Raw genomic sequence first — 57,671 nt, 5'->3', positions numbered from 1 at the left:
ACCGGCGCCAGGGCCGGGGTGCGGCCAGCTCGATCGCGAGGGCGAACTGGAGCGGGACGAGCGTCAGGCCCAGGATGCGGCCGTAGGTGTAGTGGCCGCTCAGCCAGCCGTACGCCACGACCGCGCAGTCCAGGGCGAACATCAGGGCGAGCGGATCGCGCCGGTTCTTGCGGAACCTCAGGGCGAGCGCGGGCAGGCCGATCAGCGCGAGCCAGAACCGCTGCGGCATCTCGGTGTAGAGCTGCCGGTGGATCCAGTCGACGCTCTCGTCACCGACGAGCGAGAAGACGGAGTAGTAGGGCCAGCTCGCCGCGACCGCCGCCGCCGTCGCGGCGGTCGCCGCCCACTTCCACAGCCCCGCGAAGGGGCGCCGGGACGAGGCAGCGAACGCCACCACCCCGATCACCGCCGCCACCGACGAGATCGGGTGGACGAGCAGGATCACCCCGCACAGCGCGCCGAGACCCACGTGCGCCCAGCCGCTCCGGGGCGCCGACGCGAGGTGACCCGCCAGGCTCCACGCCCAGAACGCCAGGCCGATCGCGAACGTCGACGGATAGGCGAGGTTCCCCGTCATCGACATCAGCCCGAGGTAGCCGCTCCACCACGCCATCCGGGTGCCCCAGAGCACCACCATCGCGAACAGGGCCAGTACGGGCGCCCATTGACGGGGTGTCAGGGCCTTCACGAACCGGCCGAGACCCGTGAGCAGCACAAGCAGGTTCAGCGGCCCCGCCAGTTTCACGACCTCCCAGCCCGCGAGCCCCGTCACGCGCGCGAAGACGCCCTGCGCCACCGCGTACGGCGAGTAGTACGGGCTGCCCGCGCCCGGCAGGTCCGCCATCGGGTGGCGCGGGTGCAGCAGATCGGACTTCAGCCGCTCGATCACCGCCGCGTGCTGCCCGAAGTCGCAGCACATCGGCACTCGCCAGAAGGCGAGCGACATGACGATCCAGAAGAGACCGCCGAACACGACGTACGGGCTGGGCCGCCACCGCCTGCGCCGGTGCAGCGCCGTCGAGCCGTGGACCTGGCGGCGGCTGACGAGGGCGGCGCCCCGCGTGGCCATCGTCATCGCATGAGCCTCTCCGCGACCCGGGCCGATGCCCGGCCGTCGTCCAGGTCGCAGTACGCCTCGCGGAACGCCGCGTACGCCTCCGCGTGCCGGGCGGTGAGGGAGTCCAGGTCGCGCAGCGCCTCGACGACCTCGCCGGTGGAGGCGAGCAGCGGGCCGGGGGCGCTGGTCTCGAAGTCGAGGTAGAAGCCGCGGACCGTGTCGCGGTAGTGCTCCAGGTCGTAGGCGTGGAAGAGCATCGGGCGCCCGGTGTGCGCGAAGTCGAACATCAGGGACGAGTAGTCCGTCACCAGCACGTCCGAGATCAGCAGGAGTTCGGCCGTGCGGGGGTGCGAGGACACGTCGCGCACGAAGGGTGCGTGGGCGCCGGGCAGGCGGCCCGCCGTCAGCGGGTGCTTGCGGACGAGCAGGACGTGGTCGTCGCCGAGCACGTCCTGCGCCGCGGCGAAGTCGAGCGCGGGTTCGTAGCGGAAGCGGCCGGGGGAGTAGGCGAGGTGGTCGCGGTAGGTCGGCGCGTACAGGACGATCCGTTTGTCCGGGGCGATGCCCAGCTCGCGGCGCACGCGTTCGGCGACCTTGTCGCGGTCGTCGGAGAAGAAGACGTCGTTGCGGGGCGAGCCCGCCTCCATGACCTCGCCCTCGTAGGCGAGCGCGCGCCCCAGATGCGGGGTCGAGAACCGGTTCGGGGACACCAGCACGTCCCACTGGCGCGAGAGCCTGGGCAGGACGTCGAGGTGGCCGTGGTCGGCGTAGAGCGTGTCGGTGAGGTCGGTGCCGATGCGCTTGAGGGGCGCCCCGTTCCAGGTCTGTACGACGGTCTGGCCGTCCCGCCGCTCGAAGAAGTCGGGCAGATGGCCCGCGGTGACGATGCGCCGGCAGCGGGCGAGCGCCTCGTACCAGGCCGTGCTGTGCTCCTCCACGCCCTTCGCCCCGACGGGCACCCGCGTCTGCTGGTCGCGCGTCACCCACAGGTGCTCGACCTCGGCGCCGCGCCGCATCAGCTCCTCGTGGACCGCGCGCGGGGAGTCCCCGTCGAAGTAGAGCACCGCGTCCCGCAGGGGCTGGGTGCGCCGGCCCGGATAGTGCGCGGTGCGCAGCCGGTGCTGCCGGTAGGCGCCCCGCTCGCCGCGCGTGAGGACGGACCCGGCTTCGAGCAGCAGCCGGTCGCCGAACCGCCGGTCGACGGTGAACTCCCGTCCCTCCACGGTCTGATGGAGCGGAAATCCGGCGGAGACGGAGGCGAGCAGCCGCACGGGCATGCCGTCCTGCGAAGCGCCGTGGACGGCGGCGCCGGTCCCCGCCTCCCGCAGGAACGCGTACCAGCGTCCCTCCCGCAGGGTTCCGCCGCCGGGCGTCACCACTCCTCGGAAGCGTCCGGCGGAACGTTCCACCGGCACCGTCACTTCCTCGTCCCTGCCGCTGTGCCGGAGCACGAGTTCCGCCGCGTCCCAGCTCGCGTCGGCCACCGTGCCCTCGACCGTCAGCGTGCCGTCCGTGCTCCACGCCACCCGGTCGGCGATCGGCTGCCGGGTGAGCTCGATGACGAGCTGGCCTTGGTCGTTCGCCGAGGCGCACAGCTCGCGTCCTTCCGCGCGGGAGGCGTAGCGGCCCGGGGGCAGGTCGAGGGCCGCCGCGAGGGACTTGAGCTTGCCGTCGGGCAGGACCAGGTTGGCCTGCCAGCGGTCGCCGTGCGGGGGCTCGACCTCCTTGGGGGCCAGGTGCGGGGTCGGCGCGACGTCCTCCAGGTCCGCGAGGCGCACGCGTACGTCGAAGCGGTCGTCGCCGGGCAGGGCCACGGGGTAGTCGAACTCCGCCGAGGAGTGCTTGTGCGTCAGGCGAAGGGCCGTCGGGCGCAGGTGGCTGGGCAGATGGCCGCTCAGGACCATGTCGTCGCCGTCCCGGTGATGGGCGTCGACCCGCGCCACGTATTCCTGGATCTTCAGCACGAGGCGGCCCTTGCTGTAGCCGAGGACCAGGCGGAGCCCGTCGCCGAGTTCGCGTACGACGGACTGCGCGGCCGACCCGTCCAGGGGGCGCACCGCGGCCCGCCGCACCGAGCCGTGGCCCGCGACGACCACGCCGAGCAGCCAGTTGCCGGGACGCCACCGGCCGCCCGTCTTGAGCTGCTCGGGGTCGACGGTCAGCTCGAACCCGGAGAGGTCGTAGCAGTGCAGCTGCTGCCGGGAGTTCTCGGTGGCCTGCGGGGCGGCCACCGTGCGGGTGGCGATCTTCCTGAACTGGGCCCTGCTGTGGGCCGACTTGAGGACGGCGGTCTTCAGGGAGTGCCCGGGGCGCGTCGCCTCCAGGTTGCGGATGTACGCGTAGCCGCTGATCCGCAGCAGCCCGTCGGCGCTCCAACTCGCCTCCCGGACACGGGCGATGACCGGCAGTTCGCCGCGCCGGAGCCGGGCGAGTTCCTGCGGCACCCGGATGTGGCCGCCCGGGCTCCGTGGATACGCGGCGCTGCGCCGGAGCACTCCGCGCACCTGGAAGGCGTTCTTGTTGTTGCGCTGTTCGAAGGTGAGCAGGTCGATCAGGTCGGCGGTGCGCCCCTCGCGCACGAGATGCCATTTCACCCGCAGGGACACGGGGAGCTTCGCGATCACCTCCGGATCCGCGCGACGCAGGAACGCGGCGGCGCCCTTCACGAAGGCGGCGCGGTACTCGGGCCCGCCCATCGGCAGGCCCTCCAGGAAGTACACGAAGTCGTCGCGCAGGCAGGAGGTGTCGTACGTCTTGCGCATCTCGGGGTCGTGCTCGGCGAGGAACGCGCTGACGTGCGCGCACGCCGCGATCCGGTCGCGGACGCCCTTGACGTCCGTGCGCCGCCGGGTGATCGAGCCCTCGCGCACCCGCCAGTAGTAGACGTGGTCGCTGAGCACGTCCACGGAACCCGCGAGGAAGTGCGCGGGGATCATGACGGGCGTGTCCTCGTAGAGCTTGCCCTCGGGGAAGGTGAAGCCGTGCCGGTCCCAGAAGGCGCGGCGGAAGACCTTGTTCCAGGCGACGCGGTCGGCGAGGAGCTCCAGGTCGCGGCTGATGTGCGTGCGCGAGCGCGGTTCGGTGAGCCACTTGTACTGCCAGGCCTGCTGGCGTCCGCGCTCGTTCAGGCGCCAGACGTTGCCGCTGGCGAAATCGGATCCGGTCGAGTCCAGGCTCTGGGTCATCCGGGCGTACGCGTCGTGCGGCACCACGTCGTCGCTGTCGACGAACGTCAGGTATTCGGCGGTCGGGGTCGCGTGCCGCACCCCGGTGTTGCGGGCGGCGCTCAGGCCCGCGTTCGGCTGGCGCACATAGACGAACCGTGGATCCTTCGCCGCGAACTCACGTGCGATCCGCGGGCTGCCGTCCGTCGAGCCGTCGTCGACGAGCACGGCCTCCAGGTCGGCCATGGTCTGCCCGGCGATCGACTCCAGGCACTCCTCCAGAAACTCTTCGACGTTGTAGATGGGCACGACGACGCTGAGACGGGGCTGCACGAAGACCGGCCTTTCGTACGCTCCCAGTCATGGGAGTAATCATGGGAGTACGGGCGTATTAATCCCTTTTGCCCGTTCCGGTCAATTTCTTTGCCTTGCTTCATCCCAATGAGTGATGCGCGGTCTTCGACAGGGCGTGTCCGGCTGGCTACCGTCGGTGTCCATGTCGCGCTTCTCGGTTGTCGTCCCCGCCCATCGCGTCCAGGGCTACCTGAGGGAATGCCTGGACTCCGTGCTCGACCAGAACCCCGGCGATCTGGAGCTGATCGTCGTCGACGACGCGTCGCCGGACGCGTCCGCCGCGATCGCCGCGGAGTGTGCGGAGCGCGACCCCCGCGTGCAACTCGTACGCATCCCCGCGCACGCGGGCCCCGGGCCCGCCCGCAACATCGGCGCCGACCACGCCACCGGCACCTACCTCCTCTTCCTCGACGGCGACGACCTGCTCCTGCCGGGCGCCCTTGAGGCGATCGCCGAAGCCCTGGACGAGGCCGGGGAACCGGACGTCCTGCTCTACGGCCACGACCGCGTCGACTGGTGGGAGAACGTCCGCGCGGGCGGCGACGACCTGACCGGGGACCCCCTGGGAGTCACCGTCGCCGCCTGGAACCGCGTCTTCAGGCGCGACTTCTGGCACGAGCGCCGACTGGCGTTCAGCGACGGACCGTACGAGGACGTGGTGCCCGTGCGGCGCGCGGCCCTGGCCGCCGACGCGCGCACCGCCGTCCTCGACAAGGCCTGCGTCCGCTGGCGCGAGCGGCGCGGCGGCAGCTTCGCCACCACCCCCGGCCGCGAGCACTTCGCGCTCATCGGGCGCTACGAGGAACTGCTCGCCGCCGCCGACCCCGCCGACCGCGCCCGCCTCGTCCCGCACGCGGCCGCGCATCTGCTCGCCGTCCTCGACGACCCCGGGCGCATCACGGCGGGCGACCGCCGGGACTTCTTCCGCGGGGCGGCCCGCCTCTACCGCACCTACGGGCCGGCGGACGCGGCGGCCACCCCGGGGGAGCGGGCCCTGGCCACCGCCTCGTACGCCGCCTACGCGTCGCACCGCAAGAGCCGCTCCCGCCGGAACGGCGTCACCCGCAAGCTCAAGGAACAGAAGAAGAAGCTGCGCGCCCGCGCGATGCGCCTCGCCTACCGCACCGACCTGCGCCGCCCCCTCGACCCCCACCTCGCGGTCTACGGCGCCTACTGGAACCGCGGGATCTCCTGCAACCCCGCCGCCATCCACGCCAAGGCCCGCGAACTCGCCCCGCACATCAGGGGCGTGTGGGTGGTCTCCTCGCGCAACAAGCACCGGGTGCCCGCCGGGGTCGAGTACGTCATCGAGGGCTCGCGGCGCTACTGGCAGACGATGGCCAGGGCGACGTACCTGATCAACAACTCCAGCTTCCCCGGCGGGTTCACCAAACGCCCCGGCCAGATCTACCTCCAGACCCACCACGGCACGCCGCTCAAGAAGATGGGCCTCGACCAGCGCCGCTACCCTGCGGGCACGCACGGCATCAGCTTCCAGAAGGTCCTGGACCACACCGACCAGTGGGACTTCAGCCTCTCCGCGAACCCGCACTCCACGGAGGTCTGGGAGCGCGTCTACCCCTCGACGGCCTACCAGGCCCTGGAGGCGGGCTACCCGCGCAACGACGTCTACTTCACGGCCGGTAAGAATGAAGTCGAGCGCATCCGCGAGGAGTTGGGGATCGCCGACGGCCGCACGGTGCTGCTCTACGCGCCCACCCACCGCGACTACCAGAAGGGCTTCCTGCCCCGCATCGACCTGGAGCGCTTCGCGGGCTCACTCGGCCCCTCGTACGTCGTGCTCGTGCGCGCCCACTACTTCTACGGCGCCGACGCGGGCCTGCGCCGCCACCCGCAGCTCGTCGACGTCACCGGGCACCCGCGCGTGGAGGACCTCTGCCTGGCCGCCGACGCCCTCGTCACGGACTACTCGTCGCTGATGTTCGACTACGCCTGCCTGGACCGCCCGATCGTGACGTACGCCCCCGACTGGCAGGCCTACCGACTGGCCCGGGGCACGTACTTCGACCTGCTGTCCGGCCGCCCGGGAGAGACTCCGGGCGCGGTGGCGACGAGCGAGGAGGAGCTGGCGGAGCTGTTCCGGGGCGGAGGCTGGAACTCGCCGGAGGCGGCGGCCTTGCGGGCCGCTTTCCGTGAGCGGTTCTGCCCGTACGACGACGGGGGCGCCGCCGAGCGGGTGGTGCGGCGGCTGTTCCTGACCTCGTAGAACGGCACCCCGGTGTTGGGGAACTGTTGGCAGGGCACGTGAAGATGATCAAGCGGTCGGCGGCATCGCCGGCCGCGCGAAGTGCCATGTGTTCCAAGCCATACGGGGTGTACTCCTGATGCGAATGAAGAAGACCGTCACCACTCTGGCCACGGCCGCGGCCGTCGGCGCCGCGGGCCTGCTGGGCCTTTCGGTCACGCCCGCCGCCGCGGCCGGGGTGGACTTCGACTACGGGCGCGCCACCAACGTCGCCGGGATCGACGCGTGGAAGGACAGCCGGATGCGCGGCTCGGTGACGTGGCAGATCGACGCCATGTCGGACGGCAGCAAGGGCGACACGCTGTGCGTCAAGGACCACTACCGCGACGGGGTGTACGTCGTCGCCACCACCGGCGAGGGCCACCGCGTGAGCACCAAGGGCCACGGCTCGGGCTACGTCAAGTGCATGACCAGGAACGTGCCCGAGGGCATGCCGACCACCATGCGGCTCTCCCTCCACGGTGCGAACGGCACCGTGACATCGTCACCGATGAAGATCCACGGCTGACAGCCTCCGGCTGCCGGGCCGCCTCACGTCTCGTACGGCGACCGCACGGGGAAGTACGCCGTCAGGAACGCCCGGATGGCGAGGGCCATCTCCTCGTCGGTCAGCTCGCTGTCCGGGGACTCGCCGATGCAGAAGGCCGTCTTGTTGCGTCCCTGGAGCAACTGGCCCAGGCGCGCGTGGTCGGCCCGGCTGCCGATGTCCACGAAGTCGTACGCGATGCCCGCGGGCACGGCGCGGCCGGTGAGGTACGCGTAGTGGTGGTGCAGGGACGACACCAGGGCGAGGTCGCTGTTCGAGCGGAAGCGGCTGCGCGCGGTGGCCTCGAGCTCCTCGGGGTACCGCTCGGTGAGCTCCGCGAGGACGCTGCGGTGCAGGGCGTAGGGCGCGTGGAAGAAGCTGTGCGTCGTCGTCCTGCCGAAATCGCGGCGCAGCAGCTCCCGGTTGTTCTTCGCGGCGGCCAGATAGCCCTCGTCGTCCTCCGACACGGGCAGCGCGGGCACGGACGCCGACGACCAGAAGAAGCGGGCGGTGCCCGAGCTGAGGAAGAACGTCTCCGGGGTGGTGGGGCGGCCCAGGAACATGTCGTCGTTCAGATAGAGGAAGTGCTCCGACAGGCCCTCGATGCGGTGCAGCTGGCTCTCGATGGAGTGGGAGTTGAAGGTGGGGAGCGCCGCATCGGGGTCCGCGAAGAGGTCGCGATGGTCGATCACCGTGAGGCCGGGGTGTTCGTCGTTCAGCCAGGACGGCCGCTGGCCCGCGGTGACGAGGTGGATGTGCCGGATCCACGGCGCGTACATCGCCAGGGAGCGCAGCGAGTAGCGCAGCTCGTCGCGGTTGCGGAAGCGGACGGCGCCGTGGTCCGGCGACGATCCGTCGTCGGGGCTGCCGAGGGCCGCCTCGCGGCGGGCGCGCCACTCGGGGTCGGAGTCGTCGACCCAGGTGTAGACCGCGTCGATGGGGAAGTCCACGTCCCCGATGAGGACTTGGGAGAACACGTCGAGCGTGGGGTACGTGCGGTCGGCGACGCGGAGCGTGGCGGTGGGCGCGAGCGAGGGCAGCTCGGACCCGGCCAGGGTGGTGCCGAAGGGCGCCCGGCGGGTGTCGGTGCCACCGGCCTCGCCTTCGGTCCCCTCGGCCGCGAGCCGAGGCCAGAACGCCACCGTGCAGGCCTGCTGGACGCCGTGCCGCAGGGAGAGCGTCGTCGTGGTCACCGGCTTGAAGAGCTTGACGCCCGCGACCTCGCCGATGCCGTCGAGCCGCTCGGCGAGCACGACGCCGGGGGCCGCGTCCCGGGGGTGGATCAGCTCGGCGTAGACGGGTTGGCCGTGCAGGGACTCGGCGAGTGCCTTGAGCGCCCCGTCGCGTTCGTCGTCGGCCACGGCGAGCGTGTGCGTGGTGCCCGACGTGCGGACGAGGACGTACGGGATGTCCTCCGACTCAAGGGCGGTGGCGGCGATCTCGAGGTTCCAGTCGGTCATGCCGGGCGCGAGGATGTCGTCGCGGCGCTCGGCGAGCCGGCCCACGGAGCGGATGAGCTGCCCGCTGGTGTCGGCCGCGAGGATCTCGTCCTCGCGGGCACGCTCCTCGGCGCCGGGCGCGGCGTCCAGGGTGTACGGCGTCGTCGGGCGGAAGCCGCTGCCGCCGGACGCGACGCCGAGCGCCACCCGGTCCGCACGGTCGTCGAGGCGCTCGGGGGCGTCGCGCCGCGCCACCAGCCGGGAGTACAGCTCCTGCCAGCGGGCCGTGACGTCCGTGGAGGAGAAGCGGGCGTAGACACCTTCCCGGGCCGCGTGCGCATAGCCGCGCCGCGTCTCCGGGTCGCCCATCAACTCGCTCATGGCGGCCGCCAGTTCACTGATCTCGCCGGGCGGCACGAGCAGCCCGTCGACGCGGTGCCTGACGATCTCGGCGGGCCCGGTGAGCACGTCGTACGCCACCACGGGCACGCCCGCGGCGAGCGCTTCGAGCAGCACCAGCGGGAACGCCTCGTTGTGCCCGGCGGTCATCAGCGTGAGCCCCGCCTTGGCCCACTCGGCGGCCATGTCCTGGCAGGGGCCGAGGAGTTCGACCCGGTCCTGGAGGCCGAAGCCGTCGACCAGGCGGCGCAGGTGCTGCTCGCGGTGGCCGCCGCCGAAGACGCGCAGCGTCCAGTCCGGGTAGGCGTCGGCGACCTCGGCGAAGGCCCGTACGGCGTGGTCGACGCGCTTCTCGCCGGTGAGGCGCGCGGCCATGACGATGACCTTGCTCTCGCCGTCGGCGCGCGGCCGGAAGCCGTCCGGCACGGCGTTCGGGATGACCGCGAGCTCGGGGGCGGTGGCGCCGAGGGACTCCGCGATCCAGTCGCGGGTGCGTTCGGTGAGCGTGACCAGGGCGTCCAGGCGCGGCGCGTGCAGGAGCAGGGGTTCGCCGGAGGGGCCGCGGCGCTGGGTGGGGCGGTGCTCCTGGTGCACGGTGACGACCCTGGCCGGGACGAGCCCGACGGCCGCGGCCATCAGGGCGGGCGTCGTGGTGACCAGCACGTCGGTGTCCAGGGTGGTCAGGGCGGCGGCCATCTCGATGTCGGAGAGGCGGTCGAAGGCGGACTCCCAGGAGGGCTTGATCAGTTCGCTGGGGAGCGAGGCCAGGGTGCGGCAGGCGGCCTCGTCCAGGCGCGTGCCGCGCACCGGGCGCTCGGGGGACGCCGTGCGGTCGACGAGATAGCGCACGGGGAGGCTGCGGGCCTCGGGGAAGAACGGCTCGGGGCGGGTGCGGAAGACGGAGATGACCTCGACGTCGTGCCGGTCGGCCAGGTGCTGCGCCTGGGTGTAGGTGGCCAGCTCGGTGCCGCCCATCTCGTCGCCCCAGCCGAGGAGGTACGTGATCTTCATGAGGACTCCTTCACGAGGTCTCGTTCATGAGGTCTGATCCGTGATGTCCCAGCACGTGACCGCGAAGGCACCGGACGGGGTGAAGTGCGCGTGGGCGCGGACGAGGGAGCCGCCCGGGAGGGCGAACACGCGGAAGGGGGTCGGGTAGGCGGCCGAGGGGTCGCGTACGTCGGAGAGCCAGCGGCCGAGGGGCAGCGAAGGCCCCTCAGTGTCCGCCGCGTTGCCCGTGTCCCCGGTGACGTGGAAGTCCCACACCCACTGCCCGGGGCTCGCCCCCGCCATCTCGCCCAGCGGCAGCCGGAAGCTGAAGTCGGCGCCCTCCCACACCGCCCCGACCGGCACGGTCACCCCGTCCCGCCGCCGCACCGCCTTGGCCCGCCAGCGCCGCGACGATCCCGCCCTGACGAGCCGCCCGTGCACGACGATGCCGTCACCGCCGGGTACGAACCGCACCAGCTCGGCACGTGGCCTGGACCGGGTCACCTGCAGCACGGCGCGCCCGCTGCGGCACCGGACGACGCGGATGAGCGTGCCGGTGCGGGGGTCGGGGGCGTGCCGGACGGTGGGTGTGGGCGGCAGGTCGGTGTCCCCGTCGATGCCGATGCCGCGCCGCCGGACGCGTCCGCCGCTGTCGGCGGTGACGACCGTGAGCCGCCAGACACCCTCGCCGAGATCGCGCAGGGTGGCGGTCCCGGCGAGCAGCAGACCACCGTGGGCGTGCTGTTCGAAGGCGAGCGGGATCCGGAACCGGCGATGGCCGCGCGAGACGACGAGCTGGGCCCGCCCGACCTGCTCCTCGGGGAGGGCGGCGACGGCGACGTTGAGCGTGCGGCTGTCCCGGATCGACAGATGCACGGGCGTAAGCAGCGACTGAGCCCCGCCGCCGAACCGGCCCGCGCCGATCCGGCCCCGGCCCACCCGGCCCGCGGCGGCGCGTTCCGCGCGGAAGCGGGCGGTCCGTGCGGTGGCGATGAGCCGCCGGGCCGCGGGCGGCAGAGCCGGGATCATGGCGTGAACCCAATGTGGTGCATTGGGCCACTTTGCCCCTAGTTCGCCCCAGGGGGGCGTGTGGCCGCGTACGGGTCACCCGCCTGGCGGACGGCAGAGTGACCTGAGGGGTTTTGTGTAGGTTAGCCCCTTAATGATCAGTCCCCTCGCGCAGTTCCAGCGCCGCAAGGAACCCTCCGTACCACCGGCCGAAGCCCCCTCTCCGGCCCGCAGACCGACCGCCATCGCCCTCTGCCGCCGCTGGGCCGACCCCGCGGCCGTCACCCTCACGACCCTGCTCGTCGCCTGGCGTGCGAGCGCGCTCGGCCAGTGGATCGTCGATGACGCGGCGATCACCTTCGCCTACGCCCGCAGCATCGACGAGGGCCTAGGACCCGTCCAGCAGCCGGGCGCCGACCCCGTCGAGGGCTACTCCAACCCCTCCTGGCTCGCCCTGCTCGTCATCGGCCGCAGGCTCGGCCTCTTCGACCGTGGCGCGCTCCTCGGCGTCAGCGACCTGGTGCTCTACCCCAAGGCCCTGGCGCTGCTCTGCACGGCGGGCGTCCTCGCCTGCGTCGCCGTGGCGGCGCGGGCCGTGCTGCCGGGCCGGGCCTGGGCGGTGACGCTGCTGGCCGGCGGTCTCCTCGCCGCGAACCTCTCGTACGTGGCGTGGTCCTTCTCGGGACTTGAGAACCCGCTGTACGCCCTGACCGCCGCCGCGACCGGGGCGCTGCTCGTGCGGGGAGCGGTGCGCGGCACCCTGCTGCGGCCCGCCGTCGCAGCGACCGCGGGGGCCGTCGCGCTGCTCGCCGCGCTGACCCGCCCGGACGGCGCGGTGCTCGCCGCGGCCTATCCGGTGGCCGTCCTGCTGTTCCTGCGCCGGGACGCCCTCGCGCGGGCCGGACGGGCGGTGGCGCTGAGCTGCGGCACGTTCGCGCTGCCGTACGCGGCGTTCCTGCTCTGGCGGCGCGCGACCTTTGGGCTCTGGGTGCCCAACACGGCGGTCGCCAAGGCCCAGCAGCCCCCACGACTCGGTCAACTGGCCACCTCGGGTGAGCTGTTGACGTACGGCGGCTGGGCGCTCGCGCTGACCGGCGCGGCCTGCGCCGGCATCGCGCTCGCCCGACCCGGGCCGCCCCGCAGAGCCCTGGCCGCGCTGCTCGTCCCGCTGGCCCTGACCCTGGTCGCGTACGGCGTGCTCGGCCGCGACTGGATGGCGCTGTACCGCTTCGCGACCCCGGTGTGGGTGCTCGCGGCGACGGCGTTCGCCCTGGCCGCGGGCGCCGTCTGGCGTGCGGAAGGCCTGCGCGCGCGGGCCCTGACCGGCTGCGCGCTCGCGGGCGCCCTGCTGCTCTCGGTCACCGGACAGGCCGCGCAGAACGACAGGTTCGTCCACCGCCCGACCCTGTCCATGTGCTTCGTGGCCGAGCGCTACGGCCACACCTTCAACGCGTATGCCGGGTATCTGGGCCTGCGCGATGCCACCGTCGCCCTGCCCGACCTGGGAGGCACCCTGCTGACCTCGCGACTGCGCGTCCTCGACCTGGCCGGCCTGACCGACCGCCGTGTGGCCGCCGCGTACGCGGCCCGCGACACGGCCGCCCTGCGCGACCACGTCCTGAACGGCGTGCGCCCCGAACTGCTCCACGTCCACGCCGCCTGGACCGCCAAGTCGGGCCTGACCGCGGCCCGCCTCGCCGCCGCGGGATACGTCCCGCTCTACACCGAGGGCAACGGCGGCGACTACGTCCGGGTGGACGCGGTGCGCGACCCGGACCGGATCACCGCCCTCCGCGAGCGCGTGCGCCCCACCCTGGACGCCATGGTCGCCGAGATGCGCCCGGCCGGCTGCGGCCCGGTCCTGCGCGCGGGAGAGGGGGCCCCGGAATGACGACAGCTCTCCCGCGGCAGACCCGGCCCCTCCCGGGACCCGGCCCCTCCGCCGACCCCGCGGGCCGGGTCGACTCCCTCACCGGGATGCGCTTCCTCGCCGCCTTCGCGGTGTTCGTGCACCACTTCACCGGGCTCAGCGCGTACGGCGGCGTCGCCCACGCGCCGCTGCTCTTCCCGTACTCCAGGCTGGGCGCGACCGGCGTCGACTTCTTCTTCGTGCTCTCCGGGTTCCTGCTCACCTGGGGACACCGCCCCGGCACCCGCGCCCGCCTCTTCTACTGGCGCAGGTTCGGCCGCATCTGGCCCGCCCACCTGGTGGCGACCGTGCCCTGCGTCTGGGTCTTCTACCTCTGGGGCGGCGTTCCCACGGACGCCCTCAGTTTCGTCTCCTCGCTGTTCCTCGTGCAGACGTGGTTCCCCGGGGTCACCCCGATGTTCCCCGGCAACGGCGTCGCGTGGACCCTCAGCGTCGAGGTCTTCTTCTATCTGCTCTTCCCGTTCGCGATCCGCGGCGTCCTGCGCCTGCGCACCCGCACCCTGGCCCTGCTCGCGGTCGGCGGGCTGATCGCGATGTGGCTGCTCAACTGGTGGACCGCCACCCACCTTTCGCCCTTCGCCAGCGAATGGGTCATGCGGCACCCGCTGACCCGGCTGCCGGAGTTCGGCGTGGGCATGGCCTGCGCCCTGGCGCTGCGCCGCGGACACCGCATCCGCCTCGACCCGCGGGTGCTTTTCGCCTGCCTCGTCGCGTACGCCGTCCTGCACAGCCACCGTGCGGAGCTGTTCGGCCCGTACGCGGCAGGGCAGCTCACCTGGGCCCTGCGCTCGGTCGCGGCGCTCTTCGCCGTCCTCTTCATCGCCGCCTACGTCCAGCGCGAGCTCGCCGGACACCGCGGCTGGCTCTGCTCGCGCCCGATGGTGCTGCTCGGGCTCTGGTCGTACGCCTTCTATCTGCTGCACCAGACCGTCAACCGGCAGATCCTCGACACCTGGGGCCGCCCGCAGCCGGAGAACTTCGCGGTGTTCACGCTCCTCGGCGTCGGGGTCACCGTGCTCGCGCTGTCCTGGGCGATGTTCACCTTCGTCGAGGAACCGGCCAGGAAGTGGTGCCTCCGGCGGACCCCGCGCGCATGGAGCCGTAAAAGAGCTCCGGCGGACGTGAAGTGACGGAGTGACCCTTTCGGCGAGTGGGCGTTGAAAGCGATCAGCGCCCGGAAACAACCAATCTCGGAGGATACGTGCACCAGTCCGCGTACGAACAGATGGAACTCTGTGTGGAGCAGTACATGCCCGCGGGGAAGCGCCACCGGGTGGTCGACCTCGGGGCCCGGGTCTCCGACGGACAGACCCGCACCCACAAGACCCTGCTCGAAGGGCGTGACACCGAGTACGTGGGCGTCGACGTGCTCGACGGCCGCAACGTCGACGCGGTGATGACGAAGCCGTACCGCATCCCCGTGAAGTCCCGCAGCGCCGACTTCGTCATCTCCGGGCAGGCCTTCGAACACATCCCCTTCTTCTGGGCGACGATGCTGGAGATCGCCCGCGTCCTGAAGCCGCAGGGCATCGCCTTCGTGACGGCGCCCTCGCGCGGTCATGTGCACGACGCGCAGGACTGCTGGCGCTACTACCCCGACGGGTTCCGCGCCCTGGCCGCGTACACCCGCCTCGAACTCCGCGAGGCCTACACGGACTTCCCGCCCATGAAGGGCATCCGACACGCCTACGGGAGCATCGACGCCAAGCACGCCTATTGGGGCGACTCCGTCGGTGTGTTCCAGCGGCCCAAGAACTATCCGGCCCTCACCATGGCCTTCGTGCGCTCCACGACCACCTGGTGGGCGAACAGGATCGGCGGGGTCGACGGCGTCCCGCTGCCGAAGCCCGTCGAGGGCCGCGCCGACTGCGGCAGGCCGAAGGTGGTGGCACCGCGCGAAGAGGACGAGCAGTCCGTTTCGGCCGCAAGTGACGCTAGATGAACCTATGTTGACGAAATGTGGCATCACAGGTGACTTTGCGCGTACTGTCCGCTTCCATGGCATGGCGACGCGTTGTGAATGGCGCATTGAAGCAACTGACCGGATACCAGCTGAGGCGCACCCCGGTGCCGGCCCAGCGCGCGGCGGCCCCGGTGCCGAAGCCCGCCCCGGCATCGAAGCCCAAGCCGAAGCCGAAGCCGAAGGCCCTGAACCTCCCCGCCGACTACGACGACGAGGCGAAGGAGATCATCCGTGCGGTGAAGCCGTACACGATGACCTCTCCCGAACGGCTGAACGCCTTCATCCTGGCGACCCGGCACGTCGTCCGGCACGGCATTCCCGGCGACATCGTCGAGTGCGGTGTGTGGCGCGGCGGTTCGATGCAGGCGTGCGCCAAGGCGCTGCTCGCCGCCGGTGACACCGAGCGCGACCTGTACCTCTTCGACACGTACGAGGGCATGACCCCGCCCACCGAGGAGGACCTGCGCCTCGACGGCAAGTCCGCCGAGGAACTGCTCAACGCGCAGGGGAAGGACCGCCCGATCTGGGCGGTCGCCTCCCTGGACGATGTCAGGTCCGGCTTCGAGAAGGTGCCCTACCCCAAGGAGCGCGTGCACTACGTCCAGGGAAGGGTCGAGGAGACCGTCCCGCGCGAGGCGCCCGAACAGATCTCCGTCCTGCGCCTGGACACCGACTGGTACGCCTCCACCAAGCACGAACTGGAGCACTTGTACGCGCGGTTGGTCAGCGGCGGCGTCCTGCTCATCGACGACTACGGCTACTGGCAGGGGTCCCGCCAGGCGGTCGACGAGTTCATGGAGAAGACCGGCGAACGGCTGCTGCTCCTGCGCATGGACGAGGGCCGCATCGCCGTGAAGCCCTGACCCGGCGGCGTGCCCCGGCGCGGACCAACTGAATACGTCAGGCAGGTGAGCGGGCCCCGTGCCCGGCGGCCCCGCGCCGCCGGGTACCGGGCCTGCCCGCGTGATCACCCGAATGGCTCTGTGCGGGTGACCCGGAAGGGCGGTCGTTGTTAACCGGGTGGCCCTCAGCAGGACGCGCAGCCGTGCCCGTCAGCTCTCCGGAAGGAATGTGCGCAGCGCATGACACCCCGACTCGCCGTCGTCGTCCCCGTCTACAACGTCGAGGAGTTTCTCGCCCCTTGCCTCCGGTCACTGGCCGAGCAGACCATGCCGGACCTCGAGGTCGTCATGGTCAACGACGGTTCCACCGACGGGAGTCCACGCATCGCCCGCGAGTTCGCCGCCGGGGACACCAGATTCCGGCTGATCGAGCAGGAGAACGCGGGGCTCGGGGCGGCCCGCAACGCGGGAGTGCGCGAGGCGCGGGGCACATACCTGACGTTCGTCGACAGCGACGACGTCGTCCCACGGGACGCGTACGAGCGGATGCTCGCCGCACTGGAGGAGTCGGGCTCCGACTTCGTCACCGGCAACGTCCACCGGCTGCGCTCCGCGGGCCGCAGCGAGCAGTCGCCGATGTTCCGCAAGGCGATGGAGAAGGACCGCAGCGGCACGCACGTCACCCGCGACTGGGATCTGCTCGGCGACCGCATCGCCTGCAACAAGGTCTTCCGCAGGGACTTCTGGGACAAGCACGCCTTCACCTTCCCCGAGGGCGTGCTCTTCGAGGACACCCCCGTCATGATCCCCGCGCACTTCCTCGCCGGTGCCGTCGACGTACTGAAGGAGCCCGTCTACCTCTGGCGCGACCGCGACGGCTCCATCACCACCCGCCGCGCCAAGCCCCGCGCCGTCCGTGACCGCACCGCCGCCGTCCTCGCGGCCAGCGGCTTCCTCGCGGCGCGGGCCGCCGAGGAGGCGGGCACCCCGCGGGGGGCGGTGTTCGCGAAGGCCAAGCGGCGCTACGACAGGACGGTCCTGTCCGGGGACCTGTGGCTGTTCATGGAGGCCCTGCCGCACGGCGACTCCACGTACCACGACGTCTTCATGGAGCAGGCCAACGCCTTCGCCGACACCGTCGACCCCGCCGTCGTCGCCGCACTGCCGCTGCCCCTGCGCGTGCGCTGGCAGCTCATCCGCCAGCGCCGGGTCACCGACCTGCTCACCTTCATGGCGTACGAGAAGTCCCACCCCGACGCCTTCCGGGTCCGCGGTCTGCGCGGGCGCCGCGCCGAGTTCCCCGGGATCGGCGGACTGCCGCGCGAGACCGTCGCCCTGAAACGCTCCGACCTGCCGCTCACCGCACAGCTCACGCACATCGCCTGGGACGAGCAGGGCAGGCTGCGGCTCAAGGGCTTCGCCTACATCCCCAACCTCCCCGCGGGGCGCGTCGGGGCGCGCGCCAGGGTCGCCTGGCTGCGGTCCGGACGGCGCCGCGTGCTGCCGCTGGCGCTGCGCACGGTGCGGGCGCGCGAGGCGACGTACCGCTCCAAGCAGGGCCTGCACAGCTACGACCGGTCGGGGTTCGAGACGGTCATCGACCCCCGCAGGGCCGTCACCAAGCGGCGCAGCACCACCTGGAAGGTGGAGATGGGCGTGGTCAGCGGGTTCCTGCCGCGCACCGGGCCGGTCAGGACGAGCAGCCCGCCGCGGCTCCCCGTGCGGTACCTGGAGGAGTTCCTGCGGGCGGCCGTCACCCTCAGCAAGGGGCGGCTGCGGCTGCGCACGGAGCGGGTGGCGGCGCGGCTCGTCACGCACGAGGGCTGCGGCACCGCCGTCCGGCTGCACGGGCGGCTCGCCCCCGGGGAGTCGCAGGCCGTCGACGCCCTGCGCGTCGAGAACTGGGCCACCAAGGAGGCGCACTACGTCCCCGCCCTGGTGAACGGCCGCGACTTCAGCGCCGATGTGCCCCTCGGCCTCTTCCACGCCGGTACGGACGAGCGCACCGGCGAGCCGCGCAAGGCCGATCCGTGGGGCGTCGCCCTGGTCCGCGAGGGCGACGAGCGCACCCCGCTCGCCGCCTGCCCCGACGTACCCGCGGGGCGCTACGGACTGCTGCCGGGGCGTGAACTCCTCGTCCTCGCCAACGCGTCGGGGAACCTGGAGCTGCGCGATCAGACCGTACGGCCGCTCGTCTCCACCGTGACCTGGGACGACGAGCTCCGCATCGAGGGCAGCCACCCCGACGCGGAGACCCGCACCGGGGAGCTGGTCCTCGTGCACGCCGGCCACGGCGACGAGGCCGTCGTGCCGGTGCGGATCGCGGACGGCCGGTTCTCGGCCGCGCTGCGACCCGAGGCCGTGCCCGGCCCCGGAGGCACGCTGCCGCTCGCCGAAGGACGCTGGAACCTCTTCCTGCGCGAGCGGGGTACGACGGACCCCGAGCAGTACACGCCCGTGTGCGTGGCGCCCGGCAAGGGCCGCGAACTGCCGCTCGTACGCGGCAGGTCAGGCCGTGACATCAGCCTGAAGCGGCATGCCCACGACGGCCTCCACCTGCGCTCGGGCTCCGCGCTGCCCGACGCCGACCGGGGCGGCCCGCGCCAGCGCAGACTGCGCGAGGAGTACGCGGCCCGGCGCGGCGGCCCGCTCCGGGACGCCGTCCTGTACTGCAGCTTCGACGGACGCCAGTACTCGGACTCGCCCCGCGCCGTGCACGAGGAACTGGTCGCAAGGGGCGTCGACCTGGAGCACCTGTGGGTGGTCCGCGACCAGCAGGTGGCGCTGCCCGGCAGCGCCACGCCGGTCGCCCTGTGGAGCGCCGAGTGGTACGAGGCCCTCGCCCGCTGCCGCTATGTCGTGACCAACACCCAGCTGCCCGAATGGTTCGAGCGCGCCGAGGGCCAGTACGTCGTGCAGACCTGGCACGGCACCCCGCTCAAGCGCATCGGCCGCGACCTCGCGGGCCACGCCTCCGGGGACCGCGCCTACATGGCGACCCTGCCCGGCCGCTCCGACCAGTGGAGCGTGCTCGTCTCCCCGAACCGCTTCTCGACGCCCGTCCTGCGTAGCGCGTTCGGCTACACCGGCGAGGTCCTGGAACGCGGCTACCCGCGCAACGACCTGCTGCACGCCGCCGACCGCGCGAAGGTCGCCGCCTCCGTGCGCGAACGGCTCGGCATCCCCGAGGGCAGACGCGTCGTCCTGTACGCGCCCACCTGGCGCGAGAACCAGCCCAAGCAGGCCGGCCGCTACGCCCTCGACCTCCAGCTGGACCTCGAAGCCGCCGAACGCGCCATCGGCGACGACCAGACGCTCCTCGTCCGCAGGCACTACCTCGTCGGCGGCACCGTCCCGGAATCGGACTTCGTGCGCGACGTCACGCGCCACCCCGACGTCAGCGAACTGCTCCTGATCAGCGACGTCCTGGTGACGGACTACTCGTCCCTGATGTTCGACTTCGCGCAGACCGGGCGCCCGATGCTCTTCCACACCTACGACCTCGACCACTACCGCGACACCCTGCGCGGCTTCTACTTCGACTTCGCGGCGCAGGCGCCAGGACCGCTGCTCGGCACCAGCGACGAGGTGATCGCGGCGCTGCGCGACCCGCACGCCGCCACCGCCGCGTACGCCGACGCGTACGACAGGTTCCGCGAGGTCTTCTGCGACCTGGACGACGGGCACGCGGCCGCAGGGGTGGCGGACGCCATGCTCGAAGGAGGCCGCGCATGAGCACGCCGGAACTGCACGACGTGAGCTGCGTCGTGGTCGCGGGACCGGACACCGAGGCGTTGCGCGAATCGGTGCGGTCCGTGCTCGACCAGACGATGGGCAACGTAGAGGCGGTCGTCGTCGCCCCCGGCGCGGACGGTCCCGTCCGTGCCGCGGCGCAAGAGCTCGCCGCCGAACACCCCCACCGGGTACGCCTGGTCGGCGCCGACGGCGCACTGCCGGTCGCCGCCGCGCGGAACCTGGGGCTCGACGCGGCACGCGGCCGGTACGTCATCGTGCTCGGCGAGGGTGAACTACTGGAGCGGAACGCCTGCCGCAACCTCTTCGACGCGGCCCGCTCCAGCGGGGCCGACCTGGTGGCGGGGCGCTGGACACGGCTCACCGGCAACGGCAAGAAGGAGCGGGGCCCCGGCTGGCAGGCCCCGCTGCACGCGAGGACGCGGACGGTCGGGGACCTCGCCGACGCCCCCGAACTCGTCGCCAGGGACTCCCTGGTCGCCGGCTTCTGCGTCCGCCGTGACCTCCTGCACCGGACACGCCTGCGGTACGCGGAGGACCTCGCCCACAGCGAGGTCCTCTTCGGCGTCGAGGCCGCCCTCGTGGTCCGCGCCATCACCCTCGTGCCCAACCTGATCACCACCCGCCGCGCGGCACCCGACCCGGCCCGCGAGACCCCCGCACTCGCCGCCGCCAACGACCGCGTCGCCGGGCTCCTCGTGAGCCTGGGCCGCCTCGACCTGGCCGACCGGCGCGAGCGGGCCTTCCTCGTCGACCACGTGCTGCCCTGCGCCCGTACGTTCCCGCAGCTCACCGCCGAGGAGCGGCGCCGGGCCACGGCCCGCGTCGCCCCGCGCCTCGAAGGCCGCGCGGACCTGCGCGCCCTGGACGCCCTCGACCCCGTGGAGCGGGTGTGCGTGCGGCTGCTCGCGGACGGCGACACGGACGGCGTGCTCGCCGCCGCGTACGCGCTGGGGCGGCCCGGGGTCGTCGTCTCGGAGCTGACCGAACGCGAGGGCAAGGTCCACTGGCGCGCGGACGGACTCGACGACCCCCACGTACGAGAAGTGCTCGACGTCACCGAACTCGGCCACCAGCACCGGCAGTTGGACGAGGTCCGGCTCCTGAACCGCCTCACCAGGTGCGACGTCGACGGCGGCACGGCGGTCCTCGAAGGGCACGTCGTGCTGCCCGGCGGCCTGCTGCCCGACCGGCCGCCGCTCACCGCCTGGCTCGACGTACGGGCGCACGGCACCGGACGCCGCGGCTTCCGCGTACCCGTGGAGGAGGTGCACTACGACGGCGGCGCGGTCCTCTGGCGGGCCACGGCGGTCCTCACCGCCCCGCTGCGCGACCTCGGCATCCGCGACCGCGCGTGGGAGCCGCGGCTGCACCTGGCCGCCGGCGGCCAGGACGTGACCACCGAACTCGTCGCCGAGCCGGAGACCGTGGGGGAGAGCCAGGGCGTCACCGTCACCGGCGCGAACAAGGTGGAGCTGCGCCTCGCGCCCCGCCACCGCACCGCCCGCACCCTGCGCGCGGCACTGCACTACGCCACGCACTTCCGCCCCGCGCGCAAGCTGAGGCTCGGACTGCGGGCCCTGCGCAAGCGGTGGGACGGGCTCAGCGGCCACGGGGTCAAGGTGCGCGTCTACCGGCGGGCGCTGCGACGGCTCCCCGTCAGCAAGGGCTCCGTCGTCTTCGAGAGCCACATGGGCAGGTGCTACGGCGACAGCCCCCGCGCCGTCCACCAGGAGATCACCGACCGGGGGCTGCGGCTGCGCTGCACCTGGGCGTACGCCACATCCGCCGACGGCTTCCCCGACTCCGCCCGCCTCGTGCCCCGTTGGTCCTGGCGCTACCTGTGGGCGCTGGCCCGCGCCGAATTCTGGATCGACAACCAGGGCTTCCCGCACGCCCTGGACAAGCCGCGGCACACCACGTACCTCCAGACCTGGCACGGCTCCGCGTACAAGCGCATGGGCTTCGACGAGGCGCGGGTGAAGACGCAGAACGCCCCGCACCGCGAGTGGCTGCAGCGGGCCGTCGACCGCTTCGACCACTTCCTGGTGCGCTCCGAGCACGACGTGAACACCCTGGCCCGCGCCTACGGCATCCCCGACGAACGGCTGCTGCGCTGCGGCTACCCGCGCAACGACCGGCTGCTCGCCGCGCGCGCCCGCGACGAGACGTCGGGCCGCTTCCCACGCCCGCCCGTGGCCGCCGACCTCGGCATCCCCGACCACAAGACGGTGGTCCTGTACGCGCCGACGTTCCGCGGTCTCCCCCCGAAGAACAACAAGGCGGTCCAACTGCCCCTAGACGTACGCAAGTTCGCCGACCGCTTCGGCGACACCCACGTCCTCCTGGTGCGCGCCCACTACATGCAGGCGGCGAGCCTCCCGGTCTGCCCGCCCGGCACCGTCGTCGACGTCTCGGCGCACCACGACGTGAGCGAGCTGCTCTGCCTCGCCGACGTCCTGGTGACCGACTACTCGTCGATCATGTTCGACTTCGCGCTCCTGGACCGGCCGCTGGTGCACTTCGCGCCGGACCTCGACGCGTACACGGCCGAGCGGGGCAGCTACTTCTCGCTGCGGGACGACGCGGGCGGGCCCGTCGTCGAGACGGAGGAGGAACTGCTGCGCGTGCTCGGCACGCTCAAGCAGACCGACGGCGCGTGGGCACAGGCCCGGCGGGCGTTCGCCGCGCGGTTCGGCGCGTACGACCAGGGGCGGGCCGCGGCCGGCGTGGTGGACGCGCTGTTCGGGGAGCGGTTCGGGAACGGGAACACGGAGACGAGGGGCGGGGCATGACCACGACGATCGCGACCACGCGGATCGCCACCACCACGACGAAGAGCCGCGATCTCTTCCTCGTGGCGAACACCGTCGACGAGCTCGGCGGCGTCACCGCGTGGGCCCACCAGATGGCCCGGCTCTTCCAGGGCAACGGCCACCGGGTGCACGTCATCGGCGTCCACGAGGCCGAGCTGAAACTGGCCCTCCCGGACGACCTCGGCTACCCCGTGACCAGCCTCTACCGCGAACATCCCGCCTCTCCGCGCCCGGCCAGGGGCCTGGGCCGCCTCAACGTCGTGGCACGCCGCCGGGAGTCGGCGCGGATCACCGCCAAGCGCCGCACCGTCGAGCGGCTCTCGGAGCTCTTCCGCGCCGCGCGCCCCGGCGCCGTCGCCATCGTCACGCAGGTCTGGCCGATGGAGTGGATCAGGGAGGCGGACACTGCGGGCCTGCGCATCATCGGCATGAGCCACGAGTCGTACGCCTACACGCGCGCCTGTCACCGCTACCGCGCGGTCAAGCGCAGCTACCCCGACGTGGACCGCTGGCTCGCGCTCACCCAGGAGGACGCCGACGACTGGATCACCGACGGCATGCACAACGTGGGAGCGATGCCCAACGCCCTGGCCCACCTCCCCGACGTGCCCTCGCCGCGCGACCGGAAGGTGGTCTGCAGCATCGGCAGGCTCGCCGACCAGAAGGGCGTCGACATGCTCGTCGACACCTGGGCCCTGGTGGCCCCGCAGCGCCCCGACTGGACGCTGCGGATCTACGGCGCCGGAGCGGACGAGGCCGACCTCAAGCGGCAGTGCACGCGCCTGGGCCTCGACGGCTCGGTGGAGTGGTGTGGCCGCACCAGCGACGTGCCGGGCGTGCTCGCCGAGAGCTCCCTCTTCGTGCAGTCGTCGCGCGGCGAGGGCTTCCCGCTGGCCCTGATGGAGGCCATGGCCAGCGCGGTGCCGTGCGCGGCCTTCGACTGCGCACCCGGCGTACGCGAGATCGTGCGCCACGGCGAGGACGGCCTCCTCGCCCCCGCCGGCGACATCGAGGCCCTCGCCGACCGCATCCTGCGCCTCACCGGCAACCCGAGGCTGCGGGACGCGATGGGGGAGCGGGCCCGCAGGAACGTGCAGCGGTTCTCCGAGGCGCGGGTCCTGGCCCGCTGGGAAGAGCTGTTCGAGCTGCTTGAGCGGTAGGGGCCAGGAGCCCGGCCCACCGGACACCGGTGGACGTCAGGAACGCCCCGAGCGCGCGAGCAGCGACGACAGCAGGCCCCTGGCCCGGCCACCGGCCCTGGCCACGGCAGGTGCCCCGGCGGGCGGCGTCCGGCCCGGCGCGTCGGGGGCCGCCTCGTCCGCGTGCCGGGACACGGGATGTGCCGGCGACTTCGCCTTCTTGCCGCTGATCCGGATCATCGGGAGGCCCGCGACCTCCTCGGCGCCGTGCCACATGTCGTCGCGCCCCTTCAGGAACACCGCGAGATCGGCGTGGATCGCGTCGTAGTCGCCCCAGGTCCCGTAGAACTTGGTGGCCGTGATGCACAGCGGTTTGAGCCCCGTGCTCGCCACGGCACCCCAGGTCGCCGCGGCCACGCCCGGACAGTGCTCGGCCCGGAAGTCGTCGAGCACGACGATCCCGTCCGGCCCGAGCACCTCCTTGGCGGCGGCGATGTCCGCGTGGACGTGCTCGTACAGATGCGAGGCGTCGATGTGCACGAAGCGGCAGCTGTCCGCCCGCACGTGCGCGGTGATCCCGGCGGACGGCTCCTGGACGATCCGCGGCAGCCCTTCGTGGAAGGAGCCGTAGTTGGCCTCGAAGGCGCGGCGCGTCAGCGTGGCGTACGAGCGGCCCATCTCCGCGGAGTTGGCCCGGTCGGGGGCGGGCGAGTCGAAGAGGTCACAGACCGTGAAGGTCTCCTCCGCGCGCAGATACGCGCCCATGAAGATGGCGCTCTTGCCCAGGTACGCGCCGAGCTCCAGCAGATCACCCCGCTGCCCCTGGTCGCGCTGGCGGCTCAGGGTCCAGTCGAAGAGCACTTGGTCGACCGGATGGAACCACCCCTTCACATCGGAGAGCCGGCTCGGCCGCGGCAGCCGCCCGGTGTCGGTCGAGGGCATGGTGGTGGAAGCGTTCTGCATCTCAGGTCCCGTGGATGGGGGAAGGCGGGCGGTGCGCACGGTGCGCCGGACACGCAGTGCCGCCAGAAGCACGGTGCGGCTAGAAGCGCGGAGTGGGCCGGGAGACGTCGGCCCGCGGCAGCGGCTCGTCGGCCACCCCCGCGGCCGGCGCCGGGTGCCGGTCCGCCAGTGGCGCCACAGACGGTAGACCCCCTGTCTCGCCGAGCACCACATGCCTCACAACACGTTCAGCGGCCCGCCCGTCGTCGTACACGCAGAAGCGGTCTCGGAAGGCGGCGCGCAGCTGTGCGGAGCGCGAGCCGCGCCAGTGGCCGGTGGCGAAGATGTCGGTGAGCTCGTCCTCGCTGCGCGCGATCGCGCCGGGCGGGAACTCGCGGACGTCGAAGTAGGTGCCACGGGCCGCCTCGTACGCCTCCCAGTCGGTGGCGTGCAGGACGACGGGGCGGTCGAGGTTGACGTAGTCGAACATCAGCGACGAGAAGTCGGTGACCAGGGCGTCGGAGGCCAGGCAGAGGGACTCGACGCTGGGGTGGTCCGACACGTCGATCAGGCGGTCCGACGAGGGCGCCAGGGGCGCCCCGTAGGAGTGGTGGGCGCGGGTCAGGATGACGAACCGGGGGCCGAGATTGTGCAGCATCCGCCGCAGGTCGAGGGAGTGCAGCTGCGAGTGGCGGTAGTCGCGCAGGGTGGGCGCGTAGAGGATGGCGACGGCGCCCCGGGGGATGCCGAGGGACTCGCGCAGGCGGGCCACGTCGGCGGAGCTGGCCCGCTGGTAGATGTCGTTGCGCGGGTAGCCGTATTCGAGGGTGGTGAACGAGGCGGGGTAGACGCGCTCCCAGACCAGCGTGGAGTGGCGGTTCGCCGACAGGACGTAGTCCCACTTGTCGGCGTTGCGCAGGAGGGCGGCGAAGTCCATGCCCCGGGCGGCGGCGGGCCGGTCCTGGAGGTCGAGGCCCATGAGCTTCAGGGGGGTGCCGTGCTGGGTCTGGATCATGACCTGGCCGGGGCGCTTGACCAGCCTGCGGTCGAAGTTGACGTTGTTCACGAGGTACTTGGAGCGCGCGAGGGCACTCCAGTACGCGGCCGTGCCGGGGCGGAGCCTGCGGGTCGCCGTGGGCAGGGTGTGGTGGTGGACGGGGTCGGCGATCCACGCGGTGCGCACGTGCGGGGCGTGCTCGCGCAGCGCGGCCTCCAGGGCGGCGGGGTTGCAGCCGTAGCCGCGCCCCCAGTACGAGGAGAAGACCGCGCGGTCGGCGCGCAGCGGCAGGCGCAGCTGGACGCGGTAGTGCAGCTGCAGCACGGCGCCCTTGGCGCGGCGGCGGGTGGTCGCCGCGTACCGCTGGGCCCTGGCCCGCAGGCGCAGCGCTGTCCACAGGGTGCGGTAGGTGCGGTGCGTGCCCAGGCGTACCAGGCCGTGGCGCACCCGGGTGCTGGTGCGGGGGCGGGCGCCGGGGACGCGGTAGCGGCGGTAGTGGGTGCGGGCCTTGCGCAGGAACGCGGCGCGGCTGGCGCGCGGGAGGCGGTCGCGTTTGGTGAAGACCGTCGTCAGGTGGTCGACCATCCGCCGGAAGAGGATGGGCCGCCAGGCCGCCGAGAGTTCGGGGTGCTCGTCGAGGAACGCGAAGACCCGCTCGTACTGGTCGAAGATCTCGAAGTGCCTGCGGGTCGTGGTGCGCAGGATGCTGCCCCTGCGGCGCTGCAGGTAGTGCACGCAGACCCGGTCGAGGGTGGCGATCGAGTCCGCCTTCATCAGGACCGGGTAGGTCCAGGGCGTGTCCTCGTAGAGGCCGGGCGGGAAGGTGAAGCCCTCGCGCTCGATGTAGTCGCGGCGGTAGGCCTTGTTCCAGGCGACCATCAGCAGGCGCAGCAGTCCTGGCCGGTCGATCAGCCGGAACGGCGCCCGGCCGTCCTCCTTGAGGAGGCTCGCGAACTGGTTGCGCACGGCGTCGCCCGACCAGAACACGCGGGCGTAGTCGTAGATCAGGACGTCCGGTTCGTCGGTCTCCTTGAGGCGGTCGGAGATCGCGTGCAGGGCGTCCGGGGCGAGGGTGTCGTCGCCGTCGACGAAGACGAGGTAGTCGCCGGTGGCGCGCTCCATGCCCGCGTTGCGTGCCCGGCCCAGGCCGACGTTTTCCTTGAGGTGGACGGCCTTCACCCGGCTGTCACGGGCCGCGCACTCGTCGATCAGGGCGCCGCATGCGTCGGGCGATGCGTCGTCGACCACGATCAGCTCAAGATCCGTGAACGACTGTTCGAGGACGGATTCGAGGCATGCGTGCAGATAGGCCTGCACCTTGTACACGGGCACGATGACACTGAACCGGGGCAAGGCACATCCATGGGTCGGCGCGGGCATACTGCCCGCAAACGCCCAGGCCGCCGGTCGGGTTACGACATATGCGGCATACGGGGGACGGACGCGAAGGAGGCGGCCCGGTGCCGGACCGCCTCACTCCCGTCCTGCTCCCGCCTCACTCGTCGAACGTATGCGCCCGCGTTGTTCGTGATCGGTTACTTGACCGCGCCCGCCATCACGCCGGACACGAACTGCCGCTGGAACGCGAAGAACACGGCCAGCGGGATCACCATCGAGATGAACGCGCCGGGCGCCAGGATCTGCACGTTGTCGCCGAAGGACCGCACCTGCTGCTGGAGCGCGACCGTGATCGGCGGGCTCTCGGAGTCGGCGAAGATCAGCGCGATCAGCATGTCGTTCCAGACCCAGAGGAACTGGAAGATGCCGAGCGAGGCGATCGCGGGCGCGCCGAGCGGCATCACGACCCGGAAGAAGAGCCGCAGCTCACCGGCTCCGTCCAGGCGTGCCGCCTCCAGGAGTTCGCGGGGGATCTCCGCGAAGAAGTTCCGCAGGAGGAAGATCGCGAACGGCAGCCCGAAGGCCACGTGGAAGACGACCACACCGATCGTCGTCTCGAAGATGCCGATCGCGCCGAAGATCTTCGACACCGGGAGCAGCGCCACCTGCACGGGCACCACGAGCAGCCCGACGACACCGAGGAACCACCAGTCGCGGCCCGGGAACTCCATCCACGCGAAGGCGTATCCGGCGAGGGACCCGATGATCACGACGAGCAGGGTCGCCGGGACGGTGATCATGATGCTGGACAGGATCGAGTCGGTGATCGTCTCGTCCTTGAGGAGGTTCGTGTAGTTGTCCAGCGTCATCTGCGACGGCGTGCTGAAGACCTTCCACCAGCCGCTCTCCGCCATGTCCTGAGAGGTACGCAGCGAGCCGAGCAGCAGCCCGACCGTCGGCACCAGCCAGAACAGCGCGACGACGACGAGGAAGACGCGTACGGCGGTGCCGCTCAGAACGGCGGCGATCCGCCCTCCGAGCGACTGCTTGGCCTTCACCACTTCGACCTGGGTGGTCATCGTCGTCCCTCCCGCCGAAGTCGCCGCATGTTGAAGAGCATCACCGGGATCACGAGGAGGAAGAGCAGCACGGCGATCGCGCTCGCCACGCCCGAATCCTTGTCGAGGAACGCGGAGTTGTAGAGCTGGAGCGCCAGGACGTTCGCGTCGTCCTTCGAGGAGTTCGGCGCGATGATGAAGATCAGGTCGAAGATCTTCAGCACGTTGATCATGAGCGTGACCGCCACCACCGCGAGCACCGGCGCGAGGATCGGCACCGTGATCCGGCGGAACACCTGCCACTCGTTGGCGCCGTCCACCCGGGCGGCCTCCAGGAGTTCACGCGGGACACTGGCGAGACCGGCCGCGATCAGGACCATCGCGAAGCCCACCCAGATCCACAGGTACGAGCCGATCACCGCGGGCGTGATGAGGGACGGGCCGAGCCAGTCCACGCCGTTGTACGGCTCGCGGAAGTTCGACGCGGGGAAGCGGAGCTGGGCCCCGTCGGCTGCCTTGGGAAGCGCGAAGGTGCCGTCGGCCGCTGCCTCGGCCGTGGCCACCACCTTGCCGTCCTTGACGGCCTCGATCGTGATTCCGGGGTAGCCGAACTCGGCCTTGTCCGGGGCGTTGATCTCGCCCCGGCCCTTGCCGCGGGTGAAGTCCTGCCAGGCCGTACCGGTGACCTTGCCGGGGTCCGGCTTCGCGGCCGCGGCGGCCTTGGCGTCGTCCGGCATGTTGTCCGGCGCGACACCCGTCAGCGGCAGCGCCACCGGGGTGCCCGCGCTGACCGGCTTGCGCGTGATGAAGGCGCCGCCGGAGGCCGGCTTCAGCGGAGACTCCGTACTGGGATGGGCCTGTGGGAAGGCGGACGACTCGGCGAAGGTGTCGTGCACCCCCACGAAGACGGCGTTGGCCACGCCCCGGTCCGGGTCCGACTCGTACACGAGCCGGAAGATGATGCCGGCCGCGAGCATCGAGATCGCCATCGGCATGAAGATGACCAGCTTGAACGCCGTGCCCCAGCGGATCCGCTCGGTCAGCACGGCGAAGATCAGGCCGAGACCGGTCGCGACCGTCGGGGCGACCACCACCCAGATCGCGTTGTTCTTGATCGCGGTGAGGATGGTGTCGTCGGTGAACAGGGTCTTGTAGTTGCCGAACGCCGTGAAGTCGCCCGACTTGTCGAAGAAGCTGCGGAAGACGGAGTACCCGATGGGGTACAGGACGAGCGCGCCGAGCAGGATCAGGGCGGGTGCCAGGAACAGCACCGCCACGCTCCTGCGGGTGCCGGTCACGCTCTTGCGCGGTTCTGGAGCCGGGGGCAGCGCCACGTTCGGCGTGCCCCCGGCGTTCGCGGACGCCACCGTGTCAGTCCTTGAAGGCCTTGGCGGCGGCCGTCTCCAGCGCCTTCTGCGTGCCCGCCACGTCCTTCGGGTTCTTCAGGAAGTCCTGCAGCGCCTTCCACTCGCCCTTGCCGGGCGTGCCGCCGAAGGCCTGCGGGGCCTGGTCGGACATGTCGTAGCGGATGTCGTCGCCCGCCGCGATGAGCGCCTTGGCGATGCCGCGCTGCACGTCGTTCGGGTACGCCGACAGATCGAGGTTCTTGTTCGGCGAGACGAAGCCGCCCGCCTCCGCCCAGATCTTCGCCGAGTCCGGCGAGGCCAGGAAGGTCAGGAGCGCCTGGGCGCCCTTGTTGTCCTTCAGGGCCACGGCCGCGTCACCGCCGACGACCGCCGGGGATTCGTCCCCGACCGCCGGGAACGGGAACACCTTGGCGTCCGTGCCGATCTGGGCCTTCGTCTCCGAGATCGGCAGCGAGACCATGTCGCCCTCGAAGACCATGCCCGCCTTGGGCTGGTCGCCGCCGGTGAACGTCTGCTTCACGGAGGCGGGGAACTCGGTCTGCAGCGCCTTGTCGGCGCCGCCCGCGACGAAGCCCTTCTTGCCGAAGAGCTCGCCGAGCGTGGTCAGCGCCTCCTTCACGGAGGGGTCCGTCCACTTGATCTCGTGCTTGGCGAGCTGGTCGTACTTCTCCGGTCCCGCCTGGGAGAGGTAGATGTTCTCGAACCAGTCGGTGAGGGTCCAGCCGTCGGCGCCCGCCACCGAGACCGGCGGTACGCCGGAGTCGTACACGGTCTGGGCCGTCTTCATGAAGTCGTCCCAGGTCTTCGCCTCCTTGGCGCCCGCGTTCTCGAAGACCTTGGTGTTGTACCAGACCAGGGACTTGTTGGCGGCCTTGAAGTACACGCCGTACTGCTTGCCGTCGACGGCCCCGAGGTCCTGCCAGCCCTGCGCGTAGTTCTTGTCGAGCTGCTTCTGCGCCTCGGCCCCGACCGGCTTGGCCCACTTGTTCTGCACGGCCTGGTCGATCGCGCCGACCTGCGGCAGCATCGCGACGTCCGGCGGCTGGCCGCCCGCGACCTTCGACTCCAGGAAGCTGATGATGGGGTCCTGGGCCGGCACGAAGGTGACCTTCGCCCCGGTCCGCTTCTCGAACTCGTCGAGAACCTTGAGGAAGACCTTGCGCTCCGAACCGCCCCAGACGGCGGCGACGGAGACGGTCTGGCCGTCCAGCTTGGGCAGTTGGACCGCGGCGGCGCTCTCCTTGCCGCCGCCCTTGCCCCCGCCGTCCTTGTCGCCGTCGTCGTCCCCGCCGCATGCGGTGACGGTGAGCACGAGCGTGCCCGCGACGACGGCCGCGGCGAATTTGGCTGTGGTACGCCGGTGTTGCGGTGCCTTGCGTGATCGAAGACTGCTGCGCATCACTGCCCCGTTTCTCTGCCCTGGCGAGTCCCGTGCGGTCTGTCTACGCCCGGGCGGGGAGGGGCGGCAAGAGCGCAAACAGTGTCAACCAGGTGATCGTGATGGCGTTGTGACGTGCCGTCATGAGGCGCGGGGCTCCACGGGGTGCAGAGCTGAAGGAAAGGTGGTGGAGAACTGGCAGAACCGGCGGAACCAGCGGAACCGGCAAAGCCGGAGGAACCAGCGGAACTACAGGAGGGACGGCACCTGGTCCGCTGCGACGGATCGGGCGGCCCGCTCCAGCGCGCTGGCCAGGAGCGCCAAGTCCGTGGGCCCATTGCCCAGTTCACGCACGGGGCGGCGGGCCGGAGGGTCGCCCATCCGCTCCCACTCCAGGGGGACGACGGTGGGCCGCACCGTGGACGTACGGGGAATCCGTCCCGTGACCCGCCCCGCCTGGAAGGGGCTCACGCGCCCCTCGGCCGTACGCAGCTCGCCCCGCCCGGGGGCAGGCTCCTCCGGCCCCGGAGTGACGGCGTCCAGCACGATCCGCAGGGCCGCGCGCCTCCCCAGCTCCGTCTCCGGGGTCCGCTCGCTGCGTGCGGTCGTGGCGATCAGGTGCACCCCGAGCCGCTCCCCGTCCCGGGCCACCGCTTCGAGCGCCCGCACGACGGACCCCGCGGCGGGACGCCCCGGCGATCCGAGCGCGGGCGAGAGCAGTGCGTCGAAGTCGTCGACGAGCACGACGAGCCGAGGCAGCGGAGGCCCCGGCTCGGTCCCTTTGCGGGCGGCGACGGGCCGCAGCCGCATCGTGGAACTCGGCGGCGGGTCGAGGTCGTCCGCGCCACCCCCGCCGTTCCCGCCACCCCCGCCGTTCCCGCCGTTCCCGGCGCTTCCGGTACTACCGGCACTTCCCGCGCTTCCGGCGCTCCTGGCACCCATGCCGCCTGCGCCGCCCCCACTGCCCGGAGGCGTCTGCGTGTGCCATTCGGCGAACCCGAGCCGCCCCAGGAGCTCGGCCCTGCGCTTCAGTTCGGCGGTCAGCGACTGGGCGAACTCCCGCATCCGGACAGGGTCGTTGGCGGCGAGATGCGTCGTGACGTGCGGCAGGTCCGTACAGACCGCGAGGCCTTCGACCAGCCGTACGTTCCCGCCGTTCGTTCCGTTGCCCCCGCTGCCCGTGGTGTCCCGTCCGTCGATGAGCACCATGCCGAGGCGGTCGGGGCGCTCCGCCGCGGCGAGCGAGGCGGCGATGGAACGCAGCAGCTCCGTGCGACCGCTGCCCGAGGGGCCCTCGGCCAGGATGTGCGGGCCCTCGGCGGCGAGATCCACGACCACGGGCCCGCGCGGGCCCGCCCCGAGCACCGTCCAGGCTCGTCCGCCCAGCGCCTCGGAATCGTCGGCGGCTGCCGCCCACCGGGCCATCAGGGAGGCGGGGGTGGCCCGGGCGAGGCCCAACTCATCCAAAAGTCGCGCCATTTGGGGCAGTGGAGCGGACACGCGCGCGTGCCCGTCGCCGGGCGCCCCGTCCGTGCGGAAAGGCGCCAGCGCGCGGGAGAACCGCTCGGCCCAGGCCTGCGACACCGCGTCCACCGAGGCGACCGTGCCGTGCCCGGCAGGCTGACCGTCCGCGGTGCGCAGCAGCCGCAGCGCCGTGGCCACGTCGCCGCTGAGCAGCGCGACGGCACCGCAGGCGCGGAAAGCGGGCGACACGGAGCAAGCGGCTTCGTATGTGGCCGACACCGGGGAGGCGGGTGACGCGGCGGGAGTCTCCGCCAGGCAGACGACATGGATCCCGGCGGCGGCCCCCTCCCGCGCCAGCCGCACCACGGCTTCGCGGAGCCCGGCGGACCCGGGGTCGCCGTCCACCACGACGACGGTGCGGGGCCCGGTGTCCGGTGCGTCTTCGGCGGTGCTGTCGAGAAGGGGGTCGAGAGGGCCGTCGAGAGCGGGTCCGGCCGCGGCGGCGGACGCCCGGTCCGCCATGTGGTCCTCCAGGCGCCGCAGCAGCTCTCCCGTGCGCGCGGCGGCCTGCTCGCGGTCGTACGCCAGGAGGAGGCGGCAGTCCTGGCCGTGGGTGGGCCGCAGGTGCGGAAGCCAGCCGAGCCAGGACCACTCGGCGGCGCGCTCCGGGGTGGGCCGTGCGCGGTCCGTGCTGAGCAGCACGATCTCCAGGGCGTCGGGGGAGTGCAGCGCCGCGAGCTGGGCCACCACGGCACGGGCGAGCCCCGTGAGCCGCTCGCGCGGACCCGCCAGGCCGAGCGCGCCCGCCTCCCGCAGGCTGACCGTCACGGGGACGGCGGGCAGCAGGCCCCGCTCGCCCGGGGTCGCGCGGTCCAGCGTGCCGAGCCGGACCGCGAGCGCCTCGGGGTGGCCGGGGCCGCGCTCCCAGAGCCGGGGGCCCGGACCCAGCGCCGTGAGCAGCAGGGCCGCGGGGTCGGGCCAGGACTCCGGGGTCCGCGCGGCGGCGGCCACCGCGAGGTCCTCCGGGGTGGGGGCCGGGGGTTCCGGGGGAGCGACGTCGCTCCCCGTCCCGTACCCGTCGTCCTCGTGCTCCGCCGGTCCGTACGCGTCGTCGCGTGCACCCGTGAGACGCCGGGCCCAGGCCGAGAGGCCGCCCCGCTTGCGGAGCGCGCGCGGCACGGTCGTCCCGCGCGCGGGGGTGCCGATACGGGTGCTCTCGGCGTCCGGGGCGCCACCCTGCTGCGGCACGAGCGGCACATCGGTGCGGGAGGTCCTGCCGTGCGCCCCGCCCTGGCCGTCCTCGCCCGCCGCGCCCCAGCTCGCGGAGCCGTACGCGTGGTGGGTGCCTTCGGAGGGCGTGCGGCCCGCTTCCGGGGGTGCGCTCCGGGGGGCGTCGGCGCTCGCCGCGACCCGTACGCGCACATGTCCCTCGCCGTCCGGGGCGGTCGGCAGCGCGCCGTCCGTCCCGTCCCCGGTGGTGAACCGCAGCGCGGACTCGCCGAGCCGCAGCAGGGAGCCGGGGGTGAGGCGCACCGGGCGGTCGGTGATCTCGCGGCCGTCCACCGTCGTGCCGTTCGTGGAGCCCAGGTCCGTGACGGTGACCTGGCCGTCCGGGGTGAGCGTCACCGCGCAGTGCAGCCGCGACACGTCCGGGTCGTCCAGCGGGACGTCCGCGTCCGCCGAGCGGCCGACGCGGATCTGGCCGCCGTGCAGGAGGTGCACACCGCCCGCGTCGGGGCCCGCGACCACGTGCAACTGGGCGGCTGCTCCCGCGAGTTCGGGTCCGGGTTCGGCGGGGGAGCCGAGCGAGAGCACCGCTCCGTCTATCAGCGGGGGCTCCCCGAGGGTGCAGCGCTGGGCGTCGAGGCGCTCCGACTCCGCGTACAGGACGACGGGTCCTTCGCCGCCCGCGACGGCGGCGGCCAGGCCCGAGGCGACGGTGGCCAGAGCGGTCCCCGCGGGGGCGGTGACCAACACGTCGCAGGCGCCGCGCGGCACGACTGGGTGGCCATGGGGCTCGGCGGTCTGGCCGCTGCGCGGCCCGAGGACGGTCAGCCGGATCTGCATCGCCGTCAGCGGTCCCTTCTGCCCTTGCCGCCGGGCACGGGGACTCGCGCTGTGATTCCCCCCACCGCACACGGCCACATCGGCCAGTAACAAGAAAGCATCCTCGCACCTGCCACTGACAACACGCCCGGCGGCCACCCGTAAGTGATCTTGATTGGTCGGCTCTGCTCGGAAAAGTGCCTGCTTGGACCGATGCGATCGCCGGTGACCTCCTCGTGACGAAGGTCAATTCGACGCCATCCGGCAACCAACGGCTCCCATGGGGCGTCTTTCCACCGAACAGCTGTCCAGTCACCCCGGCGGCCTGGTCGGAATGTGACCCGGCGGTGCCCCGTTCGGCGGCACTACAGTGGGTCGGAACACCCTCCGGCGGGTAGCCGGGTCCGGACAGACCAGCCAGATCAGCAGGGAGCGCATGACGTGCGGCCGGTAGGCAGCAAGTACCTGCTCGAGGAGCCGCTCGGGCGCGGCGCCACGGGCACCGTCTGGCGAGCCCGCCAGCGCGAGACCGCGGGTGCCGAGGCGGCCGTTGCCGGCCAGCCCGGCGAGACCGTCGCGATCAAGGTCCTCAAGGAGGAGCTCGCCAACGACGCGGACATCGTGATGCGATTCCTCCGCGAGCGATCCGTCCTGCTCAGGCTCACGCACCCGAACATCGTGCGGACTCGTGACCTGGTCGTCGAGGGCGAGCTCCTGGCCCTCGTCATGGACCTGGTGGAGGGCCCCGACCTGCACCGGTACCTCCGCGAGAACGGCCCGTTCACGCCGGTCGGGGCGGCCCTCATGACCGCCCAGATCGCCGACGCCCTCGCCGCGAGTCACGCGGACGGCGTCGTGCACCGGGACCTGAAGCCCGCGAACGTCCTGCTCAAGCAGGAGGCGGACGGGTCGATGCACCCGATGCTGACCGACTTCGGCATCGCGCGCCTCGCCGACTCCCCTGGCCTGACGCGCACCCACGAATTCGTCGGCACGCCCGCGTACGTGGCGCCCGAGTCCGCCGAGGGCCGCCCGCAGACCAGCGCGGTCGACATCTACGGCGCGGGCATCCTCCTGTACGAGCTCGTCACCGGAAGTCCGCCGTTCGGCGGCGGCTCGGCCCTCGAGGTCCTGCACCAGCACCTGAGCGCCGAACCGCGCCGCCCCTCGACGGTCCCGGACCCGCTGTGGACGGTCATAGAGCGGTGCCTCAGCAAGAACCCCGACCACCGCCCCAGCGCCGAGAACCTCGCGCGCGGCCTGCGGGCCGTCGCGGACGGCGTGGGCGTGCACGCGTCCAGCGCGCAGATCGCCGCGGCGGAGGGCGTGGGCGCCCTCCTGATGCCCGACCCGGACCCCGCCATGGTGCCCGGGACGGCCGGAGCCGCCGATCCCACCCAGGTGCTCCCGAACAACGCCGGGTCGTACGACCCGACCGCGGCGACGAGCGTCATGCAGAACACCGGCTCCGGTGACGCCGACCCGACCTCGGTGCTCCCCGGCGGCAGCCGCGGCGCGGCCGACCCGACGGCCGTCATGCCGCCGGTGCCGCCGAACCAGCCCGGTTATGACCCGAACGACCCGCACCCCTGGCAGAACCAGATGCGGGCGGCCCGCGACCGCAACGAACAGACGCAGGTCCAGTCGTACCTGGACCCGAACGACGACCCGTTGCGCCGCCGCCGTCCCCAGCGCCAGGTACAGCAGCCGCAACAGCAACAGCGCCCCCAGCAGTACGCGCCGCAGCAGCAGCGTCAGCAGCCCCAGCAGCGGCAGCAGTACGCCCCGCAGCCCCAGCAGCAGTACGCGCCGCCGCAGCAGACGCCTCCCCAGCAGCCGCCCGCGGGACGTCCGCCGCGTGAGCCCAGGCAGCCCCGGCAGCGCAGCTCGAACCCGATGAAGATCCCGGGTCTCGGCTGCCTCAAGGGATGCCTCTTCACGCTGATCATCCTCTTCGTGGCGAGCTGGCTCGTCTGGGAGCTGAGCCCGCTCCAGGAGTGGATCGGCACGACCAAGGGGTACTGGGCCCAGCTCGGCGAGTGGTACGACACGGTCTCCGGCTGGATGGGGAAAGTGAGCGGCAACTAGCCGCTCTGGAGATTTGTCGACACCTGCGGGGTGATTTCTGCTCCTGGAGTGAAGGTTGGCGTCGAGGCCGCGTAGTTTTGTCGCCAACACGCATCCGTAGGAGCAGTCTTGGCACGCAAGATCGGCAGCCGGTACACCGCCCACCAGATCCTTGGTCGGGGCAGCGCCGGCACGGTGTGGCTCGGCGAGGGACCCGAGGGTCCCGTCGCCATCAAGCTGCTGCGCGAGGACCTGGCGTCCGACCAGGAGCTGGTCGGCCGCTTCGTCCAGGAGCGCACGGCCCTGCTCAGTCTCGACCACGCGCGCGTGGTGGGCGTCCACGACCTGGTGGTCGACGGGAACGACCTCGCCCTGGTCATGGACCTCGTCCGCGGCACGGACCTGCGCACCCGCCTCGACCGTGAGCGCCGCCTCGCCCCGGAGGCGGCGGTGGCGATCGTGGCGGACGTGGCGGACGGCCTCGCCGCGGCGCACGCGGCGGGGATCGTGCACCGTGACGTGAAGCCGGAGAACGTCCTGCTCGACATGCAGGGACCGCTGGGGCCCGGCGGCTCGCACCCCGCCCTGCTCACGGACTTCGGCGTCGCCAAACTGATCGACTCCCCGCGCAGGACCCGCGCGACGAAGATCATCGGTACGCCGGACTACCTCGCCCCCGAGATCATCGAGGGCCTGCCGCCGCGCGCGGCCGTCGACATCTACGCCCTCGCGACGGTCCTGTACGAGCTCCTGGCGGGCTTCACCCCGTTCGGCGGCGGCCACCCCGGGGCGGTCCTGCGCCGCCACGTGACGGAAACGGTTGTGCCGCTCCCGGGCATCCCGGACGAGCTCTGGCAGCTGATGGTCCAGTGCCTCGCCAAGGCCCCGGCGTCCCGGCTGCGCGCTTCGGAGCTCGCGGCACGGCTGCGCGAGCTGCAGTCGCTGGTGGCCGGGATGCCGCCGTTGGACGTGGACGAGCCGGACACGGAGCCGCTGCCGGAAGAGGCGGAGGAGGAGCCGGCACCGGAGCCGTCCCCCGGCGCCCCACGCCGTGGCGCGGTCCCCCTCGTCCCCGGGTCGTCCCCCGACTCGAACCGGGACACCCACACCTCCATGCGAGTCCCGGGCCCGGACGAGCTCGCCGGGGGCGCCCGCGGCACGGCCCGCGCCCCGCGCGCGTCCGGTGCGGCCCGCCCCGGCTCGGCCCGCCACCGCGCGTCGGCCCGCCGCCGCAGGATCACGCTCGGCGTGGCGGGAGCGGTCCTGGTGGCCGCGGCGGGCATCGGCACCTGGGCGGCCACGAACGGTGACGACGCCGACGCGAAGCCCCAGGACACCCAGAACTCGTCCCCTTCGGCGCCGTAGCCGGGGGCTGGGGGTGGCCGTTCAGGCCGCTCGGGGGAGGCGGCGGCAGGGCCCCGGCGTGCGGGGTGAGGTACGCCCCCAGGCCGGGAGGCCAGACCCCTTGCCCCCAGCCGTTAGGCTGGTCCCGTGGCAGTCGTCGATGTATCCGAAGAGCTCAAGTCCCTCTCCTCGACCATGGAGTCGATCGAGGCCGTCCTGGACCTCGACAAGCTGAGGGCAGACATCGCCGTGCTCGAGGAGCAGGCGGCCGCGCCGTCCCTGTGGGACGACCCGGATGCGGCACAGAAGATCACCAGCAAGCTGAGCCACCTCCAGGCGGAGGTGCGGAAGGCCGAGGCCCTGCGCGGGCGTATCGACGACCTCAGCGTGCTCTTCGAGATGGCCGAGGAGGAGGACGACCCGGACACCCGCGCCGAGGCCGAGACCGAGCTCACGTCCGTCAAGAAGGCGCTGGACGAGCTCGAGGTCCGCACCCTCCTCTCCGGGGAGTACGACGCCCGTGAGGCGCTCGTCACCATCCGCGCGGAGGCCGGCGGCGTGGACGCCTCCGACTTCGCCGAGAAGCTCCAGCGCATGTACCTGCGCTGGGCCGAGCGCCACGGCTACAAGACGGAGCTCTACGAAACCTCGTACGCGGAAGAGGCCGGCATCAAGTCGACCACCTTCGCCGTCCAGGTCCCGTACGCGTACGGGACGCTCTCGGTCGAGCAGGGCACGCACCGTCTCGTCCGCATCTCGCCCTTCGACAACCAGGGGCGCCGCCAGACCTCCTTCGCCGGAGTCGAGATCCTCCCGGTCGTCGAGAAGACCGACCACATCGAGATCGACGAGTCCGAGCTCCGCATCGACGTGTACCGCTCGTCGGGCCCCGGCGGCCAGGGCGTCAACACGACCGACTCCGCGGTCCGCCTGACGCACCTGCCCACCGGCATCGTCGTCTCCTGTCAGAACGAGCGCTCGCAGATCCAGAACAAGGCGAGCGCGATGAACGTCCTCCAGGCCAAGCTCCTCGAGCGCCGCCGCCAGGAGGAGCAGGCGAAGATGAACGCCCTCAAGGGGGACGGCGGCAACTCCTGGGGCAACCAGATGCGTTCGTACGTCCTGCACCCGTACCAAATGGTCAAGGACCTGCGTACGGAGTGCGAGGTCGGTAACCCCGAGTCCGTTTTCAACGGCGAGATCGACGGTTTCCTCGAAGCGGGAATTCGCTGGCGCAAGCAGCAGGAGAAGTAAGCGCCGCTTTATCGACAAGGCAACTGCCGCCTACGAGGCGGCAGTTGCCTTTTACGTCACAGTCACATCTCCGTACGCCAGGCAACTGCTGCTATTTCAGACATCGCGCGCGCAACGACCTTGACGTTGCTGTGGAAACTGGAAAGGCTAGCGAGCGGCATGCGTATCTCTGGGGCGCGTGTGATCTGTGGGGGGCGGATTGAGCGCTCCTGACGAACGCGGACCCGGACGCTGCCTCACTGACGATTCAGCTACTGGGGGTAGCAGCCAGATGACCAAGAAGACGCGGATCCGCGTTGCACGTATAGCGGCCGGTGCGGTGATCGCCGCCGGTGCGTCGCTGACCGCCGCGGGTGCCGCCTCGGCCCTCGACGTCGGTGTCGACCTCGGCGGTGCGAGCGCCAGCGCCAGCGCCGACGAGAACGGCATCGGGGTCGACGTCGGCATCGGCGACGACGAGCCGACCGCCGACCCCACCGAGCCGACGGCGATTCCGACGGAGCCCACCGAGGAGCCCACGGAGCCGACCGAGGAGCCCACCGAGCCCACGGAGGAGCCGACCGAGCCCACCGAGGAGCCCACGGACCCCAGCACGCCTCCCACGTCGGACCCGACGGACCCGAGCGAGCCCACCGAGGGCCCGAGCGACCCCGGTAACGGCAACGGCACGGGTGGCAACGGCACCGGTGGCAACGACAACGACCCCGACGGTGGCGCCAACCCCGTCGAGCAGGGCAAGGGCAAGGACAGCCTGACCGACACGGGCTCCGCCCCGGTCGAGCAGGGTGACAAGGCCGACAAGGGCGAGCTCGCCGAGACGGGCGCCGCCGAGACCACGTTCCTGCTGATCGGCGCCGCGACGATGATCGCCGGCGGCATCGGCTTCCGCATCCTGCCGCGCTTCGTCGGCAACCGCGGTGCCGCTGCCTGATAAAAGGCACTGTGCGACATGGCATGCGCGACATGACATGCACGACATGACAGAAGGGCCCGGAGCAGCCAGCTCCGGGCCCTTCTGGTGTCCTGGCACGCGCCTCGTGGCGCGCTAAGCGGTCTGGTGCGCCAGCAGGGCCACCGCTGCGATCAGCACGACGAGCACCCCTATCAGGGCCGCAGGGCTGAGGCCACCGAAGGGACCCTCCTGCTGCATGCGCTCGCGATTGGCCCGGCACACGGGGCAGCGGCCTTCACTCACGGGCGCCGCGCAGTTCGCGCACACCAACCTGTCATAGGTCATGCGCTCCTCCTCCCGCACAGTCACAGCCTGCCCAACGCCAGGGGGAACTCAACCGTTCCCCCTACCACTGTGCCAGCTTCCACGAATTTCGGCGCGGCCCGCCCGTCCTCGTCGGTTTCCGACTGTTACGTTCCGTGGTATATCCGCGACAATTCGCGCAACTCAGGACGCTGACTGCGCTCGCGTACCGGGTTCGCGTATGGTCACGCTCACCTACCCCCGGCGACCCGTGGTGCATCCGTGATCCGATTCGACAACGTCTCCAAGGCCTACCCCAAGCAGACCCGGCCCGCCCTCCGGGATGTCTCTCTGGAGATCGAGAAGGGCGAGTTCGTCTTCCTGGTCGGCTCCTCCGGCTCCGGAAAGTCCACCTTCCTGCGGCTCGTCCTCCGTGAGGAGCGCACCAGCCACGGCCAGGTGCACGTCCTCGGCAAGGACCTCGCGCGCCTCTCCAACTTCAAGGTGCCGCACATGCGGCGCCAGTTGGGCACCGTCTTCCAGGACTTCCGGCTCCTTCCGAACAAGACCGTCGGCGAGAACGTCGCCTTCGCGCAGGAAGTCATCGGCAAGTCCCGCGGCGAGATCCGCAAGTCCGTGCCCCAGGTCCTCGACCTCGTCGGTCTCGGCGGCAAGGAGGACCGGATGCCCGGCGAGCTCTCCGGTGGTGAGCAGCAGCGGGTGGCGATCGCGCGAGCCTTCGTCAACCGTCCGAAGCTCCTCATCGCGGACGAGCCGACCGGCAACCTCGACCCGCAGACGTCGGTCGGCATCATGAAGCTGCTCGACCGGATCAACCGCACGGGCACGACCGTCGTCATGGCGACCCACGACCAGCAGATCGTGGACCAGATGCGCAAGCGGGTCATTGAGCTGGAGAAGGGCCGTCTCGTCCGCGACCAGTCGCGCGGCGTCTACGGCTACCAGCACTGAAGACCCGTACTGATCCACTGCACTGATCCACTGAAAGGGAGCCATGCGCGCCCAGTTCGTCCTGTCGGAGATCGGCGTCGGCCTCCGCCGTAATCTCACGATGACTTTCGCCGTCATCGTCTCCGTAGCGCTCTCGCTCGCCCTCTTCGGGGCCTCGCTCCTCATGAGCGACCAGGTGAGCACGATGAAGGGCTTCTGGTACGACAAGGTCAACGTCTCGATCTTCCTCTGCAACAAGGGGGACGCCGAGCAGGACCCCGGGTGCGCCAAGGGCGCCGTCACGAACGAGCAGAAGGAACAGATCCGCACGGATCTGAAGAAGATGCCCGTCGTCGACACGGTCCAGTACGAGACGGCCGACCAGGCGTACAAGCACTACAAGGAGCAGTTCGGCGACTCCCCGCTGTCCAGTTCCCTCACGCCGGACCAGATGCAGGAGTCGTTCCGGGTCAAGCTGAAGAACCCGGAGAAGTACCAGGTCGTCAACACCGCGTTCAGCGGGCGGCCGGGCGTGCAGAGCGTGACGGACCAACGGAGCGTCCTGGACAACCTCTTCAACCTCCTGAACGGCATGCGGTACGCGGCGCTCGGCGTCATGGGGCTCATGCTGGTCGTCGCGTTGATGCTGATCGTCAACACGGTGCGCGTATCGGCCTTCAGCCGACGCCGCGAGACCGGCATCATGCGCCTGGTCGGGGCGTCCAGCTTCTACATCCAGGTGCCCTTCGTCATGGAGGCCGCGATCGCCGGTCTGATCGGCGGCGCCTTCGCCTGTGTGCTGCTGGTCGCCGGCAAGTACTTCCTCATCAACAACTGGCTCGTCGACAAGATCGACATGGTCAACTTCATCGGCTGGGACGCGGTCCTCGGCAAGCTGCCGCTGGTGCTTACGGTCAGCTTCCTCATGCCGGCGTTCGCGGGCTTCTTCGCCCTGCGCAAGTACCTGAAGGTCTGACCCGGTGAAGGTCTGACCCCGTAGCCGGATTTGACGCGCCGAACCCTCCTGAACCAAGATCAATCTGCCTTTGACCAGGGCTTATTGACAAGAAAATCGGGAGGGTCCTGTCGTGCGTATGCGACGTTTCGAAGGTGGCCGTACGGCCAGGGGGACGCGGGGGATCCGGGCGGCGGTGCTCGGCGTGGTGCTGTCCGCCGCCGTGGTGGCCGCGGGGACGCCCGCGCAGGCCGCGGTGACGGAGACCAGGCCCGTGCGCGCGGAGGTGGCCGCCGAGCCGCCCGCGCAGCCGGTGACGCAGCAGGGAGCGGAGCCGCGTGCGGCGCGTGGCAGCCAGTACGGCTACCACTTCGAGTACTACGTCTCCCGGCGCACCGCGACGGCCCAGGTGTCGTTCCGGAAGATGAACCGGATCATGAACTCGGTGTTCCCGATCCCGGGGATGCCGAAGACGGTCAAGAAGGGGCAGAAGATCTGCCTCAAGGGCGGCGGCCGCTGCAACCCGGTGCGCGTGACGAAGGTGGGGAAGACCTACTTCGTACTGAAGTCCCTCCCCGGCCACCTCGAGGGCGCGGGCAAGGTGATCACCTTCACCCTGAAGAAGAAGAGCGGCGGCAGGCTCTACCTGGACGTGCGGGCCAAGGGGCCGAAGACCGTCTGGCAGCGGCACCCGCTGGGCGGCGGCGCGAACAAGCTGTTCGCCAAGACCATGTGGGGCATGTACGCGACCAACCTCAGCAGTGCCGCCCAGTACAACCTGATCTGAACAACCTGATCCGATCACTTCCGATCCGATCGGCAAGGGCGTGCTTCGTGAAGCCGGGCGTGTGCTCCGGGGTGTGAGGTATGTCCGGGGCGCTGTACGGTTCAACCGACCGTACGGCGCCCTTCGTTGTCCTAGACTCACCGTCATGTCAGGCCCCGACCGGTTCTGCGACCGGCTCTCCCGGCCCCGCCGCATCCGCCGCGGGGCGACCCTGACATTGGTGTTCGCGAGCGTGCTCGCCACCGGTGCGGCCACCGGATCCTGGAGCGAGGCGACCGGCGAAGGCCAGAAGTCGCCTGCCCCGTCCACCCGTTCCGTCGCCCTGTCCGGTGACGCCGCCGACGAAGCCGCGGATGCCGCGGCCGAGGCGATGGCCGACGGCAAGTCCGGCAAGAAGGCCGCCGAGGAGGCCGTCAGCCGCAGCGGCGACCGCTGGGGATCGGTCTACTCCCCCGGGGAGTACCAGGAGTTCGAGCAGGCCCTCGACGGCGCGTACACCGGCGTCGGCCTCTGGGCCAGGCGCGCGGAGGACGGGCGCATCGAGGTCTCCCGGGTCCAGCGCGGCGGCCCCGCCGAACAGGCCGGCATCCGCGAGGGCGATCAGCTCAGCAGCATCGACGGCAAGCGCGTGGCGGGGCTTCCCGTCACCGAGGTCGTGTCCCTGCTGCGCGGCGCCCGCGCAGGCACCCCGGTCGAGCTCGGCCTGGAGCGGGGCACGCGCGCGTGGAGCGAGACGCTGCACCGGGCCCGCCTCTCCACGGATTCCGTCACGGTCACACAGCTCGCGGGCGGCGCCGTCATGATCAAGGTCGAGGCCTTCACCAAGGGGTCGGGCGAGCGCGTACGGTCCGCGGTGCGCAAGGCGCCCAAGGGTGCCGGAATCCTGCTCGACCTGCGCGGCAACTCCGGGGGCCTGGTGACGGAGGCGGTCACCGCGGCATCGGGTCTCGTCGACGGCGGCCTGGTCGCCACGTATGACGTACGCGGTCGGCAGAAGGCCCTGCACGCCGAGCGGGGCGGCGACACCACCAGACCCGTGGTCGCGCTGGTCGACGGCGGCACGATGAGCGCCGCCGAGCTGCTCACGGGTGCCTTGCAGGACCGGGGCCGCGCGGTCGTGGTGGGGTCGAAGACCTTCGGCAAGGGCTCGGTCCAGATGCCGCGCCGGCTGCCCGACGGCTCGGTCGCCGAGCTGACGGTCGGGCACTACCGCACCCCTTCGGGGCAGGCGGTCGACGGCCGGGGCATCACCCCGGACCTGGAGGTCGACGACGGGGCCGAGACGCGGGCCGAGACAGTATTGACTGGCCTCGGACCCCCCTCGTAGTGCGAAAATGGGCGCACTATGGCCAAGGAAAAGGTAAAGCGCAAGGCCGCGAAGGCCGCTGAGAAGGCCCCTGCCCGGAAGATGGTCGCGCAGAACAAGAAGGCGCGGCACGACTACCACATCATTGACACGTACGAGTGCGGCCTGGTGCTGATGGGCACCGAGGTCAAGTCGCTGCGGATGGGCCGGGCGTCCCTGGTGGACGGCTTCGTGCACATCGACAACGGCGAGGCGTGGCTGCACAACATCCACGTCCCGGAGTACGTGCAGGGCACCTGGACGAACCACTCCGCCACCCGGAAGCGCAAGCTCCTGCTGCACCGGGCGGAGATCGACAAGCTGGACTCCAAGTCGCAGGAGACGGGTCACACGATCGTGCCCCTGGCCCTGTACTTCAAGGACAGCCGCGTCAAGGTCGAGATCGCGCTCGCGAAGGGCAAGAAGGAGTACGACAAGCGTCAGACGCTCAAGGAGAAGCAGGACCTGCGGGAGACGAACCGCGCGGTCGCGGAGGTCAAGAAGCGTCAGCGCAGCGCCTAGCCCCCGGAGCCCGGACGGGCGCCGCGGGAATTGGCTGGCCCCGTCGGGCGTTGGTCACGTACGATGGGCACTGCACCTCACCGAAGGCGGGTGTGGTGAGCAGTATCCAATTCAATAGTGGTACGCATGGGGATGATCGGTTTCGACAGCGGATGTCGAAGCAGGGGAAGCGAGCCGAGGAAGCGACAATGATCTCGTAAACCACCTGTCGCAACCAATAATCGCCAATTCCAAGAGCGATTCCCAGTCCTTCGCCCTCGCTGCTTAATTAGCAGTGAGTGAAGGACCCTTAATGGGTGTCAGCCCGGGGGTGTTCCCGACCCGGACCCTGGCATAATTTAGGGAACTAAACCATCGATCCCGGTCACGGGGTTCGATGGGAAATCAAACAGTGACTGGGCCCGTCGGAGACTTGTTCGCGAGATCACCGGGGCCGAGAAAATCGTAGCGAACTGCGCTCGGAGAAGCCCTCCTTTTGCACCGTTGGACGCGGGTTCGATTCCCGCCATCTCCACAATTCCCATGTGAGGTTAAAGCCCTCCGGCCAGTGGCCGGGGGGCTTTTTCCGTGTGCGGGGCATGGAAGGTGTGGGCACATCCTCTGGGCATGTGACTCGTTACCGCATCCGAGTGCAGGTTCCCAAACGGCCGGGCGGCACGGAAGCGCGGCCGAGTACGCACGTGAAGGAGGCAGTCGCTTGGATGCCACCGTCACTCTTTTAGGTTCCCTTGTCGCCAGTCTCGGGGTTCTGGGCGCGGCGATGGTGGCCTATCTCGGCAAGCGCGGTGAGAACGCGCTCACCGGCTACTCCAGCCTCACGGAGAAGCTGCAGACGGAGCGCGACCGGCTGGAGCGGCAGGTCGCCGAACGCGACACGAAACTCGCCGAGTTGAACGCTCTGCACGTCCATGACCAGAGCGAGATCGCCAGGCTGCTCATCGACAACCAACGGCTCGGAGGCACTTCGTGATCCAGCTCGAGCGACTCCTGGCCCGCCGTTGGCGCACCGTGTTCCTCGTCTGTGTGCTGGTCGCGCTCTCCGGTGTCGCGGTGCTGCTGTGGGCCCGTATCGACGCGGGTGACCGCCGGGCCGACCGGCTCGCCGCCGAGACGGACCGGCGCGGCGAGGCGGTGTCCACCCTGGCCCGTGACGTCCGCACCCTGCGTGCGCAGGTCCGCGCCCACGGCGAGACCCCGGCCGCGCCGGACCCCTCCGACGCCGTCGAGGGCCTTCTGGCCCGGGCGCGGGTGCCCGGCTCTCCTGGTGCCACCGGCTCGCAGGGCGAGGACGGGAAACCGGGCGAGAAGGGGACGCCGGGCGTCGGCGGACGCAAGGGGGACGCGGGCACGGCCGGAGAGCCGGGTTCCCCGGGAACGCCCGGCGATCCGGGCCCCGCAGGGTCCGACGGGGCGGACGGCACGAACGGCGAACGGGGCCCGGAAGGTCCGGCAGGAGCGGCGGGCCCCCCAGGCTCCAACGGAGCCGACGGGTCCAACGGCACCGACGGCGCGGGCGGCGCCTCGGGCCCCGAAGGCCCGGCGGGCCCCACGGGCCCACGCGGCGAGCGAGGCCCCAAGGGCGAGGCGGGCGCCGCGGGCCCCACCTGCCCCGATGGCTACAGCCTCCAGCAGCCACCGGGCGACCCCGACGCCCTGGTCTGCCGCCGCAACGGCGTGACCCCCGCGGACCCGGCCCCCGCCATCCTCCTCCTGGCCACCCTGCTGCCCCGCCGCCGCCCGACCCCACCGGACACCGGACACCCCTCGACACCACTACGCCGCCGCCCGCTCCGGCTGCCGAGCTCCCGCGGCTCATCGGAGGTACCGGACTGAGGGCAGGGCGCCGCCTGTCGCCCTCGGGGATGTGGGCGGGGCCCCGCCACCACGGCTGCCCCGCCCCCGCACGGCTGCTGTGCGGTGTGTGGCTTGGCCGACGTAGGGGACTGATGGCGGGGTGGTGCCGCCTGTCGGTCTCGGGGGCTGTGGGCGGGCCTCACCACCACGGTCTCGCCCCGCACCGCTGCCGTGCGGTTTGTGGCTTGGCCGATGTGCGGGGCTGATGGCAGGCGGTGGGGTGCTGGGGCATCGCGCGCTTGGTCGGCGTTGCTGCCGGGTGGTTGCCGTTCGGTCGGCATACCGGACCGGCAGCGGGGTGACGTGTCGCCGTGACCTCGCCCGGCGTCGCTGCCGGGGTGTCGTCGCATGCCGGGCCGTGGGAGGGCCACCAGACGCCCAGCCCCGCCGCCGCTCGTTCGGCGCGCCGCGGGCCGGCGGTGAGGGTGCCATGTCGGCCCGATACGTGGCCGGTGTGGGGGCTGTTGCGGGGCGGGGGAGTCGGGGATGCTGCTGGGTCATGAGTAGACCCGTGAGACGCGTCAACGCCCGTATGCGCCACTGGATCTGGCCCGCCGTGCTCGGTGTCGCGGCGGCCACCCTCTCCGCCGGTTCGCCGGCCGGTGCGGATTCCGACCGCAGCGGCCTGCCCGAAGCCATCGACACCATCCTCGGCGATCCCCGGATGGAGGGCGGCGCGGCGAGCGTCGTCGTCGCCGATGCCGCGTCCGGCGACGTGCTCTATCAGCACCTGCCCAGCGGGCGCCTGATGCCCGCGTCCAACACCAAGCTCCTGACGTCGACGGCCGCCATGGAGCGGCTCGGCCCCGACCACCGCTTCACCACCGATGTGCTCACCGACGGCAAGCGGCACGGCCGGGAGCTCCACGGTGATCTCTATCTGCGGGGCACCGGGGACCCGACCACGCTCGCCAAGGACTACGACCAACTCGCCGCGAAGATCGCCGACTCGGGCGTCCGGCGGGTCTCGGGGCGCCTCGTCGCGGACGACACCCGGTTCGACGACAAGCGCATCGGCGACACCTGGTCCGGCGACGACGAGTTCGCGTACTACGCCGCCCAGATCTCCGCCCTGAGCGTCGCCCCGGACACCGACTACGACACCGGGACCGTCATCGTCGAGGCCACTCCCGGTGCGAAGGCCGGGGACAAGCCCAAGGTGACGGTGACTCCGAAGACGGACTACGTAGACGTCGACATCAGCGCCAGGACCGTCCCCGCGGGCGGCCAGGACACGCTCACCATCGAGCGGGAGCACGGCACGAACACGATCACGGTCACCGGCACCGTCCCCGTGGGAGGCTCCGCCACCAAGGAGTGGATCACCGTCTGGGAGCCGACCGGGTACGCGGCCGCGATCTTCCGGGACGCCCTCAAGGCGCACGGGGTGCGCGTGAGCGGGCCGACCAAGGCCGGGCTCGCCACCCCCAAGGGCGCACGGCAGCTCGCGTCGCACGACTCCATGCCGCTCAAGGAGCTGATGATCCCCTTCATGAAGCTCTCCAACAACATGCACGCGGAGAACCTCACGAAGACCATGGGGTACGAGGCGACCGGGCGGCCCGGAAGCTGGCCCGACGGACTCGCCGCCATCAGCGCCTACTTGAAGACCGCCGGTGTCGACCCCGGCAAGATCCGCCAGGTCGACGGCTCCGGACTCTCCCGCAAGGACAACGCCCCCGCCGACCAGCTCGTCAAGCTGCTGCTCTCGGCGAAGGGCGAGCCCTGGTACGCCGACTGGTACAAGTCCCTCCCGGTGGCCTGCGACCCGGACAAGTTCGTCGGCGGCACGCTGCGCACACGGATGTGCGGGACTCCGGCGGCCCTCAACGTACGAGCGAAGACGGGTTCGTTGACCGCGGCGTCCGCCCTTTCGGGGTACGTGAAGGACGCGGGCGGGCGTGAGCTGGTGTTCAGCATCATCCTGAACAACTACATGCCCTCCTCGGTGAAGGCCCTGGAGGACGCGATCGTCGTGACGCTCGCCAAGTCGACCGAGGACAAGGCCGTACTGGTCAGGCCGCGCTCGGAGCGTGGGGCCGAGCCGAGCGGCGACTTGGAGTGCTCGTGGCGCAAGCCTGCGCGATGCTGAGCGGCAGCGCGCAGCACGCGGCGGTGACCGGGACCGCGTAGCCCTGGGCGGGGCTCAGGTGCTCGACCACCCAGCCGCCGCTCGCGGCGCCGCAGGCGATGCCCCCGAGGAGACCGGTGACGGCGAGGGTCATGCCCTCGTTCAACCGGCCCTCGGGGGTGCGCCGCTGGATCAGGGTCATGCCGGTGACCATCGTCGGCGCCGTCGCCATTCCGGCGACAAGGAGAGCCCCGGCGAGCACAAGGAGTGAGCCGGTGAGCGTGGCGGCCAGCAGCGGCAGGGTCATCAGGGCCGCCATCGCGGCGGCGCACAGGAGGTGGCGGCGCGGCAGGGGCCCGCTCGGCTCGAGCGTTCCGTAGAGGAGGCCCGCCGCGCAGGAGCCCGCGGCCTGGAGCGCGAGGATCGCGCCCGCGGCGGCCTTGTGGCCCTGGGCGTCGGCGTAGGCGATCGTCACGACCTCCATCGAGCCGAAGACGGCACCCGTGGCGAGGAACGCGGCGAGCAGCGTGGGCATCCCGCGCGCGTGGAGGGGCGATTTCCCCGGAACGGCCGTACGCCCCCGGGGCGGCGGTTCCGTCTCGCGCCGGGAGGCGAAGAGGAGTACGCCGGTCAGGAGCAGTACGGCTCCGACGAGGGTGCCCGCCTCCGGGAAGAACGCCCCGCAGAGGAAGGCCGCGAGGACGGGGCCGAGCATGAAGCACAGCTCGTCCGCGGCCTGCTCGAAGGAGTTGGCGGTGTGCAGGGCCCGTTCGTCGTCCTTCAGGAGGTGGGTCCAGCGGGCCCGGGACATGCCGCCGGTGTTGGGCGTGGTGGCCGTCGCGGCGTACGCGGCGAACAGGGTCCAGTCGGGCGCTCCGTAGTGCACGCAGAGCAGCAGTGCGAGCGAACCGAGCGCGGCGATCGCGGTGGCGGGGACGGCGATCCGCGCCTGGCCGTGCCGGTCGACGAGCCGCGCCGTCCAGGGCGCCACGACAGCGGTCGCGGCGAGGCCCGTCGCGGTGACGGCGCCGGCGAGCGCGTACGAACCGCGTGCTCCGGCGATCATGATGACGGCGCTCACGCTGAACATGCCCATGGGGAGGCGGGCGATGAGGTTGCCCATGGTGAAGGCGGTGGCTCCGGGTATCCGGAAGAGCCGGGCGTAGGGATTGCGGCGGCGGGGCGCTTCGGGGGCGGCGGGTTCGGGGGACGACGGCGGTGCTTCGGGTCCGGTGGGTTGAGCGGGCGTCAGCGGCTCTTCGAGTTCGGCGGGCGGCATGGGATCACCCTCACCGGGGCGGTGCCGCGGGGTCCAACACCTTCTGAGACCCGACTCACGCACTTCCGTTGTAAGTTGCGGATGCCGTCTCCGCTCCCGCTGTAGGTTCCCGGGGTGACAGCAGAACCCCGCATACCCCGCGACCTGGAGCCCCGCCTCCTGCGCGCCTTCGTGGCCGTCTCCGAAGAGCTGCACTTCACGCGGGCCGCCGCCAGGCTGTATGTGGCCCAGCAGGCACTCAGCCGTGATGTGCGGCGCCTGGAGCGGGAGTTGGGTGCCGAGCTGTTCGTGCGGACGACACGGCAGGTCACGCCGACAGCCGAGGGGGAGCGGCTGCTGCCGTACGCGCGGCGGGTCCTGGAGGCGCAGGACGACCTGACGGCGGCCTTCGCGCGCGGTACGGGAAGCGGGAGTGCGGCCCGCCCGCTGCTCGTGGACCTGAACAGTCCGGGGCTCATCTCCGGCCGCGTCCTGGAGCGGGCCCGCGCACTCGCCCCGGACTGCGAGCTGATGGCCCGCTTCGAGAGCGGGCTCACCGGGGCCGCCGCCGAGATCCTCGCCGGGCGGCTCGACGTGTCCTTCGGGCGGTACGCCGGGCTCGAACCGGCGCTGCGGGCGCGGCTCGCCCAGCAGCCCGTGCGCTACGAGCCGATGGCGGTGCTGCTGCCGCTGGGCCACCCGCTGGCCGAGCTCGACGCGGTGCCGCTCGGCGCGCTCGCCGGGGAGAGCGTGTACGCGGGTGCGGGAAACCCCCGGACGCTGGAGTGGACCGACCTCGCGCATCGCCTTTTCGAGGGACGCGGGATCGACGTGGCGGCTCCCGCACCGCTGGCGGTGGGGCCCGAGGAGTTCGGACGGATCATGGCCAAGAACCGACACCCCGTCCTCACCGCGGTGGACTTTCCGGCCATGCCCGAGTCGGTCCTGCGGCCCCTGACCGACCCCGTGCCGCTGTCACCTGTGTCGATGGTGTGGAGAAAGGGGCTCGCGCACCCGGGGGTCGACGCCCTGCGCGAGGCGGCGGCCGAGCTCGCCGCGGCCGAGGGCTGGCTGCACAGGCCCCGAGACGGCTGGGTTCCGGCCACAGATGCACTCATCATGATGAGGCTGGACTGACGAATTAGTACGACTGTCACTGCCGTGCGCTACATTCATGGTCCGGGCGCGGTGTGATAGGGGGGCGCTCGGACCGGGTGGGGGCCTGGTCCGACGGCAAGTTGCCCGGAGTCTTGCGCGCCCAAGTCAGGTTATGTGGGGGTTGTGCGTGCGCATGGAGAATTGGCGAGAAGATGCCCTACCGGAACATACCCATGATCCGAACGAGGTCACCGTTCAGATCGACGGGGTGGGGCGACAGCTGGCGGATCTAGCCGCCGAAAGTGATCAGGATGCGCCTGACGGGCCGGTTTTCGTCGACGAGACGGGCCGCCGCAGCCGGAGGTACCGCCGGATAGGCGTGATCGTCGGCATAGCCTGCGCCGTCTACGCGGTGATCATCGTGGGCACCCTGTTCTCGGGCAACTCCAGCGCGCCCTGGCTGCCGATCAGCCCCAAGGACGAGAAGCCGGCCAGCAAGGTGGACACACCGAACAGCCCGGCCGACTCCCTCGACCCCTCGGCCTCACCCGGCTCGACCCCGTCGCCCGGCGCGTCGGAGAGCGGCAGCACCGCTCCCACCACCGGTGACGACGATCCGGCCGATCCGTCCAAGCCGGACGAAGGAAAGGCCAAGCCGGGTGAGACGCCCGACCTCGACCCCACGGACGGCGGCGGCAAGCCCGACCCCGACCCCACGGGCGGCGGCAAGCCCGACCCGACGGACGACCCCCCGAAGCCCGACCCGGACCCGGACCCGACGGACGACCCCACCACGCCGTCCCCTGACCCGTCGACCGAGAACCCGGGCGGCGCGGACGGAGGCGGCGGCGAAGTCCCCGCCGTGCAGCCCGCCGCCGACCAACAGAGTCCGCTGCGCGCCCAGGCGGTCGGTTATCTGTCCCCGCGAGGCGCAGGCCAGCAGCCCTCGGAGGGCGCACAGCGATGAACACCCGCACCAACAGGGGCCGGTCCGCCGGCTCCCGTCACAGTCACGCCCAGCCCCGGGGCGGCGGAGGCGGCCGACGCCGCGCGCAGCCCGTCCGTGGCGCCAAGCGGCGCAGGCTCCCCCTGCGCTACCTCCTGCCCCTGCTCCTCCTGGTCGCCCTGATGGCGATGCTCATGCTGCGCGGCTACACGCACAGCGAGATCCTCGCCGACCACCGCATCCGCCCGCCCGCGGCCACCGACAAGGTCCCGCAGAAGGTCCTCGAAGGCGGCGGCCCGGTCATCAACACCCGCGGCGGCCACGAGGAGACGCTGAGCGTCCCCCGCCACCGCCTCGTGCTGACCTTCGACGACGGCCCGGACCCGGAGTGGACCCCCAAGGTCCTCGACGTACTGAAGAAGCACCACGCGCACGGCGTCTTCTTCGTCACCGGCACGATGGCCTCGCGCTACCCCGACCTCGTCGAGCGCATGGTGGACGAGGGGCACGAGGTCGGCCTGCACACGTTCAACCACCCCGACCTGTCGTACCAGTCCGAGAGCCGCATCGACTGGGAGCTCTCGCAGAACCAGCTCGCCCTCGCGGGCGCCGCGGGCATCCGCACCTCCCTCTTCCGCCCGCCGTACTCCTCCTTCTCCGACGCCATGGACAACAAGTCCTGGCCGGTGACGAAGTACATCGGCGGCCGCGGCTATCTCACCGTCGTCAACAACACCGACAGCGAGGACTGGAAGCGCCCCGGTGTCGCCGAGATCATCCGCCGCGCCACCCCCAAGAACGGCAACGGCGCCGTCGTCCTGATGCACGACTCCGGAGGCGACCGCTCGCAGACGGTGGCCGCGCTCGACACCTTCCTGCCCGATCTGCAGGACAAGGGCTACCACTTCACGAACCTCACCGAGGCCCTGGACGCCCCCAGCGCGCACGCGCCCGTCACCGGCCTCGACCTGTGGAAGGGCAAGGCCTGGGTCTTCCTGGTCGGCGCCTCGGAGAAGATCACCGGCGTACTCGTCGTAGCCCTCGCCGTCATCGGCTCCCTGGTCATGCTCCGCTTCGGCCTGATGCTGCTGCTCTCCGCGGTGCACGCCCGCAAGGTGCGCAAGAAGGGCTTCCGCTGGGGCCCCGACATCACCGAACCCGTGTCGGTCCTCGTGCCCGCCTACAACGAGGCCAAGTGCATCGAGGCGACGGTCCGTTCGCTCATGACGAGCGACCACCCCATCGAGATCATCGTCATCGACGACGGCTCGTCGGACGGCACCGCGCTGATCGTCGAGGGGCTTCGCCTCCCGAACGTACGCGTCGTACGCCAGCAGAACGCGGGCAAGCCGGCCGCCCTCAACCGCGGTATAGCCAACGCCCGTTACGACCTCATCGTGATGATGGACGGCGACACGGTCTTCGAGCGGTCCACCGTCCGCGAGCTGGTGCAGCCGTTCGGCGACCCGCGCGTGGGCGCCGTCGCGGGCAACGCGAAGGTCGGCAACCGGGACTCGCTGATCGGCGCCTGGCAGCACATCGAGTACGTGATGGGCTTCAACCTCGACCGTCGGATGTACGACATGCTCGGCTGCATGCCGACCATCCCCGGCGCCGTCGGGGCCTTCCGGCGCTCGGCGCTGGAACGGGTCGGCGGCATGAGCGACGACACGCTCGCCGAGGACACCGACATCACGATGGCGATGCACCGCGACGGCTGGCGGGTCGTGTACGCCGAGAAGGCACGCGCGTGGACCGAGGCGCCGGAGACGGTGCAGCAGCTGTGGTCGCAGCGCTACCGCTGGTCGTACGGCACGATGCAGGCGATCTGGAAGCACCGCCGCTCGCTGATCGAGTCCGGGCCATCGGGCCGCTTCGGCCGCGTCGGCATGCCGCTGGTGTCCCTCTTCATGGTCCTTGCGCCGCTCCTGGCCCCCCTGATCGACGTGTTCCTCCTCTACGGCCTGGTCTTCGGCCCCACCCAGAGGACGATCGCCGCGTGGCTCGGCGTGCTCGCCGTCCAGGCGGTGTGCGCGGCGTACGCCTTCCGGCTCGACCGCGAACGCATGACCCACCTGATCTCGCTGCCCCTGCAGCAGATCCTCTACCGGCAGCTCATGTACGTCGTGCTGCTGCAGTCCTGGATCACCGCCCTGACCGGAGGCCGCCTTCGCTGGCAGAAGCTCCGGCGCACGGGAGTCCTTGGAACCCCGCCCTCGATTCCGCAGCAGCGGACGGGCAGCCCTGACCGGAGGCCCGTCGCATGACCCATCCCACGCAACCGCTGCCGCAGATGCCGCCGCCCCCCGGGCTGGGAGGCCCGGCGGCCTACGCCCCGGGGGCCTACGCTCCGGCGCCCCCGGCCGCGCCGGTTCCCGCCGCCCCCAAGAAGCCGGGCCGCGACCGCTACTTCGACGTACTGCGCTCCCTGGCGCTGGTCCGCGTCGTCATCTACCACCTGTTCGGCTGGGCCTGGCTGACGATCATCTTCCCGTCCATGGGCGTGATGTTCGCGCTGGCGGGCGCGCTGATGGCGCGCTCGCTGAAGCGCCCGGCGTGGGGCGTGATCAGGGGCCGCATCCGCCGTCTGCTCCCGCCCATGTGGGCGTTCAGCGCGGTGGCGCTGTTCCTCCTCTTCTACGGTGGCTGGAACGTCACCAAGGACCCGGACCACGGGGGCACATGGGGCCTGGTCAGCATGCTCAACTACGTGTTCCCGATCGGCGCCCCGCCCTTCCCCTGGCACATCGGGGACAAGGCGGGCCTCCTGGAGGACACCTGGCCGGCCCAGGCCGCGGGCCCGCTCTGGTACATCCGCGCGTACCTCTGGTTCGTGATCGCGTCGCCGCTGCTGCTGTGGGCGTTCCGCCGGGTCCCGTGGGCGACGCTGTTCGCGCCGCTCGCCCTGACGGCGGTGCTCGCGACGGAGATCGTCAAGATTCCCGGCGAGACGGGCAACGCGGTGTCGGACTTCGCGGTGTACGGCAGCTGCTGGGTCCTGGGCTTCGCCCACCAGGAGGGCGTCCTCGCCCGGGTCCCGCGCTACTTGGCGGTCTCCGTCTCCACCCTGATCATGGCCTTCGGCCTGTGGTGGGCCTCGGGCCACCTGGGCCCGGACGGCTGGGACCTGAACGACATCCCCCTCGCCCAGGCGGCGTGGTCCTTCGGCTTCGTCGTCATCCTCTTCCAGTACTCCCCGTCGTGGCAGGAGCTCCCGGGCCGCCTGAAGCGCTGGGACAAGCTCATCACCCTCTCCAACAACCGAGCGGTGACGATCTACCTCTGGCACAACCTCCTGATCATGGCCACGGTGCCGATCATCGACATGGCGTACGACCTGCCGTTCATGGAGAACGAACGCTGGAGCTCGGCGCTCGACACGACATACATGGTGTGGATGACGGTCCTGGTCTGGCCCCTGATCGGCCTGATGGTCCTGGCGGTGGGCTGGATAGAGGACTTCGCGGCGAAGCGGAGTCCGAGGCTGTGGCCCAACGGGGCGAAGTCGGGGAAGTCGGCGAAGTCGGGGAAGGGGCGGAGGGCTCGGTAGGGGAACGCGCGTGCGGTGGGCGGGGCTTGTGTGGGGGTGCCATCTAGTGGATGTTGGGGAGTGGGCGGGGGCAGGGGGTCTTCGCTGGGCTCTGTGAGGGGCCGGACAGCGAGGGGACCCGAACCGACATGACCCAACCTCCCGGCCAGCCGCCGCAGGACGGATTCGGCCCACCCCAGCAGCCGCCCGCCGGGCCCTATGGGGCTCCGCCGCCCCCGCCGCAGCCCGATGGGCAGAATCCGTATGCGGGGCAGGGGCCGTACGGTGGGGCGCCTCCTCAGCAGCCGCCCGGGTATGGGCAGCCGCCCGGGTATGGGCAGGGCCCGCAGGGTCCCTACGGGCCGCCTCAGCCTCCGGCCCCGTACGGGAGCTATCCGCCGCCTCCCCCTCCGGGAAGTTCTCGTAAGCAGCGGATCGCCTTGATCGTTGGGGCCGTTGTCGTCGTGGCCGCGCTCGTCGGGGGCGGGGTCCTTCTTGCCACCGGTGGTGACGGCGATGACGAAGGTGGCGGTGGCAGGAAGCCGCAGGCCGACAAGAGTGTTTCGGCCGGGCCCTCCGCCGAGCCCTCCGTGTCCGAGTCGGAGGCGCTGCCCTCCGAGGATCCGACCACCGAAGACCCCCTGGGCGGGGGCGACAAGTCCCGGCCCGCCGGTGACACCGGGTACCAGGGGCAGTGGCAGAACGCCGAGAGCAAGACCCTCACCATCGGGTCCAAGCTGACCTCGGGCCAGGGCAAGGGCAAGCACTCGGTGTCGTACATCGACGCGGGCGGCGACGGCCTCTGCATGGGGCTCGGCCGGGAGCAGAACGGCACCGGCTTCCGCATCGCCCTCAAGTGCGGCACCGGCGACGACGCGAAGTACGTCTCGGCGAACCTCACCCAGGCCGACGACGAGGTGACCATCAAGTGGGACAAGGGCGGCGGCAGCGACGTCCTGCCCTGGATCAACACCGCCTGACTCCGTCCGACCCCGCCTGACCGGAGCTCAGTAGCCTGCCGTGAAGCGGGTTCGGCCGTGCCTCGGGGTCTCCGCCTCGTCCAGGAGCGCTATCGCCAAGTCCTCCATGGAGATGGACGAGTTGTTCGTCTCGTCCACGAGCAGTTCGTCCCGCCCCAGGCGGAACGTTCCCGTGCGCGTGCCCGGCTCCAGGACCGCGGACGGGCTCACGTACGTCCAGTCGACGTCCGTGTCCGCCGTCCGGACCGCCTCGTACTGGTCGTTGGATGCCTGGGCTATGTGCTGCCACGCCGTGGGCACGTACGTCGGGTCGTCGATGGCCAAGACCCCCTGCGTGCCGGGCACCGTCAGGCTGCCCGCGCCGCCGACGATCAGCAGACGCACACCGGTGCCGGCCAGGCCCTCCAGGAGTGACTTGGCGATGGCCGCGTGCTCGTGTTCCCGGCCCGGCGCCGGTCTCGTGGCGTTGATCACGAGGTCCTGGTCCGTACTCAACTCCGTGATGGAGTACGGGTTCTCGGCGTCGCCCGTGCGGTGGGTGGCCGCGGGGTGCAGCTCGGGGTAGCGGGCCGCGTCGCGGACCACCGCCGTCACCTCGTGCCCACGGGACAGAGCCTCCGCGACCACTCGGCTTCCTACGTTTCCTGCCGCTCCGAAGACGGTGATGCGCATGACGTCAGCTCCTTGATGGCTGGGGGAGGGGAGTGGTCGGGTGCGGGTTTGCTTGGTTGGCTGTTGTTTTCGTTACTTCTGCCTTGCTCGCCTCGCGCCACCGCTCTGGCCCAGCAGCACGCTCCCCAGTACCAGCACCAGGCCGCCCACCTGCCAGGCCGTCAGGGTCTGGCCCAGGAGCAGGAGGCCGGCGAGCGTGGCCACCACCGGGTTGGTCAGGCCGAGGAAGGACACGGACGACGCGGGGAGACGTTCGATGCCGCGGAACCACAGGGCGTATGCGATGGCCGTGCCGATCACCCCGAGGTACACGTACCCGGCGATGTTGGCGCCCGTGAGGTGGTCCGGCAGGCCCTCCGCGGTGAGGGCGATGGGGGCCAGGACCAGGCCGCCCGCCGTCAGTTGCCAGCCCGTGAGGGTGAGGAGCGAGACCCCTTCGGGGCGGCCCCAGCGCTTGCTGAGTACGACCGCGAGGGCCATCAGCGTGGTCGCCGCCAGCATCGCCGCGATGCCCGCCGGGTCCACCGCCGCGCTGCCGCGCAGGACCAGCAGGGCCACTCCCGCGACACCCACGAGTCCCGCGAGGAGCGTACGGCTGGACGGGCGC

At 71.6% G+C, this 57,671-nt stretch carries 40 protein-coding genes and 1 other RNA gene (2 of these 41 only partly in view); 27 read left to right on the top strand and 14 right to left on the bottom strand.

Features of this window, described 5'->3' with window-relative positions:
- Together AB0E78_RS25625 and AB0E78_RS25620 are read right to left on the bottom strand one after the other, a co-directional pair.
- Window positions 1-1,069, bottom strand: the 5' portion of a protein-coding gene (locus tag AB0E78_RS25625) for a hypothetical protein (RefSeq protein ID WP_361836822.1). 533 nt of this gene lie to the left of the window's left edge; only the first 1,069 of its 1,602 coding nucleotides appear in the window; its start codon is at window positions 1,067-1,069; its stop codon lies beyond the left edge, outside the window.
- A gap of 2 nt (window positions 1,070-1,071) precedes the next feature.
- The gene (locus tag AB0E78_RS25620) at window positions 1,072-4,554 is read right to left on the bottom strand and encodes a CDP-glycerol glycerophosphotransferase family protein (RefSeq protein WP_361836689.1); all 3,483 of its coding nucleotides are present in this window, start codon (window positions 4,552-4,554) and stop codon (window positions 1,072-1,074) included.
- A gap of 163 nt (window positions 4,555-4,717) precedes the next feature.
- Here AB0E78_RS25620 and AB0E78_RS25615 point away from each other — a divergent pair, with 163 nt between their 5' ends.
- On the top strand, window positions 4,718-6,802 hold the full coding sequence (locus tag AB0E78_RS25615) for a bifunctional glycosyltransferase family 2 protein/CDP-glycerol:glycerophosphate glycerophosphotransferase (RefSeq protein WP_361836686.1): 2,085 nt from the start codon (window positions 4,718-4,720) through the stop codon (window positions 6,800-6,802).
- A 118-nt stretch (window positions 6,803-6,920) separates the two neighbouring features.
- On the top strand, window positions 6,921-7,349 hold the full coding sequence (locus tag AB0E78_RS25610) for a hypothetical protein (RefSeq protein ID WP_361836684.1): 429 nt from the start codon (window positions 6,921-6,923) through the stop codon (window positions 7,347-7,349).
- Between the two features lie 23 nt (window positions 7,350-7,372).
- Here the strand turns inward: AB0E78_RS25610 and AB0E78_RS25605 are convergent, their stop codons facing one another.
- Together AB0E78_RS25605 and AB0E78_RS25600 are read right to left on the bottom strand one after the other, a co-directional pair.
- Complete coding sequence (locus tag AB0E78_RS25605) at window positions 7,373-10,216, bottom strand: stealth conserved region 3 domain-containing protein (RefSeq protein WP_361836682.1); 2,844 nt, start codon at window positions 10,214-10,216, stop codon at window positions 7,373-7,375.
- 24 nt (window positions 10,217-10,240) lie between these two features.
- Window positions 10,241-11,224, bottom strand: a complete 984-nt coding sequence (locus AB0E78_RS25600) for a hypothetical protein (RefSeq protein WP_361836679.1) — start codon at window positions 11,222-11,224, stop codon at window positions 10,241-10,243.
- A 133-nt stretch (window positions 11,225-11,357) separates the two neighbouring features.
- On the opposite strand from AB0E78_RS25600, the gene AB0E78_RS25595 reads away from it, so the two are divergent.
- The 7 genes from AB0E78_RS25595 (at window position 11,358) to AB0E78_RS25565 (ending at window position 23,667) form a co-directional block, all read left to right on the top strand.
- Window positions 11,358-13,094 (top strand): hypothetical protein, encoded by a 1,737-nt coding sequence (locus tag AB0E78_RS25595; protein WP_361836676.1) that lies wholly within the window; start codon window positions 11,358-11,360, stop codon window positions 13,092-13,094.
- Complete coding sequence (locus AB0E78_RS25590; RefSeq protein WP_361836674.1) at window positions 13,091-14,263, top strand: acyltransferase; 1,173 nt, start codon at window positions 13,091-13,093, stop codon at window positions 14,261-14,263. Before AB0E78_RS25595 ends, AB0E78_RS25590 begins: the two co-directional genes overlap by 4 nt.
- 71 nt (window positions 14,264-14,334) lie before the next feature.
- Entirely contained in the window at window positions 14,335-15,075 is a 741-nt protein-coding gene (locus AB0E78_RS25585; protein WP_361836672.1) for a methyltransferase domain-containing protein, read from the top strand.
- A gap of 56 nt (window positions 15,076-15,131) precedes the next feature.
- Window positions 15,132-15,959: a TylF/MycF/NovP-related O-methyltransferase gene (locus tag AB0E78_RS25580; protein WP_361836670.1), complete on the top strand. Its 828-nt coding sequence runs from the start codon at window positions 15,132-15,134 to the stop codon at window positions 15,957-15,959.
- A gap of 219 nt (window positions 15,960-16,178) precedes the next feature.
- Window positions 16,179-19,673, top strand: coding sequence for a CDP-glycerol glycerophosphotransferase family protein (locus AB0E78_RS25575; protein WP_361836667.1), 3,495 nt, complete (start codon window positions 16,179-16,181; stop codon window positions 19,671-19,673).
- Window positions 19,670-22,486 (top strand): CDP-glycerol glycerophosphotransferase family protein, encoded by a 2,817-nt coding sequence (locus tag AB0E78_RS25570; protein WP_361836665.1) that lies wholly within the window; start codon window positions 19,670-19,672, stop codon window positions 22,484-22,486. Before AB0E78_RS25575 ends, AB0E78_RS25570 begins: the two co-directional genes overlap by 4 nt.
- Complete coding sequence (locus AB0E78_RS25565) at window positions 22,483-23,667, top strand: glycosyltransferase (protein ID WP_361836662.1); 1,185 nt, start codon at window positions 22,483-22,485, stop codon at window positions 23,665-23,667. The genes AB0E78_RS25570 and AB0E78_RS25565 overlap by 4 nt, the downstream gene beginning before the upstream one ends.
- Before the next feature lie 36 nt (window positions 23,668-23,703).
- Here the strand turns inward: AB0E78_RS25565 and AB0E78_RS25560 are convergent, their stop codons facing one another.
- From AB0E78_RS25560 to AB0E78_RS25535, 6 genes are all read right to left on the bottom strand, one after another.
- Window positions 23,704-24,609, bottom strand: coding sequence for a class I SAM-dependent methyltransferase (locus AB0E78_RS25560; RefSeq protein ID WP_361836659.1), 906 nt, complete (start codon window positions 24,607-24,609; stop codon window positions 23,704-23,706).
- Window positions 24,610-24,688: 79 nt separating this feature from the next.
- A complete protein-coding gene (locus AB0E78_RS25555; RefSeq protein ID WP_361836657.1) occupies window positions 24,689-26,938 on the bottom strand; it encodes a bifunctional glycosyltransferase family 2 protein/CDP-glycerol:glycerophosphate glycerophosphotransferase in 2,250 nt (749 codons plus the stop codon).
- A gap of 182 nt (window positions 26,939-27,120) precedes the next feature.
- Entirely contained in the window at window positions 27,121-28,002 is an 882-nt protein-coding gene (locus AB0E78_RS25550) for a carbohydrate ABC transporter permease (RefSeq protein ID WP_361836654.1), read from the bottom strand.
- A complete protein-coding gene (locus tag AB0E78_RS25545; RefSeq protein ID WP_361836819.1) occupies window positions 27,999-29,279 on the bottom strand; it encodes a sugar ABC transporter permease in 1,281 nt (426 codons plus the stop codon). The genes AB0E78_RS25550 and AB0E78_RS25545 overlap by 4 nt, the downstream gene beginning before the upstream one ends.
- A 73-nt stretch (window positions 29,280-29,352) precedes the next feature.
- Entirely contained in the window at window positions 29,353-30,747 is a 1,395-nt protein-coding gene (locus tag AB0E78_RS25540; protein WP_361836651.1) for an ABC transporter substrate-binding protein, read from the bottom strand.
- Window positions 30,748-30,975: 228 nt separating this feature from the next.
- Window positions 30,976-34,257 carry an FHA domain-containing protein gene (locus tag AB0E78_RS25535; protein WP_361836649.1) on the bottom strand — a complete coding sequence of 1,094 codons (3,282 nt, stop codon included), beginning with the start codon at window positions 34,255-34,257 and terminating at the stop codon, window positions 30,976-30,978.
- Between the two features lie 420 nt (window positions 34,258-34,677).
- On the opposite strand from AB0E78_RS25535, the gene AB0E78_RS25530 reads away from it, so the two are divergent.
- The 4 genes from AB0E78_RS25530 (at window position 34,678) to AB0E78_RS25515 (ending at window position 39,832) form a co-directional block, all read left to right on the top strand.
- The gene (locus tag AB0E78_RS25530) at window positions 34,678-36,324 is read left to right on the top strand and encodes a serine/threonine-protein kinase (RefSeq protein ID WP_361836647.1); all 1,647 of its coding nucleotides are present in this window, start codon (window positions 34,678-34,680) and stop codon (window positions 36,322-36,324) included.
- A gap of 108 nt (window positions 36,325-36,432) precedes the next feature.
- A complete protein-coding gene (locus AB0E78_RS25525) occupies window positions 36,433-37,668 on the top strand; it encodes a serine/threonine-protein kinase (RefSeq protein ID WP_361836645.1) in 1,236 nt (411 codons plus the stop codon).
- Window positions 37,669-37,794: 126 nt separating this feature from the next.
- Complete coding sequence (gene prfB, locus AB0E78_RS25520; RefSeq protein ID WP_361836643.1) at window positions 37,795-38,901, top strand: peptide chain release factor 2; 1,107 nt, start codon at window positions 37,795-37,797, stop codon at window positions 38,899-38,901.
- A 271-nt stretch (window positions 38,902-39,172) separates the two neighbouring features.
- The gene (locus AB0E78_RS25515) at window positions 39,173-39,832 is read left to right on the top strand and encodes an LPXTG cell wall anchor domain-containing protein (protein WP_361836641.1); all 660 of its coding nucleotides are present in this window, start codon (window positions 39,173-39,175) and stop codon (window positions 39,830-39,832) included.
- Between the two features lie 114 nt (window positions 39,833-39,946).
- On the opposite strand, the gene AB0E78_RS25510 is transcribed toward AB0E78_RS25515, so the two are convergent.
- The gene (locus AB0E78_RS25510; RefSeq protein WP_361186803.1) at window positions 39,947-40,138 is read right to left on the bottom strand and encodes a hypothetical protein; all 192 of its coding nucleotides are present in this window, start codon (window positions 40,136-40,138) and stop codon (window positions 39,947-39,949) included.
- Between the two features lie 240 nt (window positions 40,139-40,378).
- Here AB0E78_RS25510 and ftsE point away from each other — a divergent pair, with 240 nt between their 5' ends.
- The 9 genes from ftsE (at window position 40,379) to dacB (ending at window position 48,602) form a co-directional block, all read left to right on the top strand.
- The gene (ftsE, locus tag AB0E78_RS25505; RefSeq protein WP_030788113.1) at window positions 40,379-41,068 is read left to right on the top strand and encodes a cell division ATP-binding protein FtsE; all 690 of its coding nucleotides are present in this window, start codon (window positions 40,379-40,381) and stop codon (window positions 41,066-41,068) included.
- Between the two features lie 43 nt (window positions 41,069-41,111).
- A complete protein-coding gene (ftsX, locus tag AB0E78_RS25500) occupies window positions 41,112-42,023 on the top strand; it encodes a permease-like cell division protein FtsX (RefSeq protein WP_361836638.1) in 912 nt (303 codons plus the stop codon).
- A 118-nt stretch (window positions 42,024-42,141) separates the two neighbouring features.
- Complete coding sequence (locus AB0E78_RS25495; RefSeq protein ID WP_361836636.1) at window positions 42,142-42,789, top strand: hypothetical protein; 648 nt, start codon at window positions 42,142-42,144, stop codon at window positions 42,787-42,789.
- Between the two features lie 145 nt (window positions 42,790-42,934).
- Complete coding sequence (locus tag AB0E78_RS25490; protein ID WP_361836633.1) at window positions 42,935-44,116, top strand: S41 family peptidase; 1,182 nt, start codon at window positions 42,935-42,937, stop codon at window positions 44,114-44,116.
- 18 nt (window positions 44,117-44,134) lie between these two features.
- Window positions 44,135-44,656 (top strand): SsrA-binding protein SmpB, encoded by a 522-nt coding sequence (gene smpB / locus AB0E78_RS25485; RefSeq protein WP_361836630.1) that lies wholly within the window; start codon window positions 44,135-44,137, stop codon window positions 44,654-44,656.
- A 128-nt stretch (window positions 44,657-44,784) separates the two neighbouring features.
- Window positions 44,785-45,173: a transfer-messenger RNA gene (gene ssrA / locus AB0E78_RS25480) on the top strand.
- Window positions 45,174-45,353: 180 nt separating this feature from the next.
- Window positions 45,354-45,626, top strand: coding sequence for a hypothetical protein (locus AB0E78_RS25475; RefSeq protein WP_361836628.1), 273 nt, complete (start codon window positions 45,354-45,356; stop codon window positions 45,624-45,626).
- Window positions 45,623-46,489, top strand: coding sequence for a collagen-like protein (locus AB0E78_RS25470; RefSeq protein WP_361836625.1), 867 nt, complete (start codon window positions 45,623-45,625; stop codon window positions 46,487-46,489). The genes AB0E78_RS25475 and AB0E78_RS25470 overlap by 4 nt, the downstream gene beginning before the upstream one ends.
- A gap of 520 nt (window positions 46,490-47,009) precedes the next feature.
- Window positions 47,010-48,602, top strand: coding sequence for a D-alanyl-D-alanine carboxypeptidase/D-alanyl-D-alanine-endopeptidase (gene dacB / locus AB0E78_RS25465; RefSeq protein WP_361836622.1), 1,593 nt, complete (start codon window positions 47,010-47,012; stop codon window positions 48,600-48,602).
- On the opposite strand, the gene AB0E78_RS25460 is transcribed toward dacB, so the two are convergent.
- Window positions 48,526-49,704, bottom strand: coding sequence for an MFS transporter (locus AB0E78_RS25460; protein ID WP_361836817.1), 1,179 nt, complete (start codon window positions 49,702-49,704; stop codon window positions 48,526-48,528). The genes dacB and AB0E78_RS25460 overlap by 77 nt on opposite strands.
- Window positions 49,705-49,974: 270 nt before the next feature.
- Between AB0E78_RS25460 and AB0E78_RS25455 the strand changes: the two genes are divergently transcribed.
- The 5 genes from AB0E78_RS25455 to AB0E78_RS25435 all read left to right on the top strand — a co-directional run bounded on the left by AB0E78_RS25455 (window position 49,975) and on the right by AB0E78_RS25435 (window position 56,392).
- Window positions 49,975-50,976: a LysR family transcriptional regulator gene (locus tag AB0E78_RS25455; RefSeq protein WP_361836619.1), complete on the top strand. Its 1,002-nt coding sequence runs from the start codon at window positions 49,975-49,977 to the stop codon at window positions 50,974-50,976.
- Window positions 50,977-51,316: 340 nt separating this feature from the next.
- On the top strand, window positions 51,317-51,904 hold the full coding sequence (locus AB0E78_RS25450; protein ID WP_361836617.1) for a hypothetical protein: 588 nt from the start codon (window positions 51,317-51,319) through the stop codon (window positions 51,902-51,904).
- A complete protein-coding gene (locus AB0E78_RS25445) occupies window positions 51,901-54,150 on the top strand; it encodes a glycosyltransferase (protein WP_361836615.1) in 2,250 nt (749 codons plus the stop codon). Before AB0E78_RS25450 ends, AB0E78_RS25445 begins: the two co-directional genes overlap by 4 nt.
- 26 nt (window positions 54,151-54,176) lie before the next feature.
- A complete protein-coding gene (locus tag AB0E78_RS25440; protein WP_361836814.1) occupies window positions 54,177-55,433 on the top strand; it encodes an acyltransferase in 1,257 nt (418 codons plus the stop codon).
- Between the two features lie 419 nt (window positions 55,434-55,852).
- Entirely contained in the window at window positions 55,853-56,392 is a 540-nt protein-coding gene (locus AB0E78_RS25435; RefSeq protein ID WP_361836612.1) for a hypothetical protein, read from the top strand.
- A 27-nt stretch (window positions 56,393-56,419) separates the two neighbouring features.
- On the opposite strand, the gene AB0E78_RS25430 is transcribed toward AB0E78_RS25435, so the two are convergent.
- Both AB0E78_RS25430 and AB0E78_RS25425 read right to left on the bottom strand, forming a co-directional pair.
- Complete coding sequence (locus AB0E78_RS25430) at window positions 56,420-57,064, bottom strand: NAD(P)H-binding protein (protein WP_361836609.1); 645 nt, start codon at window positions 57,062-57,064, stop codon at window positions 56,420-56,422.
- 72 nt (window positions 57,065-57,136) lie between these two features.
- Window positions 57,137-57,671, bottom strand: the 3' portion of a protein-coding gene (locus tag AB0E78_RS25425; RefSeq protein WP_361836606.1) for an EamA family transporter. The gene runs 428 nt beyond the window's last position; 535 of the gene's 963 nt are visible here — the last part of the coding sequence; its start codon lies off the right edge, out of view; the stop codon is at window positions 57,137-57,139.

Source organism: Streptomyces sp. NPDC032198, from assembly GCF_040636975.1.
Classification (GTDB): Bacteria; Actinomycetota; Actinomycetes; order Streptomycetales; family Streptomycetaceae; genus Streptomyces.
Note: the sequence above shows the minus strand (reverse complement) of the source record. Positions and strands in the feature narration are given on the sequence as shown.

Excerpts from the sequence above, each read along its gene's own strand:
- AB0E78_RS25600 (WP_361836679.1), bottom strand. The coding sequence starts at position 11,224 with ATGATCCCGGCTCTGCCGCCCGCGGCCCGGCGGCTCATCGCCACCGCA.
- AB0E78_RS25570 (WP_361836665.1), top strand. The coding sequence starts at position 19,670 with ATGAGCACGCCGGAACTGCACGACGTGAGCTGCGTCGTGGTCGCGGGA.
- smpB (WP_361836630.1), top strand. The coding sequence starts at position 44,135 with ATGGCCAAGGAAAAGGTAAAGCGCAAGGCCGCGAAGGCCGCTGAGAAG.
- AB0E78_RS25610 (WP_361836684.1), top strand. The coding sequence starts at position 6,921 with ATGCGAATGAAGAAGACCGTCACCACTCTGGCCACGGCCGCGGCCGTC.
- ftsX (WP_361836638.1), top strand. The coding sequence starts at position 41,112 with ATGCGCGCCCAGTTCGTCCTGTCGGAGATCGGCGTCGGCCTCCGCCGT.
- AB0E78_RS25580 (WP_361836670.1), top strand. The coding sequence starts at position 15,132 with ATGGCATGGCGACGCGTTGTGAATGGCGCATTGAAGCAACTGACCGGA.
- AB0E78_RS25595 (WP_361836676.1), top strand. The coding sequence starts at position 11,358 with ATGATCAGTCCCCTCGCGCAGTTCCAGCGCCGCAAGGAACCCTCCGTA.
- AB0E78_RS25615 (WP_361836686.1), top strand. The coding sequence starts at position 4,718 with ATGTCGCGCTTCTCGGTTGTCGTCCCCGCCCATCGCGTCCAGGGCTAC.
- AB0E78_RS25515 (WP_361836641.1), top strand. The coding sequence starts at position 39,173 with ATGACCAAGAAGACGCGGATCCGCGTTGCACGTATAGCGGCCGGTGCG.
- AB0E78_RS25590 (WP_361836674.1), top strand. The coding sequence starts at position 13,091 with ATGACGACAGCTCTCCCGCGGCAGACCCGGCCCCTCCCGGGACCCGGC.
- AB0E78_RS25460 (WP_361836817.1), bottom strand. The coding sequence starts at position 49,704 with ATGGGCAACCTCATCGCCCGCCTCCCCATGGGCATGTTCAGCGTGAGC.
- AB0E78_RS25540 (WP_361836651.1), bottom strand. The coding sequence starts at position 30,747 with ATGCGCAGCAGTCTTCGATCACGCAAGGCACCGCAACACCGGCGTACC.
- AB0E78_RS25565 (WP_361836662.1), top strand. The coding sequence starts at position 22,483 with ATGACCACGACGATCGCGACCACGCGGATCGCCACCACCACGACGAAG.
- AB0E78_RS25445 (WP_361836615.1), top strand. The coding sequence starts at position 51,901 with ATGAACACCCGCACCAACAGGGGCCGGTCCGCCGGCTCCCGTCACAGT.
- AB0E78_RS25575 (WP_361836667.1), top strand. The coding sequence starts at position 16,179 with ATGACACCCCGACTCGCCGTCGTCGTCCCCGTCTACAACGTCGAGGAG.
- AB0E78_RS25560 (WP_361836659.1), bottom strand. The coding sequence starts at position 24,609 with ATGCAGAACGCTTCCACCACCATGCCCTCGACCGACACCGGGCGGCTG.
- AB0E78_RS25535 (WP_361836649.1), bottom strand. The coding sequence starts at position 34,257 with ATGCAGATCCGGCTGACCGTCCTCGGGCCGCGCAGCGGCCAGACCGCC.
- AB0E78_RS25605 (WP_361836682.1), bottom strand. The coding sequence starts at position 10,216 with ATGAAGATCACGTACCTCCTCGGCTGGGGCGACGAGATGGGCGGCACC.
- AB0E78_RS25510 (WP_361186803.1), bottom strand. The coding sequence starts at position 40,138 with ATGACCTATGACAGGTTGGTGTGCGCGAACTGCGCGGCGCCCGTGAGT.
- dacB (WP_361836622.1), top strand. The coding sequence starts at position 47,010 with ATGAGTAGACCCGTGAGACGCGTCAACGCCCGTATGCGCCACTGGATC.
- AB0E78_RS25430 (WP_361836609.1), bottom strand. The coding sequence starts at position 57,064 with ATGCGCATCACCGTCTTCGGAGCGGCAGGAAACGTAGGAAGCCGAGTG.
- AB0E78_RS25495 (WP_361836636.1), top strand. The coding sequence starts at position 42,142 with ATGCGACGTTTCGAAGGTGGCCGTACGGCCAGGGGGACGCGGGGGATC.
- AB0E78_RS25490 (WP_361836633.1), top strand. The coding sequence starts at position 42,935 with ATGTCAGGCCCCGACCGGTTCTGCGACCGGCTCTCCCGGCCCCGCCGC.
- AB0E78_RS25550 (WP_361836654.1), bottom strand. The coding sequence starts at position 28,002 with ATGACCACCCAGGTCGAAGTGGTGAAGGCCAAGCAGTCGCTCGGAGGG.
- AB0E78_RS25440 (WP_361836814.1), top strand. The coding sequence starts at position 54,177 with ATGCCGCCGCCCCCCGGGCTGGGAGGCCCGGCGGCCTACGCCCCGGGG.